This window comes from Thioclava sp. F36-7 (assembly GCF_002020075.1).
In the GTDB taxonomy this organism is placed as follows: domain Bacteria; phylum Pseudomonadota; class Alphaproteobacteria; order Rhodobacterales; family Rhodobacteraceae; genus Thioclava; species Thioclava sediminum.
The window spans coordinates 1-57,671 of sequence record NZ_MPZR01000013.1 but is presented as its reverse complement, the minus strand read 5'-3'; the positions used below and the strand labels follow the sequence as shown (position 1 = coordinate 57,671).

The window sequence follows — 57,671 nt, the reverse complement described above, 5'->3', positions numbered from 1 at the left end:
TGTCTGAAGCCGCCTTGAAGGCTTTCAGCGAATGGTTTCTGAAAGTGACGCTTGACCAAATCACGTTTTCCGCAAAGCTGTTCGACCTTGGCGGGCTAGAAAAGCGCTACCGCCGCCTTGTCGGAGACACCATTGACGACAAGCGTGCCCCAGATCTGATCTCGGCCGTTCTCCGCTATGGCAAGCTTGAGCGTGGTGAGGCACAGATCGTTCTCAAAACCTCTGAACGCACCGCGCGCAACACGCTCGGCAAACTGACCGCTGCCGGGTATCTGACGTCGTCTTCGCCGAAGACGCCAGTAAGACTGGCGTTCCCGATGGACTATCGAGAACGGCTTTTCCCGAACCTTTTCGCCGATGGCGGTTTGCCAGAGTAATGGTAATCGAAATGGACAATAGCGGGTCCTCGGACAGATTTACGTAAAAAACCTTATCGGCGAGCTCTTTGCACCTGCAGCACCGCGACACGAAGGGCGGATTCCGGACATTTGCCGCGAGCGCAAGCGTTTTGCTACCCTGCGACGGAAGCTGACATTCCATCACCAATGCAGGCAGGCAATTGACGAAGACGCCGGTCTTGGCAATCAGACCAGTGGAACCGCTTTCAAGACGATGTCATCCAGCCCGTCGCCGCCGCCGGCGGCATAGTCCCGCAACTGAGCACGCATGCGCGGCTCCCAGAAGTCGGTGATATGTGCGGCAACTTTGGCGGGTGCATCGTCACCCGGCTGGGTTTTGAAGAAGGTGGCGATCTGGTTCGCCATGCGGATCATTTTGTCAGGCGCCATTTGCGGCCTCTTTATTTATAGGACGGGAATAAAGATTACACTCAGGCCGCTGATGAACGCAGCAAGGGTGATCCCAGCCTGCTTGATGAGACCCACGGCTGCGCTGGTGGGGGCTGAGACAGTTCTGGGGACTGGAATGCCCGCGACGGCGCATTTCTGGTCCCTCTCGCTAGACAGCCGGGAGGTCATCCCGGCGCGCCACGGACCGACTGGATCAGCGCCGCTTTGCGCGGGCGCTCGGCCCGGTGCCCTAGTGTGCCTCTGCATATTCATTCCGCCGCGGGCAGAATCCGGCGCGAGCGTTCAGCCTGTGCCGCGTAATCCTCCTGCCAGTCGGTTGGCCCGTTCGAGGGCGAGACCTGCACCGCCGTGACCTTGTATTCCGGGCAGTTGGTGGCCCAGTCGGAATAGTCGGTGGTGATGACGTTGGCCTGCGTATCGGGGTGGTGGAAGGTGGTGTAGACCACGCCAGGGCTGACGCGATCTGTCACCTTTGCCTTCAACGTCGTCTCGCCCGACCGCGAGGCTAGCTTTACCCAGTCGCCATCGTTTAGGCCACGGTTCTCGGCGTCGTGTGGGTGGATCTCCAGCACGTCGCCGTCATGCCAAACCACGTTGTCAGTGCGCCGGGTCTGAGCCCCCACATTGTATTGCGACAGAATGCGCCCGGTGGTCAGCAACAGCGGGAAGCGCGGGCCGGTCTTCTCGTCTGTCGCGACGTATTCGGTGACGATGAAACGCCCCTTACCCCGCACGAAGCCGTCGACATGCATCAACGGCGTGCCTTCCGGGTGGTCTTCGTTGCAGGGCCATTGGATCGAGCCCTTTTCCTCTAGTAGGGCGTAGTTCACACCCGCGAAAGACGGCGTCGTCGCAGCGATTTCGTCCATTATCTGGCTCGGATGGGTATAAAACCATCCTGCCCCCATGGCATTTGCCAAGAGTTGCGTCACTTCCCAGTCGGCATAGCCATTCTTTGGCGCCATGACCCGACGCACGCGATTGATGCGGCGTTCGGCGTTGGTGAAGGTTCCGTCCTTTTCGAGGAAGGTCGATCCCGGCAGGAACACATGCGCGTAATTCGCCGTCTCGTTCAGGAAGAGGTCATGCACGATAACGCAGTCCATAGCTGCCAACCCGGCCGCCACATGTTTAGTGTCGGGGTCGGATTGCAGGATGTCCTCGCCCTGACAATAGAGCCCCTTGAAGCTGCCCTCGACTGCCGCATCTAGCATGTTGGGGATGCGTAGCCCAGGCTCCGGGTCGATCTGAACGCCCCAAGTGGTTTCGAAAATCTCGCGCACCTCGGGCAGTTTCACATGGCGATAGCCCGGCAGTTCGTGCGGGAAGGACCCCATGTCGCACGAGCCCTGCACGTTATTCTGCCCGCGCAGCGGATTCACGCCCACGCCGGGACGGCCGATATTGCCGGTCAGCATTGCGAGGTTGGCAATCCCCATAACGGTGGTCGAGCCCTGCGAATGCTCAGTCACGCCAAGCCCGTAATAGATCGCGCCGTTGCCGCCACGGGCAAAGGTGCGGGCCGCAGCACGCAGTTCCTCAGCGGGAACGCCGGTCAGGAGCTGGGTCGCCTCGGGGCTGTGTCGGGCCTCTGAGACGAACTCGGCATAGACTTGGAATTCGTCCCAGTCACAACGTTCGCGGATGAACGCCTCGTCCATCAGGCCTTCGGTGACGATCACATGTGCCAGGGCGGTGACGACGGCAACGTTGGTGCCCGGCGTCAGGGCCAGATGATGCGAAGCCTCGATATGCGCCGATTTCACAAGGTCGATGCGGCGTGGGTCGATCACGATCAGCTTGGCCCCGGCGCGCAGGCGCTTTTTCAGGCGGCTGGCAAAGACCGGGTGACCGTCGGTCGGGTTCGCGCCGATGACAATGACCACATCGGTCTGTTCGACGCTGTCGAAATCCTGTGTGCCAGCGCTGGTGCCAAAGGTCTGGCCCAGTCCGTAGCCGGTCGGCGAATGGCAGACGCGGGCGCAGGTGTCGGTGTTGTTGTTGCCAAAGACCGCGCGGGTCAATTTCTGCACGAGGAAGGTTTCCTCGTTTGTGCAGCGGCTGGAGGTGATAACTCCGATGGACTTCTTGCCATAGGTGTCCTGCAACCCGCGCAGGCGGTTTGCTGCAAAGGTCAGCGCCTCGTCCCAGCTGACTTCGCGCCACGGCTCGTCGATGGTGTCGCGGATCATCGGGTTGAGGATGCGGTCGCGGTGGTTGGCATAGCCATAGGCAAAGCGGCCCTTGACGCAGCTGTGCCCGCGATTGGCCTTGCCGTGCTTGTAGGGGACCATCCGGACCAGATCGTCGCCCTGCATTTCCGCCTTGAACGAGCAGCCCACGCCGCAATAGGCGCAGGTGGTCACGACGGACCGATCCGGCGTGCCCATCTCGATGATGGATTTTTCCTGCAAGGTCGCGGTCGGGCAGGCCTGCACACAGGCTCCGCAGGACACGCAATCCGACGACAGGAAGTCATCGCCGGCGCCACCCGCCGACACGCGGCTGTCAAACCCGCGCCCCGCGATGGTCAGTGCAAAGGTGCCCTGCACCTCTTCGCAGGCGCGGACGCAGCGGTTGCATACGATGCACTTGGACGGATCGTAGCTGAAATAGGGGTTCGAGTCGTCCTTGGGCAGCCATTCGGGATTGGCCTCGCCGCTGGTGTTGCGGGCGGAGAAGTGATTGGCCAAGCCGCCGTTTTCCGGCGCCTTGTAGCGCACGTCGCGCAGGCCGACAGCGCCCGCCATGTCCTGCAACTCGCAGTCGCCATTGGCCGAGCAGGTCAGGCAGTCCAGCGGATGGTCGGAGATATAAAGCTCCATCACGCCCTTGCGGATCTTGCGCACCTTGGTCGAGTTGGTGTCCACCACCATGCCCGGCGCGACCGGCGTCGTGCAGGAGGCCGGGGTGCCCCGGCGGCCTTCGATTTCGACAGCGCAAAGGCGGCAGGACCCGAACGCCTCAAGATTGTCCGAAGCGCAAAGTTTGGGAATTTGGATGCCGATTTCGGCAGCGGCGCGCAGCACCGACGTGCCCTCGGGCACCGTTACCTCGAACCCGTCGATGGTCAGGGTGACCGGCTTACCCTTCCTGGCGGGCGTGCCCATGTCGCGGTCGACTGGAATGATGAAGTCCTTCATTCGGCGGCCTCCTTCAGGCGAGCGAAATCGTCGGGGAATTGGGTGACGGCAGACATGACCGGAAACGGCGTAAAGCCCCCCAACGCGCAGAGCGAGCCGTCCTTCATCGTCTCGCACAGGTCGGCCAGCAGCGGTAGCGCGTCGGCGTCGCCCTGTGCGATGCGGTCGATGGTTTCGACACCGCGCACCGCGCCGATCCGGCAGGGGGTGCATTTGCCACAGCTTTCGACGGCGCAGAATTCCATCGCAAAGCGCGCCATGTCCAGCATGTCGGTGGTGTCGTCAAAGACGGTCAGGCCCGCATGGCCAATCAACCCGCCCGCCGCGTCGAACTCCTCGTAGCCCAGCAGTGTGTTGAACTTGCTGAGCGGCATGTAGGCCCCCAGCGGCCCGCCAACCTGCACCGCCTTGACCGGACGGCCCGACAGAGTGCCGCCCCCGAGATCGTTGACCACCTCTCCGAGGCTGATGCCAAAGGCGGTTTCGAACAGCCCGCCGCGCGCCACGTTGCCTGCGATCTGCAGCGTCACGGTCCCACGCGACCGACCAAGGCCGAAATCGGCGTAGGCCTGCCCGCCCTTTTCGAAGATTACCGGCACCGTAGCGAGGCTGATGACGTTGTTAACCACGGTCGGGCGTCCAAGGAACCCCTCGAGCGCGGGCAGCGGCGGCTTGGCACGGACTACGCCGCGCTTACCTTCGAGCGAGTTGAGCAATGACGTTTCCTCGCCGCAGACATAGGCGCCCGCGCCTTTGCGGATTTCCATCTCGAAGGCGCGGCCAGAGCCCAGGACGTCAGGGCCTAGCAGCCCCTCGGCACGGGCGACCTCCACCGCACGGGTCATCACGGCAATCGCGTCGGGATATTCCGAGCGCAGGTAGACGTAGCCCTTGGTGGCACCGACGCCGATCCCGGCAATGGTCATACCCTCGATCAGAGTAAAGGGGTCGCCCTCCATCAGCATGCGGTCGGCAAAGGTCGCACTGTCGCCTTCGTCGGCGTTGCAGACGATGTATTTCTGCGGCGCGTCAGCATCGTGCACGGTCTGCCACTTGATGCCGGTCGGGAAGCCAGCGCCACCCCTTCCGCGCAGGCCGGACGTCTTGACTTCGTCAACGATCTCCTGCCCGGTCATGGCCAGCGCGCGGCGCAGCCCGGCAAGGCCACCATGCGCCCGATAATCGGCCAGCGACAGCGGATCGATCACCCCGACACGAGCAAAGGTGAGGCGGCTCTGGCGCTTCATCCAGTCAAGGTTTTCGACCGGGCCAAGCGCCTTGGCGCTGCTACCATCCAGAATACCCACCACATCAGACGGCTCAGCAGGACCAAAACCGTGGCGCACGCCATCCACTTCGACCTCGACCAGCGGTTCCAGCCAGATCATCCCGCGTGAGCCGGTCCGCACGATCTGTGCCTCGGGGGCCGCAGCGCGCAGGGCGGAAACCACTTCCTCGGCCCCCAGTGCTTTGGCCGCGCTATCCATCGGAACGTAAATCTTCATGCGGCCATCTCCGCCAGCAGCTTGTCCAGTTTCGCGGCATCGACGCGCCCCACCACCCGGTCATCCACCATCGCGGCGGGCGCACACGCACACATCCCAAGGCAATAAACCGGCTCGATCGTCACCGCGCCATTGGCCGTGGTGTCGTGCCATTCGAGCCCCAGCTTGGCCAGCAGCGCGTCGGCCACCGCCGCGCCGCCAACCGACTGGCAGGCCTCGGCGCGACAGATTTTCAGAACATGACGCCCGGCGGGCTTTTCGCGGAAGTCATGGTAAAAAGTGATCACGCCGTGCAATTCGGCGCGGGTGATGTTCAGGGCATCGCAGATCGGTCCATGGGCCTGCGTGGGGATATATCCGAACGCTTCCTGCAAAGCATGCAGCATCGGCAGAAGCGGCCCTTCGAGGGCGCGGTGGGCGTCGACGATCCGAGCGATCTCGTCGTCGTCGATAACGGTGGCAGGCTGGGCCATGGCTGTCGTCCTCCAATTTGGCATACGTTGGCACACGGTAGGGAGCGCTGATCAATAACGGCGTTCCGTGGGGCGATAGGAGTTTTGGATCAAGTGGCAGGCAGGCGCCTGGCTTCGGCTAGAAGCGCCGACAGAATGGGGGTTCGCGGGTCGCGCTGCGGCAGGATCAGGGCGACCTTCTGTGGCCGCGACGCACCTTCGAGCGGCACCAGCGCGACGTCTTTGCCGCCTGCGACGAACTCGGCCACGTCCTGGGGCAGCACGGTCATGCAATGGCCCGACGCCACGCTCGCGACCAGCGCGATGATGGAATTCGCCTCGATACAGGTCGCCGGGGTCACGCCGCTTTCGGCAAAGAGCCGATTGATGATCCGCCGGTTCTGCATGTCAGGGGTGAGCAGTGCCAGCGTCTGCCCTTCAAGATCGGACCACGACATCTTGGGCTTATCCGCAAATGGAGAATTGCGGGCACAGACGAGGATATAGCTTTCGTCATAGAGTTCTGCGGCATCAACTCGGCCGAGAGGCTCGTTTTCCAAGTAGGAAATCCCGGCATCGGCCTCGAAATCGTCGAGCATTTGCAGGATCTCGCGAGAGTTGCGCGACAGGATGGTGAAGCGCACGCCCGGATGACGCTTGGCGAAAGTGGTGCAAAGCCGCCCGGCCCAGGTCTGCGCGGTGGGGATCACCGCAAGCCGCACCTCGCCGGTCAAGCCGTGCCGACTGTTCCGCATCTCGTCTTGCAATTGCCGCGCATCCTCGACGATGCGCTTGGACCAGGATAAGGCGGTCTGGCCTTCAGGTGTCAGCCCGCCAAACCGCGAGCCACGATGCACCAGCTGCACGCCCAGCTGCGCTTCCAGCTGCTTGATCCCGGCGGACAGCGTCGGCTGCGCGATATTCATCCGCTCGGCAGCACGCCCGAAATGCCCCTCTTTGGCCAGCGCGATGAACATTTCCAGCTTGTCCAGCATCGGCGGTCTTTCCTGCGGCGCTCTCATCGAAGGCCGGGGCGCGCAACGCACGCCCCGGCCCGATTTCATCATTCACCCGGAACGGCTTGCAGTTCCGGTTCGTCGTGGTGGTGGTGTTCCTTAACGGGCTTCATCATCAGGTTGGCAAAGAACGCCACGACCAACAGCGCCGCCATGCAATACATGGTGGTGTTGTAGAGCGACGGGGTCGGGTCAATCGTGCCGGCGGGCGCAATTTCCATCAGCTTGGCGATAGTCACGGTCTTGGCCGCGGCCAGTTGATCCAATTGCGTCAACGGGGCACCGAATTTCTCGGCAAAGGCCGCCGGATCGACCTTGGCGGCCAGATCCTGGATCGCGTTCGTCACCGACATCTGCCGCAGCGAGGTGATGGCCAGTGGCCCAAGCACGCCTGCGGTAGACCAAGCCGTCAGCAACCGCCCGTGGATGCCGCCCACATGCATGGTTCCGAACATGTCGGCGAGGTAGGCCGGGATAGTCGCGAACCCGCCTCCATACATCGAGAAGATGATCATCGTCGCGGCGTAGAAGCCGATCAGGTAGACGATCGACGGGTTGGTGGCCACTGCTGTGGCGAAATAGGGGATCGACAGATACAGGATCGTGCCCAAGACGAAGAAGCACATGTATGTCGCCTTGCGGCCGATGTAGTCCGAGGTCGACGCCCAGAAGAAGCGCCCCACCATGTTGAAGACCGAGATCATCAGCACGTAGGTCGAGGCGAACGCCGCCGTGACCACCAGCGGCATCACCGTGCCGAAGATTTCCGACATCATCGTTTTGGCCACACCGATCACGCCAATACCGGCGGTCACGTTGAAGCACAGCATTAGCCACATCTGCCAGAACTGCGGCGTTTTCAGCGACTGATCGATATGGACGTTGTTTTGCGACACCATGCCCGAGGCGACGGGCTTGGGCTGCCATCCTGCGGGCTTCCAGTCTTCGGCAGGCACGCGATACTGGAACGAGGCCAGGATCATGACGATGAAATAGACGATGCCCAGCGTCATGAAGGTCTGTGCTGCACCCGTATTGCCGGTGCCCACGACATAGACGCCCGCCTGGCCGCCGAAATCCGCTGCCTGCGCGGCACTGGCCACGACGACCTCGACCTTGCCTGCGGCGGTTTCGGCAAAGACACGACCGTTTTCGACCACGGTCGCGACAGCGTCTCGCGCGCCGAGGAAGTCGGGGGCTTTCTGGAACACGCCCAGCAGCCAGCCTTGCACCGGAGCCGCGATCATCGCGCCGCCGCCGAAGCCCATGATCGCCATGCCCGTCGCCATGCCCCGCCGGTCGGGGAACCAGCGGATCAGCGTCGACACCGGCGAGACATAGCCCAGCCCCAGCCCGCAGCCGCCCAGCACGCCGTAACCAAGATAGATCAGCCAAAGCTGGTGCGCGGCGATGCCGAACGAGCCGATGATGAAACCGCCGCCCCAAAGGAACGCGGCCACCACGCCGACCATGCGCGGCCCAACGTCTTCCAGCCACTTTCCCGCGAAGGCCGCGGCGAGGCCCAGAAACACGATCGCGACCGAGAAGATCCAGACGACCGAGCTCAGCGACCAATCTTCGGCGGCGGGCGCGACCACGCCCAACGCGCGGGTCAGCGCCGGGTTGAACACCGACCAGGCGTAGACGGAGCCGATGCACAGATGAATGGCGATGGATGCCGGCGGAACCCGCCAGCGGTTGAAACCGGGTTCGGCGACGATGTGGCTTTTGTGCAGAAAGCCCAGCGCCCCGCCAGAAGCGTTGCTCATGTAGTTTCCTCCCATGTTCTTGACGGAACGCCCCGGTCTCCTCCCCGGGCCGCTCCGGCGGCATGCAACGGCATGCGCGGACATAAGCAGGCGATTCAGCCCTTGCGTTGTCAAGAAAATTATTATTTTTTATCAGTTACTTAATGGGACACATTGTCCTGCCCCGCTCTCTCGCTTTCGAATAAGTTGGACATTTTGTCCCGGCACATGCGACGCCGGTCGGCGAAGTCTGGTCATTGTGTCCGGATCAGTCGGCAACAGCGGCGGGCAGGATGATTTCAAACCGGCTGCCACCTCCGGGCATCGAGCGCGCGGAAATCCGCCCGCCGGCGCGACTCACGAGTTGCTGGCTGATCGACAGGCCCAGTCCCGTGCCCTGCGCCTGCTTGGTGGTGAAGAACGGGTCGAAGATGCGCGGTAGCACCGACGGGTCGATACCGGTGCCGGTATCCTCTACGCTCAGGATGACCTCGCCGGCCTCCTCGGCCGTAGCCACGCGAAGTGTCCCGCCGCCGGGCATGGCTTGGACTGCGTTCAGAATCAGATTGACGATGACCTGCTGCAATTCCGTCCGCGACATATGCACTTGCGACCTGCTCTCGGTCTCAACCACACTCGTGATGCCCGCCGCCTGAATCTGGTGCCGAGTCAAGACGAGGCAATCACGAGCTACCTGCGAGAGGTCCACCAACCTATCGGCGCCGGAATATTCCTCGGGGCGCGCGAAATGCAACAGCTTCGAGACAATGACACCGATGCGATAGACTTGGTCGTCGATGAGGCGGAACTCTTCTTCAGCTCGGCGGCCGTCCTCTCCAAGGTTGCTGCGCGCGAGGTCCAAATTGCCTTGGATCACCGCGACCGGGTTGTTGATTTCATGCGCGACAGAAGCGGTGATCTCGCCCACAGCGGCCAGTTTCTCGGATATGATCAGACGTTCGGTAGTTTGCTCCAGTCGCTGGTTGGCGTCATGCAAATCGCGGGTTCGCTCCTCCACGCGGTGCTCCAGCGTCTGACCCCATTGGCGCAGCTCGCGGTCGCGTTGTTGGAGCCGGTCTAGCAGGCTGTCGAAATGTCGCGCGACCTGTGCGATCTCGCCATCCGTTTCGACCGGAGCGTTGCGTGCCCCCAGATCGCCGCTTTCCACCCGGTCGATGGTGCGGGTCATTCCTTCGAGCGGGCGAAAAATACGCCGAGCCCATCGCAGGAAAACAGGAACCGACGCCAGTGTGATGAACAGGAACGCAAGGCTCAGCGTAATGACCGAATTGCGCTTGGCCGCGCTGAACGGCGCTTCTAGAAAGCCGACATAAAGCATCCCGACCGGTGTGCCGAAACTGTCGAGAATGGGTTCATAGGCCGAGATATACCAGTCATTGACGACAAAGGCGCGATCCAGCCAGATGTATCCTTCGCCCAGAACCCGTGCGCGAACCTCGGCAGAGACACGAGTTCCCAGCGCCCGCACATTCTCAAAGAGGCGAACATTGGTGGAAATGCGCACGTCATCCAGAAACAGCGTCGCCGTGCCCTGGCTGCCCTCGGGCAGGCTTTCGGCGCGGTAGACGAGCGCGTTGATCGTGTCGATGAAACCCAAGTTTCGGTTCAGCAGGACGCCCCCCGCCAACGCCGCCCGCGTCCCGTCTGGAAGCGTCAGCGGGGCGGCTGAATGAATGACCATTCCGCGCATCTCGACGGTGCGCTCCGTGGGCACCGCGCCGCGGGTGGGAACCAAGGGAATTTCCGCTTGCGCAGCTAGGTCGGGGGATATCGCTGCCAACGTATCTGCATCGAACACGTCGATCTTGCTTTGCCACTTCCCGTCGAGCGCATCTTTGATGACGGGCCAGGTCGTATCCCGCGTGATATGTAGGAAATCGAGCCCGAGCCGCCCACGCTCCTGCTCCAGAAAGGCGTCGATCGTGCCATTGTCGAGCGCGGTTTGCAGCGCCACAGACCCCGCGACGGCATCGATATGCTCACCAGAGGTCTCGACCAGCCGCCCGAGATATTGATCCGCGATGGTCAGGTCACCGGTGACCTTGTTGAGCAGGATCGCGTCGACCTTGCCCGACCAGCGCCAGATGGTGCCGCCCAGCAAGACCGGCAAGAGCACGAGCATCGGCAGCAGCGCGATTACCAGCAGGCGCACGCGGACGGACCGCAAGGCTTTGGGCGCGCGCAGCATTACCTACAGGCCCCAGGCCGCGCATTTTCGGTCAATCGTCTTGCGCGAGACGCCCAAGCGTCGCGCGGCCTCGGCTCGGTTGCCGCCAAGCGCCTCGAGAGCGCGAAGAATTTCGCGCTTTTCCATGTCCTCCAGCGGCGCAATTTCGCCCGGCGCAACGGCGTCCCCGAGCGTTTCCATCGGGAACCGCCCAAAGATCAGTGCGCGCTCGACGAAGTTATGCAGCTCACGGATATTTCCGGGCCAGTCATGGCGCAGCATGGCCGACCTGACTGCGGAGATCATCTCGACCATCGGCAGATTGAGTGCTGCCGCGATTTCGGTCTGGAACAGCTCGGCGAGGTCCAGAACATCGGTGCCGCGATCCTTCAGAGGGGGCATGGCCACTTCGATAACGTTGATGCGAAACAGCAGGTCCTCGCGGAAATGACCCTTATGCACGGCCGTTTGCAGCGACTTGCTCGACGCGATGACAAAGCGCAGGTCCAGTTGCACGTCGCGTCCGGTGCCGATGGGTCGGATCACGCCGTCTTCGAGCACGCGCAGAAGCGCCGTCTGCGCGTTTGCGCTCAACTCGCTGACATCGTCAAGAAAAACGGTCCCTCCTGAGGCCTGTTCGAGCAATCCCTCATGCCCGGCCTGTGCGCCGTTAAAGGCTCCGGCACCGTGACCGAACAATTCGTATTCGATCATGTCCGCCGGGATGGCGCCGCACTGGATCGTGACGAATGGGGACGCGCCGCGCCCGGACCGGCCATGCAGATGGCGCGCGGCGACTTCTTTGCCTGACCCGGAGGGGCCGGTGATGAGCACCGGCGTCGACAAGGGTGCCACGCGTTCCAGCAGCGCTCGGACCTCAGCAATTGCAGGCGAGGCCCCGATCAGTTCCTTGCGGCGATTGCCGCTGGCGGCCGTCTCCAGTTCCCGCCGCAAAAGTGCATTTTCGCGTTTCAACTTTGCCAGTTCGAGACACTTGCGCAGCGCGTTCAGGATCTGGTTCGAGCGGAAAGGTTTGATCAGGAAGTCCGAGGCACCCGCACGCATGGCCTCGATGGCCGTCTGCAAATCGGCATAGGCCGTTATCAGGATCGTATCAGTAAAGCCACCCTTGGAGCGCTGCTCCTGAAGCCAGTCGAGACCTTTCTGCCCCGGCATGATATTGTCGAGCACCATTATGTCGTATTGGCGCGCTGCGAGCATCGCTTCGGCGGCGCAAGTATCTTCTGCGCTGTCCACATGGCGTGCGAGGGGATGCAGCGTATTGACGAGGAAATGCCGCATCCCCGGCTCGTCATCGACGATTAGGATACGCGCCGCACTGAGCGGATCGGTCCCGTCTCCGGGCGCTTGCAGCATGAACACCTCCCAGTTGCTGCTGTCAGAAGACCATGCCAAGTCCTACAAACTCTCCCGCACAGAGTATCCCTTGCGCCAAGCGCTCAGAATTTCAAGGCCGGCATTACTTTTATCAAGGGCACTTTTATTAGAAAGCGTCACCTTCCGAGGCGAAAGTCGGCTTCGACACGCAATGCTTCAGCAATCCGAGGCAACGAGAACGACCGCCTTGGGACGTCCATGAAGGGCGCCCCGGTAGACCAGATTTCCACGGTTTTAGAGATCGCCAGCGCATCCTCCAGTTCGACCCCCAGATATCGGACCGTGCTGTCCATCTTGGTATGGCCGAGGAGGAGGATTAACGGCGCGAAGGTTGCCCGTCTTCCGATAGAACTGCGCGACCATGGTGCGGCGCATCGAGTGCTTGCCATAGGAGCTGGGTTCGAGGCCGATGGAGGTCACCCAGTCACGAACCGCCCTTCACGGTTGAGCCGACAGCGGTCGCGACGGCAGTCTACCTTGGACTGGCCGTGACGGCAGCGGGACTGTTCCTGTGGCTCTGGCTGCTGCGCACCATTCCGGCCCGTGTTGCGGCGAGTGTCCAGTTCCTTTAGCCAGTCTTCGGGATCGGGGCGTCGGCGGCGCTCTTTGGCGACCGTATGGGGGGCTTTTCCTGATCGGAGTTGCGTTTGTTCTTGCCAGGGTCGCGCTCACCGTCATCACGCAACGAAAGTGAAGGCAAGACAACGGCAGCTTGGTTCGCACTGCTTACCTTGGTCGGGAAGATGATGCTGCACATTGCTGCGAAGGGCCGGTTCGGGGAAGCTGCGGCGCAGCGATCGCCAGCCTCGTGAATGTCCGGAGAGGGCCGATTGCTCCAAGTTCGCACAAACTCGAATCTCCCACCAACACCCGAACCATGCTATAAGCAACGGATGAAGAGCTTTCACGACGAGATGCTTGAGGCGCGCCCGGAGATCGCGGAGCGCGAGGCTGAGTTTTCGGCTAAGATCGCTCTTGCGATGGAACTCCGCGCTCTGCGCGACGCAGCCAACCTAAGCCAGAAACAGATCGTAACTCTTTCGGAGTTGTCGCTCGAAGACGTTCAGACCTGCGAATCGCTCGCCGGAGGGATGCCGGCGCCTGACCTTGTCGCAGCGTATCGCTCTGCGGTTCACAAGCACACATCTTTGCAAGCTTAGCCCAGGGGCAAGAATTCACCGCCGACCCAACGAGCGATCAAGGGTGCGTTCATCCTGGTAACAGATACAGGCCCGAAGATTTCGCCGACGCATCCGCTGGCACCACTCCCACTTCGACCAGTGCGCCGCAGCTGGTCGAAGTCCTGTTGCTCGGCGTATCTCTGCGCAACTCATATGAATATCGGTTCAGCGCCGGGCAATCCCTGAAACTCGCCTCTCGCTGCTGTGAACCCCATGCTGAGCAGTGATCCACCACTCTATATGCATTCCGAAACTCAGCTTTCACAATCGCCGCTTGCGTCAGCGTGTAAATTCTCTGCCCCTGAGTCCGAGGCGACGTGAGAACGGTGCCACCAAATGTCCATTAGATCTGTCACGATATGACTGTTAGAAGTCGAACCAAACGACCATCACACGCATCTCGCTACGCGGGCCCCAGCCCGGCATCGTCGAGGTGTTCCCGCTCCGGCAAATCTAAAAGTGTCTCCAGATCGAAGGTCGCGAGGAACTGATGGGTGGTCACGAAGGTAAACGGCGCGCCGCGTTGCGGGGCGCGGGGGCCGGTGGCGATCAAGCCGTGCGCATGCAGACGGCCCGTGAGGTCGCGGCTGATTTCCTTGCCGAAAATATCCTTGAGCCCGTCGCGAGTGATCGGCTGGTGGTAGGCGATGGCCGCGAGCACGGCGATGTCGAATTCGCTCAGCTCGAAAACCTGGTCCCCGACATCCGCCGCCGCCCGGATCGCGGGCGCATAGACGGGCCGGGTGCGCAGCATCCAACCATCGGCAACGCGCGCGACTTCGAAAGCGCGCCCCTCCAGATCGGCTGAGAGGTCGGCGATCAGCAGGTCGACCAAGGCCCCCTGCCCCACCACCCGCGCCAGATCGTCGCGCGGCACCGGCGTTGCGGAGGCAAAGAGCACCGCCTCGATCCGCCGCATCCATTCGCGCCAGCGCAGCTCGGGCGGCAGGTCGGTAAGCTCGCGGTCCAGCGCAGTCCGATCCCTCGCCATGCTCACACCCCATACAGGCGGAAGGTATCGCGCCCGGTCAGCTCGCGGATCGCCCCCAGCTGGACGAGCCTGTCGCAAAGCCTGCGCGCGGCGCGATCGGGCAGCGGCAGGGCGGCCGGAGCGATTGCGTCCCGGGCAAGGAACAGGGCCACCGCCTCCGCCGCCCCTTTCGCCCGCAGCTTCGGCGCTACGGCACGCAGCCGGGCGGTCCGACGGGTAAGGTCTATTAACAGCCGGGTCGTCTCGATCCCCGCGGCGTGCAGCGCGCGATGGCAGGCGAAGTGCAGCTCCGCCCCGGTCAGGCGCAGGTCGGCGCGTTTCAGTCCCGTCGCGAGCAATGGCACAAGATGGCTCCAACCAAGAGTCTGCGCCAAGGCGGCATCGGCGAGGATCAGCGCCGCGAGCTGCGCGCGCGGGGCGTCAGCGCGCACCACCTCCAGAACGCCCGCCGCCCGCGGGACCGGAGCCCCCTGCCCTGCCACCAACCAACGGTCGAGCGCCTCCGGAGCGTGATCGGGCAGAGCGCGTTGCAGCGCCGCGACCGAGAGCGGCCGCTCTACCGCGCGCCGCCATGCCAGATAGACTTCGCCCGCCGGTCCCGGCAGATCGCCGTCGCGCAAAAGGTTTACGGCGTCGCGCAGATCCGCCGCCCGCTCCGGGCGGCCCGAATGAGTCACGCGGACCTCCGCCGCACGTAACGCGAGGCGTTCGCGCAACAAAGCATGGGGGGCGTCGTCGCGCGTGAACACCAGATGCAGATGGCTCAACGCGGCACCCGACAAAAACGCCACATCTTCAGGGGTTTCGCCATGCCCCTGCGTGACCCAGGCCGGCGGCTGCGGTAAGGTTTCGCGAGCGTCTGAGATGGCGGGCTTCTGCGACGTCATGATTCAGACTACCTCTCTGCGGCGCTTTTAGCCAGCATATTACGGCGAAACCGCCCCGCTTTGCCGGTCACTGTTATGTCCAATAATCTTGCATTATCGGACTAAAGCCAACTAAACTCGAACCTGCGGGCATTTGCTAGGAAAACCGACGCCGAATGGCTCACCCAAAAACTACCCGGCTGTCAGTTACCGGCCAGCTGGCAGCTTCAAAACCGTTACTTCAGGAGCCGATCCGATGAGCGACGACCCCGATAACGACGCGAGGGACACAGCCCCTGCCCTTCCGGGAAATATCGCAGGCTCCGGCGCGCTCGACCGCCTTGTGGAGACCGCGCGCGGCTATGCGCAGCAGTCGGCGGCGGACAACACGCTCGCGGCTTATGCCGCGGATTGGGCGCAGTTCGCGCGTTGGTGCCGGACGAAGGGCGCAGAGCCCCTGCCCCCGTCGCCCGAGATGATCGGCCTATACCTTGCGGATATCGCCGCGCCGGCTGACAACTCTCCGGGCCTGTCGGTGTCGACAATCGAGCGGCGGCTCTCGGGCCTGACATGGAACGCGGCGCAGCGCGGTTTCACTATCGACCGGCGTAACCGCCATATCGCGACAGTGCTCGCCGGAATCCGCCGCCGTCACGCGCGCCCGCCGAAGCAGAAGGAAGCGATCTCACCCGAGGAGATCCTCGCCATGGCGGCCACCCTGCCCCACGATCTGCGCGGATTGCGGGACCGCGCGATCCTGCTGCTCGGCTATGCCGGAGGATTACGACGATCGGAAATCACGGGGCTCGATCTCGCGCGCGACGACACGATCGATGGCCGTGGCTGGGTCGAGATCTTGGAAGACGGCGCTGTGATGACACTCAACGCGAAGACCGGTTGGCGCGAGATCGAGATCGGCCGCGGCACCTCGGAGCGTAGTTGCCCGGTCCACGCGCTCGAGCAATGGCTGCGCTTCGCCAAGATCGATTTTGGGCCCCTCTTCGTGCGCGTGTCCCGCGACGGGCGTCGGGCCCTCGAGGCCCGGCTCAACGATCGCCATGTCGCGCGGCTGATCAAGCAAACCGTCCTTACAGCAGGCATCCGCAGCGACCTGCCCGAGGCCGAGCGGCTCGCGCTATTCTCCGGCCACAGCCTGCGCGCGGGCCTCGCGAGCTGGGCCGAGGTGGACGAGCGTCACGTGCAAAAACATCTTGGCCACGCCTCGGCGGAAATGACCCGCCGCTACCAACGCCGCCGCGATCGGTTCCGGGTGAACCTGACGAAGGCCGCGGGGCTCTGAACGCGGCGCTCTGACAAAGTTGACAGCCGTCAACAGTGTGAGCCTGATGCTCGTCGCTGTGGTTATTCGCGCTTCACATAGCTTTTGATCTTTGGGATACGGCGCGGCTTTGGGCGTCGCTTCTGGCAGGCCCCACGGCTCGCGTCATTCACTGGGCGCTGCTGAAATCGGTGGTTACGCACGAAAGTGCCGATGGCTTCTCGCGGACGCGTGGGTGTGGGGCGCCGATGAGGGTCGCAAGATCGGCTCCCGGGATTTGAGCTCGCGGCGCGCCGATCGAATAGTGAGCGACGATCGACCCGCCATCGGCCGTCCGCCAAAGCTACGATGGTCAGACGTGAAACACAGACCACCACACCACATCGGGCGGAGAAAGGGACGCCACATGTGGTTATTGCAAGCTGTAGTGAGACACCGCGAGATAAGCTCACCGACGAGGCATGGTCCGATAACGTGGACACTTCGCTTCTCATACTGGCGGTAAGCTGCGCCGGTACAGCACGGGCAGCCCGCGCCTTTGCAGCGAACAACCAAGCGCTGCCGCAATCTCGCTTCGAAGAACCCGTGCGCGGATTGCGGGTTCTCATTTTGCGACCGGCCACCAAGAGCCGATGACTTGGTAGCTCGCCGCCAAAAGTTGACAGCCGTCAACTTAGAGTCGGGCGCATCCCAGGCGTCCTGGCACGTCGAAGTGTCGCGCAGAGCGGAGAGCGGGCACGATTTCCATTGCAGTCAATGATGAAGCGCGTGGCCCCAAGGGGGCACTTTGCCACCAGCGGTGGCAACACAGGCCCCACTTAATACCTCTTACCAAAGCGCAACCTGCGAAGCTGTCAGCTCGGTGGATGAGTTTAGGGACACACTACGGAATTCTCGCGATGCATTTCCAAAAGCGGGCAGGAGAGCAATTTACGTCACTGCAAACCCTCCGAAAAGCTCGGCCCGGTGGCATTCGCGCGCCACTCGTGGATAAAACCCAGGCTTTATTGAGCTTGGCGAGTCTCGCGAAGCCGCGCAGCTATGTTGACAGCAGTCAACTTCATCTTCGGGGGACGAAATCGCCGTCGCGCCCCAAAACTGTTCCAGCGGAGCGAAACGTGGCTATGGCGAAGGGCAGGGTGCTTCGATTTTCCCTTCGATAAACGCTGCGGGCCTGATCACGCAAAGCCCGCGACGCACCGAAGCGCGTGGAACTCGGCAGCATGACTTGAGATCTATTCGGGCCTCGGAAATCGTCCTTGTCCGCACACCATACCGCTCGATGCTACCTTTCGCGGGATCCGAACCGAGGCCGCCTCGGGATGACCACTGAAAAGCCCGGCATCGACGTTCGACGCCAAATCGTGAACGGAAAGGCCGAACTTGTCAGCGGAACGGGTAGAGCAGGGCAAACCTGAAATCCCTTTGGCCTGCACCTTCACTCCCGGCCGTCTTCCGCCGCAGAAACATCGACAGTTGAAGCACGGGCAGATGCGACTGCGAAGGGCGTGCTGTTAAAAGGCGATCGATTATCCGCACACCACAGCACGCCACTTGGCTGTCTCGTACTCTCTACCCGAGCGAGACAGCGGGGGAGCGGCATCCCACTCGACCACAGGCATGACGCGCCGCCGTCTTTTGTGCGGGGAAGGGTAGGGGGCTCGCCAACGCAGCGACCTCCCCGTGCCCGATCCAGCCTATCGCCCCAGCACGCCGACATCACACCGCCCGCGCGTTTCGCGTTTGCATCAGGGCCATGACCATCGGGCCGGGGCTGAAGCCACCGTCTGCAGCTTTGCTCGAGAGCGCGCGCAGGTAGCCGCCGGGGTTTCGGATTTCCTCGGAGCGCTGGAGCATTGCGAGAACGGTTATCGCCGCGTTGGTCGCGCCCATATGGCGCGCAGCTTCGGCCCAAGCAGAGGGCGAAATGCCCATCATCGGGTGAATGAATTCGGCCCGCGCGATCAGATCATCCCAGGATCGGATCGGTTCGTGCGAATAGTCTCGGGCATCCGGACAGGCCTGCAACACGAGCCACAGCGGCAATTTCGGCGCTTCCGCTTCCTTTTCTGGTTCGCACGGGTCCAAACCCTCGGACGGAGAGGGTAGGGGCGACCCCGTTGCTGCTTCTTCCATTTCTTTGGAAGATTCAGATTCGTATAGACTTATGTTTGAATCTTGTATGTGCCGCTCATTATAGACGTCTTTGCCGCTTATATTTTCTGATTTTTCTTTCGGAATGAAGGCCTTAGCTTTCTCCCGCAAATCGTTCGCGCGAAGATGCATGTCGGTCATCTCCTCAAGGCCCAGCTTCCGCCGCATCTCGCGGTTCATCAGCGCCAGCATATCGGAGAGCGCGTCCCAGTTCGCAGAGACCGTCTCGCGGCCATAGTCGATGAGCTGGGCGACATCGCGCAGGATCAGCACCACAGCCTCGCGCAGCGCCTTGTAGCGGGCCTGTGCCTCCCGGGTCGCCTGTGCGGCCTGTGCGATCTCTGCCTCGCGCAGCAGCAGCGGGCGTAGATCGAAGCCGAACGCCACCTGGAGCTGTTCACCGGCGCGGCGGGCGTAGCGCTTGCCGTTGGGGCTGTCGTGGCGGATCACGAGGCCGGACTTCACCAGCGCCGCGAGATGCCGCCGCAGCGTGCTCTCAGGCATCCCATGAGCGCGCTCGGAGAGCGAGGCGTTGGACGGGAAGACGATCGTGCCGTCGCCCTCGGCGAGCGTGGGGTGCGGGTGAAAGGACAGCAGCGCGTTCAGCACTGCCAGATCGCGGTCACTGACGCCGAAAGCGGCCCGTGCGACGGTCAGATCGCGCATCACGGCCCATTTGTCGCGCGCAAGCTCGGGTAGCGGCGCGTCGAGCATCTCGGCGGCCTGCAAATCCCCTTTGTTCAGGCTGCGCCCGAACGGGGTTTGTGAGATATGTTGCATCCTGTCTGTCACGAAGACATGAAAGATCGCTCCGCAGACATGGCGGTTGTTGACAGGAGTCAACTGGTCAGGATACGTTCAAAGTGCGAGAAAGAACGGCCCTTCGGGATGTCATGTCCTGGGGGGTCTTTTTTTGTCCTGACGTGCCTCCTTTTTATCGTTGCGGTCTTCTGCTCATTCCCCGTCTTTGCGGGAGAATTCCTCGTGCAGCCGCGCCATATTCTCGCGCAGCCAATCGGCGAAACTGTCATCGTGCAGCGTCATCACGGGCTTGCCGCCGCGCCGCTGCGCCTCTGCTAGAAGCGCGCCGTTTTTCGTCGTGATCTTCTCGGGGGCAGGCTTGCTCGGGGCATGCGCATCAAACACCGCCTCAAAGCGCTTATTGCTGCTGTTCCCGGACGCGAGCTTCACGACTTGGTCAATGGGGAGCTTGCCGAACCTACGCGCCAAGGTTACCCAACGATCGCGACCGATAGAGGGTGCCGTTCCGATCGCCTGGATAACTGCTTCCGGGATCGCATCCGTAACCTTTTTCATCCGGCTTACTACAGTTTTATCCGTGTGCAGTGCTTCGCAGATCACTTTGTTTTCGAAGCCGCTTTCGGCCATCTGCCGCGCAAAATTCGCTTTCTCAATAAAACTTAGGTCTTTGCGAGCGGCGTTCTCTTGTCCTTGCGCCACGACAAGATCGCGATCGTCAAGCTCGCGCACCATCGCTCGCACCGGCATTCCGAGCTGTTGCAACGCTCGAACGCGACGCCGACCATAGACGATTTCGAAGCGGCCCTCGTGATTAGGCGAGTGGCGAAGCATCACAGGCACCTGCTGACCGTACTCGCGCAAGCTCTCCATTAGTTTCGCAAGGCTTTCGGGATCGGAATCGAAGCGATCCTTCAGCCCCGCATCGTCGATCATGTCGGCGGGCACCTCGACCAACGCACGGGTCCGTAGCTCGGCCAGCGACTGGCTGACCGCGCCGATAGCACCGGTCTGGCGCCGCGGCGGCGGCGAGGCGGGTTTGTCGGCCGGGGCAGGGGCGCCAGCCGCTTTGCGTGCGCTCGCCTCCGCCTCGTTTCTTGCGTTCATGAGCCCGTCGAGAAGGTTCTTGCGTGCCATAATATCAGCGCCCCCACGCTTTCTGGATAAGGTCCTCGATCTCGCTATTCACGGCATTGAGGCTCTCAAGGGCGCGTTCATACGTCGAACGGGTGAATTGCGATTTCTCCACCTCGTAGAGCGTCTGCTTGGTGATTCCCGCATCCGAGATCGCGGTGGACTTTAGGGCAGGGTGGTTCAGCACATGCTCCCCAAACATCGAGCGCATGAAGCTAACCATCTGATTTTGTGGTCCGTCACCAGGCTCGTAGCGGGTCACGAGGTAGCGTAGCCAGTCATAGGACATGTCGCCGCCGGCCTCGGCCACGACGCCCAGAAGGTTCGAGGTCATCAGCAGGAACTGGCACATCGACATCACGTCGAGCATCTGCGGATGCACCGTCACCAACACTGCGGTCGCCGCGGAAAGCGCGGACATCGTCAGGAAGCCCAGCTGCGGCGGACAGTCGAGAACGACCACGTCGTAATCGGCCTCCACCGTGCCGAGCGCATCGCCCACTCGGGTGAAGAACAGCTCACGCGAGCCCTGCGCCAGCACCCGCGGCGTGTCATGCTCGAACTCCATCAGGTCGAGATTGCCGGGGATGATGTCGAGATTGGTGAAATAGGTCTTCTGGATCACGTCCGCCAGCGGCACCGGATCGTCATAGCGGATCGCGTCATACAGCGTGCCACCGTCGAGCAGGTCGAACTCGGGCTGGAACCCGTGCAGCGCGGAGAACGAGGCCTGCGGGTCCAGATCGATCGCCAGAACACGGTAGCCGTCGAGCGCAAGTTTTTGCGCCAGATGCGCCGAGGTCGTGGTCTTGCCGGAGCCACCCTTGAAGTTGATGACAGAGATCACCTGCAGATGATCGCCCTCGCGCCGCCCCGGAAGGTAGGTGCCGGGCGTCTTCGCGCCTTTCTCCAGCATCTCGCGCAGCGCCTGGATGTCGTGAGGGCTGTAATACCGCCGTCCGCCCGCGCGGATCTCGGGTTCCGGACCGCGCCCGTCGAGATGCAGCTTGCGCAGATAGGCATCCTTCACGCCCAGAAGCTGTGCCACCTCGCCGGAAGTGAACTTGCGCAATTCCCGCTTGGTATCCGGCGGGAAAAGGGCACGACGGTGCTCTTGCAGCTGCTCGGACAAACGCTCAGCATGTTGTCCGACGATCTGATCGATCCGCATATGTTCCGTCATCTCTGCCCTCTCGCCTCTGCGCTTGTTACGCTTTTAGGCGTCTCATTCGTTCTTTTCCGTATAATTCACTAGAACGAACCGAGTCTGGCAAGAGTTTTTTTGGCGGGCGCGACCAGAATCCCACAATTTCGAGAGCAATATCTAGCGAAACCTGCGCGCGAAGACACTAACCAAGGGTCTGAGCGGCGTAGACTGCCCCGAATCCCGTCGTACCGCGTCACCCGATTCTCTGTCGCGCCGCCTCACAGGCGGCTCTGGGTCTCCGCGAAACAATCTTGCGCGCCTTCTGCGGCGGGCCGCAGCCAAGCTCAGGGCGTTTTACTATCGGGGCAGGGCGCGAGCCACATCCGACGTGGCGCTCAGCAAGCTCTGGCCGAGGTGAAAGAAGAAACCGAAACGCTGCCAGCGTGACAGCCATGAGATTGACGGGCGCGATGCCAACAATGAGGGAAACACATTCTTTCACCAGCCAGCGGGGGATGCGTTTTTTCGAGTGGATTCAAAATACGTAATTTCGCATCAAACCAAGACACGTATTTTTACATTCGGGCGCAACGTGTTTTGCACATGCTCGTTCGAAACAGGCCGAATCTTGCTTTCCGTGAGTAAGGCGAGTGACTTCAACAAGATCAACTATGGGTTGATCTTCGGTTTTTTGGGCGCCCGCGGAAAAGTTTTGTTGACAGATTGATATATGATTTACTAAGCGTAAACCGTCTGAAGACGCACGGTGCCGGTCATCACCGTGGATATGCCGTAAATCCGGTCCAGGCGATTTGGCCCTTTTGTTCAGACAGGCGCTGATTTTCATTCAGGCCAACGCTGATTTCAAACGGGTGTCGCGTGGGTATTTTATTTCGATCAAGACGATCTATTTCGATTGTGCGAAGTCGTATCACCGCGCCTTCTGCATTTCGTGGAAATCGTCCTTTCATTTTAAGATTTACGCTGTTTCTCCTCCTCTCTCTCAGTGCAAGCGGCGCGCCGGCAGAGGCGGCACCGCAAAGCTGGACCTTTCGCGACTGGAAAGTGAGCTGTCCGCAGGCGACCGAGCCCTGCATCGCCGCAACGACGACGCTGGCGGCGGACCGGACCTGGCTCGCGACCCTTCGAATGCAACCCGAACATGATGGCGGTGCGCGGCTGCAGGTGCTCTTGCCGCAGCAGATCCATCTCGGATCGGGCGCGTTCGCGAAGCTTTCGGGCCGTTCCGAACAGCGACTGCGACTGATCCGCTGCGTTCCCGGCGCATGCGAGGCGCGCATCGATCTTCCGCGCACCGAGCTTGCCGCATGGAAAGCCGCCCGCGCCGCCCAGCTAACCTATCGACCTGCCCCCAATGCCCCGCCGATCCATTTCGACGTGTCGTTGATGGGGCTGACCAATGCCCTGGCGCAAGCCCGGGACGAGGAGGCGCAAAAGTGAAGTCCCTGCTGCTGACGATACTCCTGGCTGGCGCGACATTCGCGGCTCCCCTGACGACCGCGCATGCCGAGGCGCAGGCGAAGCAGACGGCGGGTGCAGGCGCCGTCTCGGTCCAGACCTTCACGCTGTCGAAGATCGTCTTCGACCCGTCGAGCTATCTCAAACCCGAGCAACTGCAAAAGGTGGCCGATCAATATACTGGCCGCCCGATCAGCTTCGACGACCTGACGACGATGATCAAAGAGATCAAGCGGCTCTACATCGTCGAAGGTGTACCGACGGCGGAGCCCGTTCTGCCGCCGCAGGAGATCCGCAACGGCGTTCTGCATGTCGCGCTGGTCGAGGCCAAGGTCGAATCGGTGCAGATCGAGGGCTTCCCGCGGACAAACCCGAGCTTCCTGCGCGACCGGCTCACGCTGCCGGTCAATGAGAAACCGGATTTCGACGAGATTTCCCGCGAGTTGCGCGTCTTTGATCTCTCCTACGACATCCGCCCGTCGCTGAAATTCTCGCCGGGTACTGCGCCGGGCACGACGGTGGCGACGATCTACGGCGAGTCTCCGAAACGCTTTGCCATGACGCTGTCGGCGGATAATTACGGACGCCCCGAGACGGGCCGGGCCCGGGCCTCGCTTTTCGTGCGCTGGTCGAGCGTGACGGGCGTGCGCGATGCGCTCTCCTTCCAGGCGCAGAAGTCGGACGGGGCGTCGGCTTATTCCCTGGGCTATTCGCGTCCGATTGGACCCAATGGCGGGGTCGCGACGGCAGCGATCAGCCGCTCCAACAGTTCGATCATCGGGGGCGAGTTCACCCCCGTTCAGATCACGTCGGATTCCACCGATTTCACCGTCAACTACCGCCGCCCGTTCAAGATCGGGCCGGATCGCTATTTCACCTTCGAGGGCGGTTTCGACACCGGGCGCGACAAGTCCAAGGCGGGGCCGCTCGCATTTTCGGACATTACCCTGCGCGAAGTCTATGCGATCGGGCGCTTCTACCGGCAATGGCCGAAGGCGCGGGCGAGCATCGGCTTCGGGGTGCGGCTCGGTCGGGCGGATGCCAAGGGCACGTCCGAGACCGAGGGTTCCTATCAGCTGCTCTACGGCGATGCGAGCTTCAGTACGCCGCTGGGCAAGGCGCTCCAATTCGACGCGACCGCGAACTTCCAGATCGCGCCGGGGCAGAACCTGCCCGTGTCGCGCCTGATCACCGCAGGCGGCGTGGGCAGCGTGCGCGGCTATCCCAGCGAGGTGCGCGGTGGCGATTCCGGCGTGGTGCTGAACCTGCAGATATCCAAGCGCGAGCCTTTCTCGTGGATGAAAGGACGCCTGAACGTGCGGCCCTTCGCCTTCGTGGATGCGGCGGTCGTCGTGCCCTATCGCGCGTCCGGCGGCTTCGATTCGAGTCAGGACGTGCTGGCCTCTTTCGGGGTCGGCGCGGCGACAGAGCTGAACCGGAAAGTCGCGCTGCTGACGAGCGTGGGCGTGCCGCTGAAAAAGACACTGGGCTTTACCGATGTGGGCAATCCGACGGTCTATGTCGGGCTGGATTACAAATTCTGAGGAGACATGAGCGAATGACCAAGATGAACGAGATGGCAGGGCTGGGAGCACGGATCACGAAGGGGGCGGCAGTGGCCGCTTTCACACTGGGATGCCTCACGCCCGCGGCCTTTGCCCAGACCTCCGCGCAGGACGGCAAAACCAAACCGGCGGAGAAGCCCGCCGCAGTCGCGCAGAACGCGACCCCGGCCCAGACCGGTGCGCAAGAGGATATCGCCAATAACACCGCCTTTGGCGACTGGGTCGTGTCCTGTCAGGCGGCGACGGTGAAGAAGACGGTATGTCGCCTCGTTCAGGAACAGCGGGTCAAGAATTCGAACCAGCTTCTCGCACGGTTCATCGCGATGCCGGCGAAGGAAGGCGCGGTGCTGATCGCGCAGGTACCGATGGGCGTCTACCTGCCCGGCGGCGCGGTTTACCGCTTCGAGGGCAAGGACGACCTCAAGCAGCGCGACATGGTCTGGCAGACCTGCCTGAACAACGTCTGCGAAGCCGCCGCGCCGCTCTCGTCGGACGAGCTGAAGCTCTTCGGTGAGAACAAGGCCATCCTCTTCGGCTACAAGCCGACCGCAGAGGGCAAGCCGATGGTTCTGCGGGTGAACGTCGAACAGTTCAACAAGGCGCTAGACGTGCTGAAAAAAGCGGAAGGCTGAGACGCAGCCTGACGACACGGTGGCCGCAGGGGGCCGCCGAAAGCGGCGTGGGGCCGCTTCGAAGATGGGGACATAGCGATGACGTATCGCCGGAATGACAAAATGAACGCTACCTTTCGCCGCGTGATCCGCAGGTTCGGGTGGTTGAGCAGCGTCTCTTCGGCGGCGATCTTCGCCGTGCTCCCCGCCTTCGCCGATGTCGTTGCGGATGGTACGACCAACACCAACGTCACCACGAGCGGCACGACCACGAACGTGACCGCCGGGACGATTCAAAATGGCACCGCGTTCAACACGTTCAGCCATTTCAATGTGAACGCGGGGACCACGGTCAACGTCTATCAGCCGGTCAATACCGGCGCGCTGGTCAATATTGTGAACGGCGGACAGAGCACGATCGCAGGCACCCTGAATGCAGGCCTCGGGGCGCCCGGCGCTGCTCCGGTCGCGACGGGCAGCAACGTGTTCTTCGTGAACTCGGACGGGTTCGTGGTCAGTTCCACCGGCACGATCAATGCCGGGCAGCTGACGATGAGCGCCCCGACGCCGGGCTTCGTCAACGATCTGACAAGCGAGGCGCAAGGCAATTTCACCGCGTCCGTCGACACGCCCACCGCGCAGCTTTTCGCAGGCTCGGAGCCTCTGAGCGACGGTGGTCAGATCACCGTGGACGGCCAGATCAACGCAACCCGGCTCGCGCTGCGGTCGGGCGGTCTCGGCATGATGCTCAACGGGCGGATCACGGTGGAAGATCCGACCTCCGTCGATCCGGTCTCGGTCGGGGTGAATACCGACGGGACTCCGCAGGCGGCGGGGCTGGTCTCGCAGGGCGGGGTGATCCGGCTCGTGTCCAAAGGTGGGATCGCGACGACCGCGAGCAGTGACATTACAGCCAAGCGCGGCACCAATCTCGTGGGGTCTCAAGGCGGCGGCGTCGTGCTGGGCCAGGCCAAGGGCGACGTGACTGTGGACGGCAAGATCGACGTCTCGGCCAACGGCACGACGATGGGTGCGGGCGGCACCGTGTTCCTGTTCACCGAAGGCTCCGCGGTGATGGGGAGCAGCCTTGACGTGAAAGCGACCTCCGTGGCGGGCGACGGCGGCGCCTTCGTGCTGCGCGCGGGTGGCGTGACCAGCCCGCTGCAGGCGGCGCAGGGCGATCTGAGTGCGCAGGGCAGCTTCGACATGTCCACGTCGAGTGCTACGGGCAAGGCGGGCTCCGTCTTCCTGCGCGGGCAGAATGTCTCGACCACCGGGCAGATCACGACCAAGGGCGGCGATCTGGTCTTTGCTGCCGACAAGAACGTTACGTTGAGCCACGATATCTCGACGCGGGCGGGCGATGCGGCCGATCCCGTCACCGGCGATCCCGGAGCGGGCACGGCGGGCTCGATCCTCGTGGCCGCGCAGGACATCAATGTCGAATCCGGCACCAGCCTGCGCGCCGACAGCACGGCCGCGGATGGCGGCGGGCTGATCCTGCTTTCGGCACGCTCGTTCAATACGGGTATTGCCTGGGCGATCAACCCCGATAGCGAGACCGCCTCGATCACCATCGACAATGCCGATATGAAATCGGGCTCGATCGTGGTGAATTCGGTCGCGACCGTCTCGAACACGCTGGGCAGTACCGATCAGAGCGTCGAAGAGCAGCAGGTCGACGATCTCGAAGGCGGCACCACCGAACAGCAGATGACCGATCAGATCAACAACGGTCTGACGGTGATGAGCAACCTGATCCAGCAGGGTGCCACGACGATCAACAGCATGATTCCGTTGCAGGTGCAGCTTCTCGATGCGCAATCGCATGTGAAGATCACCAACAGCACGCTGACCGCGGATGGCAACTGGAAGAACAAGGCGATCACGCCGACGGCGCTCTCGAGCGGCACGCCTTCGAACAATGGTCAGCTTGGCGCGACAGGGCTTCTGGAGGATACCTACAGCTTCCTGTCGACGCCGCAGTTGAATTTCAACAGCAGCGCGCAGGACGTGGTCGACAACATCACCGGCAGCCTGATCGGCGGCGGCGCACCCTATAGCCTGACGTTGAAGCTGCCCTCCGCCTGGGACCCGTCCAGCGATGCGCTGGTCGTGCAATCACACGCTCAGACCACCTATTCGATCTCGCCCAAGGCCTACGCGCTTGGGGTCGTGATGGCCAACAGCAATGTCGAAAGCCAGGTGCTGCTCGATGGTAGCTCTCTGACGACCAAGGCGGGCGACATGCGCCTCGCCAGCACGGCATCCGAAGATCACACGGTCTCGATTGCGGCGAGTAAGGTGAAGGATTACGCGGGCGCGCTCGTGGTCACCACCCGCGAGCTGAAGAACCAGCTTCTGGTCAAGGGCGGTTCGCTGACTTCGGCCGGCGCGCTCAATGCGGGCGCGTTCACTGGCAAATCGCATTCGATCACTACCGGCGCCAATGCCGGGACCGAGGGGATCGGAGCCGTGGCGATTAGCGTCGACGTCTCGCAATCGACGACCGAGGCCGCGCTTGGCGGCACGATCAAGACCGGCGGTGCGCTCAACCTCAATGCCGAGACGCTGTTCTTCAACAAGGTCCATGCCACCACCGCGACGATGGGTGTGGCCAATCCGAGCAAGTTGATCGGCAAGAAACGCGCGGCGAACAACCCGATGGTGCAAGCGATCCCGGGTGCACAGAGCCAGCTTCAGGGTAAACCGGTCGATCCGAACCGTCCCGCCCATATCGGTTTCGGCGTCGCGATCGACGTGCAGGTGGACAATGACAACACTTTTGCGACGCTGGGCAGCGATTACCACGACTTCAGCAACGCCGATGCGCTGACGGCGCTGGGGACGACCCTCGTCACGGCGACCGGGCAACCCGTCTCGGTCAACTCGGCCTATCGCTTTGCAGGTCCGACCGAGGGTGGCAGTTCGCTGTCGCGTTCGGTCTCGGCGGCGTTCGGGAAGCTGAACTTTGCGGCGCAGCGCGCGCTCGACAAGTACAATGCCAAGTATCCCAACAGCCAGATCACTCAGGACGAGCTGATGGGGAAATATTCCCAGGCGCTGATGCTGACCGGGTCCGTCTCGACGATGAGCGGCAAAACGCAAGCCGAGATCGGCAAGGACGCCACGGTGAACGCAGCAGCCGCGACCGTGCAATCGGTGACGCGTTTCCCGCATGCCGATCCGCTGGGTGATATCCGTGACAAGTGGACCCAGTTCGTCGGCCAGATCACCGACTATACCGAACTGCCCAGCGACCCGAGCGATCCTACCCAGCTGACCCCGCCCGACGCGCCCGGACTGATCGACACGATCAACCCGCTGAACTTCATCACCACGGACGTGAAATCCAAAGCGACGGCGCCGGTGCCGAAAGACGGCTCGCGCCCGGTCGTGCCCGAGGATCAGCAGAAGCTCGCGATCGGGATCACCGCCAATGTCTTCAACACCGACAACACAACCGATGCGGTGGTCCGCAACGGCGCGGTGCTGAACCTTTCGGGCGATCTCAATGTGCTGTCGCGCCAGGAAGGCCTGTTCCTCCATCTCGCGAACCTGCCCAAGTCGAATCCGCTCAAAGGTGATGCGGAAGGGGCGATCGGGGTCGGGATCAATATCGACAGGATCGGCAGCGAAGTTTCCTCTGTCATCGAGGCCGGCGCGACGGTGAATGCCGGAACGAACGGGGTCAATGTCGACGCCTATACCCGCAACATCGCGGGCATCCTGAGTTTCTCGGGCGGGCAGGGCACGAAGACAGCGGTCAACGCCACCGTGGCCACGAATATCGCGCATGCGGAAACCGTGGCCCGGATCGGAGACGATGCGTCCATCACGGGCGGCGCGGTCACGATCTCGGCGAAGGACGAATCCGTCGAATGGGCAGCCGCGGGCGCAATTTCGGCGTCGGAGAACGTGGGCGTCGGGGCCTCCGCGGGGCTGAATATCTCGGGCCGCAAGGTCTGGGCCGGGATCGGTCCGGCCGATGAAACCTCCGCTCTGAGCGGTGCGGGGAATACGGTCATCGATGCGGAGAGCCTGACGATCACTGCCGAAAACGCCACGACCGATGTCGTGGTCGGAGTCGCGGGCTCCAAGGTGCAGGGCAAACCGGCCCAGCAGGACGATCCGCAATCGACGGGCGGCACGACGAACCAGGACGGCTCGAACGAGGATGACATGATCATCCCGTCCTGGCTTTTCGCCGATGACGAGGACCAGGCGGTCAACGATCAGCAGAACGTGCAGACCCCAGCGGACAGCGAGGGCAACCAGCAGAAAACCGGCTGGGCAGTCACCGGGGTGGCTTCTCTCAACCTCTCGCTCGGCAACGAGACGGTCGCTGCGCTCAACACCGCAGGCAAGATCGAGCTGAACGCGGAGCTGACTCAGACCGCGAAGAACACGGCGCTTCAGATCGCGGGCGGCGGGGCCGTCTCCGCGGGCCTCGGCAAAGCGCAGGATACCAATGCGCTTGCGGGCGCTTTCTCGGTGATGGTCGACACGCGCGAGCTGCGTTCGGAAGTGACCGGCGCCACTATCAACGCGGGTAGCACGGTCACCATCGGCGCCGAAGATCACGCGACGGTCGTCAACGTGGCCGTGGGCGGCGCGGGGACATCGCGCGGCGATATCGCTCTGGCCGGGTCCGTTGCGGTCGCGGTGCTCGACGGGGGCACCACGGCGACGGTGAAGGATGCGTCGATCACCTCGGAGTCGCTGAGCGTGAACGCGACCGACGGCTCGACCACCGTGTCCGTCGGCGGCGCGGTCGGCATCAATATGGACAAAACCAAGGGGTCGGGCGTGGGGATCGGCATCGCCGTGAACACCGTGACTCGCAGCGCGGGTGCCTCGATCACCGGTGCGAGCACCATCGACACCGGCGCCTTCGGCATCACCGCCGACAGCACGCAGTCGATCTATGGCTTCGGCGTCTCGGCCGGGAAGGGCAAGACCGGCATCGCGGGCTCGATCTCGGTCAACAACATCACCGGCGGCGCGCGCGCGGACGTGACCGGGAATGGCGCCGGATCTGACCGGATGGGCATCTCCGCCAGTTCGATCAATATCGGCGTGACCGAAGCCAACACGATCTTCTCTCTCGGCGGGGCACTGGCCAATGGCGACAATGCCGTGGGCGGTGCCGCGACCGTGAATGTCATCACCTCGACCTCCGGCGCGACGATGACCGATGCGAAGGTGAACGGGCAGGGCGGCACGGGCGGCACCGGCGCGATCACGATGAGCGCTGACGGCTCGAGCACGATTTCCTCGATCGCCGTGGCCGGGGCCGTGGCCGAGAAGCAGACCGCAGCGGGTGTGGGCCTGTCGGCCAACAATATCTCGGCGACGCTGGAGGTGTCGGCTGCCGGAACCGAGGCGCTTGATGCTGAGAGCATCGCGCTGACCGCGACGAACACGCGCGAAATCAACAGCTTGGGCGGTGGCGCTGCAGCGTCGAACGGTAGTGCAGGCGGCTTTGCGGGTACTCTGAACCTGCTGACCGCGAACACCACGAGCATCGATCTCGCCAATGCGAACCTGAGCACGACGGGCACCGGAGGGATCTCGGCTACGGCGACGGCGAAGGGCACAATCCGGTCCGCGGCGGTGGCGTTGAGTGCCTCGCGCGATACCTCGCTGGGGGGCGCGGTGACCGTGAACGTCTCGACCGCGACGACGCAGGTCTCGGCACAGAAGGCGACGCTCGAGGCGGGCGGTGCGCTGAAACTGAACGCCGACGATACCGGCACCATCGAGAGCCTTGCGGGCGGTGCGGCATTGAGCGCGGACGGAAACGGAGTCGGCGGCGCGGTTTCGGCCAATTTCATTGCCCATGACACTGGCGTTCTGACCCAAGGCGCGGACGTGACCGGCGAAGGCGTGACGCTCGACGCCAAGAACGGTTCGACCATCACAAGCGGTGCGGTCGGCCTTGCCGGGGGCGGCACGAACGCGGTGGCGGGCTCAATCGCGATCGGCGATATCGGCAACACCACGGCGGTCGAGGCGACGAACGCCAAGATCAACGGCGGCAGCGGGGCGGTTGCACTGTCGGCCACGCGCACCGGGCAGATCTCTATTCTTTCGGGCGCTGCGGCAGCGGGCGGCACCAATGCAGTCGGCATCGCGCTGACCGTGGCCACGATTCATGGCGGCACCACTGCGGACCTGGTCACCGGCGACGCGGTGAGCGGGGATTCCCTCAGCGTCACGGCAGATGATACCGCCGGGATCGACGCCATCGCGGTTTCGGGCACGGCCTCGGGCGAGGTGAGCGTCGCAGGCTCGGTGGTCTATGCGCAGATCGGCCAGCCGGGCGCGAATGGGCCGAGTGTCGAACCGCTGCCGGGTCCGAGCAGTGAAGACCCGGTGGGGGGTGCGCAGACCGATGTCTCGAACCGGCGCGATGCAGCGGTGGCTGGGCTGGTCTCGAGCATGAGCACTACGCCGCAAGCCGCCGATTTCGACGCGAGTCAACTGGCACTGACGCTAAATGCGGATGCGGTGACCCGTGCGCGGGTCGAGTTGTCGGGCACGTCGCATGCGCTCCCCGCCACCACGATCACCTCCAGCACGACGGGCACAATCCGCTCGCTCGCCGGAGCGGTCGCGATTGGCGGTTCGGGCGCAGGTGTGGGCGCCGGGATCGGCATCAACCTGCTCTTTGCGAAGACCGAGGCCGAGCTTGTCTTGCCCACGGGCGCGGAAACCCAGGCCTCGAGCGTTTCGCTCGGCGCGACCGAGACCGGGACTATCGAGACGGCGGCCGTCTCCGGCGGCTTCTCGGGTGGCGTCGGCGGCGCGGGCTCGATCCTGGTGAATGTGATGAACCGGCAGGCCGATGCGCATATCCGCGGCAATGGCGGCTCTGGCACGCGCGCGGCCCTGCGCACCGATCGCGGCGATGTCTCCGTGACCACGACGCAGACCGGCACGATCAAGGCACTGGCGGGTTCGGCCGGGATCGGCGGGCAGGCGGGCGCGGGCGGCGCGATCGTCGTCAACGTGATGTCGGACGATACGGAAGCCGCGGTCGAAGACGCCGCCATCCTCGCCCGCAAACTCGATGAAAGCGCAACGACGAACGCGCCGCTCTCGCTGGCGGGCACCCTGACGATCGATGCCGATCAGCAGATGACGCTCGAGGCGCTTTCTGCCGCGGTCGGTGGTGGTGGCTCGGGCGCCTTCGCGGGCAGCTTCGCGGTCAATGTCGCCAACGGCGAGGTCTATGCGGGATTGCGCCGCTCGGAGGCGCAGGTGGGGACGATGGCGCTGGCGGCCCATTCGACCCCCTCGCTGACCGCTAATGCAGGGTCCATAAGCGCGTCCGGCGGGGCCTCGGTCGGGCTTGGCATCGCGATCAACAATTCCGCGCAGACGGTGCGCGCCGATATCACCTCCAGCAAGCTGCGCGCGGGACATAGCGCCTCGCTCGGCGCCTATCAGAAGACCACTTTCCACGGCAACGCGATCTCGGGCGCAGGCGGCACCGTCGGCGTGACCGGCTCTGGCGTGAACAACACGGCCGCGAATACCGTCGAGGCGGTGGTGCAGGGCGGGCCGATTTCGCTCGTCGATGCGACGAGCGGTCTGTCCGAGCCGACGCGCTACGGCTCCGACATTGCGACGCGCGGCTCGCTGTTGATCGACGCACAGTCGACGACTTCGATCACGTTGCTGGGCGGCTCGGATGAGAAAAAGCCCGCCGATTCCACCGATGCGCGCAACGAGGCCCCCGATGTGAACCTGTCGATCTCGGGCGGGGCGACGGCGGGCGTCGGCGTCTCGGCCTCGGTCAACACGATCAAGAACCGGGTGAAGGCGCGGATCGTCGACGATGCGCGTGTGGTCGCGTTGGGGCAGGAGGCGATCGACTGGACCGATGTCGCCAGCGCCGCGCAGTCGAGTACGGGTCTTGCAATGAATGCACAGGCCCGCAGCGGCATCGCGATGCTGACCGCGAACGGATCCGTGGGCGGCGTGGCCGGTGTCAGCGCCCTCTTCGGGATGAACCTGATCGACGATGCGGCGCTGGTGCAGCTGGGCTCCGAACAGGGCAGCGATCTGGTGCGCCTCAATCCGCGTTACGACACCGATTTCGAGAGTGACCTCGGCAGCAAGACGGCGTCGACGGCGCAGGATGTGACCCTCAATGCCGATACGACGAACGACTCCGCACTCTACACCGTGAATGTCGCGATCGGCGGAACGGCGGGTGTTGGCGCGAGCGCGGGCACGACCGTCGTCACCTCCTCGGCAGAGGTCGAGACCTATGACGCGCAACTCGCAGCGGCCCGTGACATCGCGGCGAGCGCGACCAGCAAATCCACTCTCACGAGCTTTGTCGCGGGGATCGGTGGCGGCTTCGTCGGCGTCTCCGGCAATGCCAATGTGAATGTCCTCAACTCGACCGCCGAGATCGGCATCAACGGCGGCTCCTTCGATGCGGGCCGCGACCTGAGCCTGAACACGCTGATCGATAATGATCTCTATTCGATGACGGGCGGCGGCTCGGGCGGCGCGGTGGCTGTCGGCGGCGCGATTCAGGTGACCGTGGCAGACGGCACGTCGAAAGTCTCGGTCGGCTCGGGCCGTGCGGGCAGTATCGCGCGGCTGGATGCGGGTAATGACCTGACCGCCAAGGCGGATACGCAGCTTCTGCAAAAGGGCTATGCCGGGGCCGGCGCTGCCGGCGGTGCGGGTGTCGCGCTCTCGGCCAATCTCGTGGTGGATCGCGCGACGACGGAAGTTGCCGTCGGCGACAATCAGGAACTGACTGCGGGCGGCAAGCTGAGCCTAACCGCGAATGAGACCGCCGATCTGACCGGTGTCGCGGGCTCGATCGGCGGCGGGGCTCTCGGCGTGGGGGCGAGCCTCGATTTCGCGAGCCTTCAGGGGACAACAAAAATCACCGTCGGCGATGGCGCGGTGCTGAAGGCCAATGACGCCTCTAACGGCGCGCGCGGTGTCGGGCGCGATGGGATCACCCTTTCGGCGACCTCCGAGCGGACGCTGGATTCGACGGTGGTCTCGATCGGCGCAGGCGCGATTGCAGTCGGGGCTGCGATCTCGGTGACCGATCTGGGCGGAGCCGCCGATGACGAGAGCGGCAATCTCTCGAAGGCGATGGCGTCGATCAACGATGAGCTGACAAGCGATCAGAGCGGCAGCGGCGGGCTGGATTCGAATGCGACCGAACAGGATCGTCAGAATACCGGAGGCTCGATCATCGGGTTCGCCGGCGCCAGCGATACGCAAAGCCAGATCGTCAACGCGCGTCAGCACCTGAACCCGGACGCGACGGGCAGCGATCAGGTCGGTGTCGAGATCGGCTCCGCGACCTTGCTGACCAATGGCGACCTGTCGATGACGAGCCATGCAAAGACCGATCTGTCGCAAGTGGCGGGCGCGGGGGCTGGTTCGATCTTCGGTGGCGCCTCCAGCGGGATCGTGGTGTCCAATGTCTCTACCGGCGCGGCGGTGACGCTGCGGGATGGCGCAACGTTGAGCGCGGGCGGTGCGGTGACGCTGGGGGCCAAGACCTATGGCGGCGACGATGGCAACGTGATCGATGCCTCGGCGTCTACCGTGGCCGCCTCGGGCGGCTATACCGGTGGCGCGGGCGTCACCGTGGCGACGCTCAACGCGGGCGCCTCGGTGCAGATGGGCGCGGGTGTCTCGGTCTCGGGTTACAGCATCGGGATCAATGCCGATCGTGCGGGCGAGGTGAAGACCGTCACGACGAATATTACCGGCGGTCTTGTCGGCGCCGTGGGCGTCGCGGTCTCGAGCGCGAAGAGCGAAGGGACGAGCGCGATCACCATCGGCCGGTCGGGCGCGAGCCTGAACAACCTGAAAAGCAGCGCGGGCAAGATCTCGCTCGAGACCTCCGACGGCACCTCGGCCCATGCCGAGGGTTCGGGCAGCTCGGGCGGGCTTGCTGGCTCGGGCAACTCCGTCGTCGTGAGCGGCACCAATCGGGGCAATAGCGCCGTCAGCGTCCTGCGTACGACGGTCAATGCGGGCGGAGCTTTTGATCTGCAGAACACCAATGGCGGCGCTGCGTTCGCAGAGGCGCATGGCATCTCGGTCGCGGCAGGCGTCTCGATCGGGGCCGGGGTCGCGACCTCGCGCACCGATATGAACGTGACCACCCTGTTCGGCGCCAATGTCTCTGCAAGCGACATCACGATCAACAGTGAGATCAAGCGCACCGATGGCCGGATGACGAGCCAGGCGAAGGCGCAATCGACCTCGGGCGGCTTGCTGAGCGGCAACGGCGCGGCGGCACATGCCTATTCGAGCTACGGCATCACCTCGACGCTGAGCGGCAACCTCACCGCCACGAACGCGATCTCGCTCAGTGCGGATGCGAGCGCCGTGAAGGTGGACGCCTTCGCGACCGGGCGCAGCGGCGGCGCGGTGGCCGTCGGCGTGACGCTCGCCTATGCCGGGCAGGATACGGCAAATGGCGACAGCGGCGATGTGGCCTTCTCGATCAACAACTCGGTTCTCAAGGGTAAGGTGGTCACGCTCGGAGCGGGCAATGCCCCCGACATCAGCGCGGGCGCGGATTCCGGCTCGGGCGGTCTCGTTTCCGGCTCTGGCGCGGAGACTCGTGTCACGACCGATACGAAATCAACCTTCGATATCGGCACGACCGGCACGACGGTGATCACTGCGACCGACCGGCTCCAGATCACCTCGGCGCAGAACGGCACCTTAGCCAGCACTGTGAATACGGTAAGTGCAGCGGCGGTGGGCTATTCCGGGGCGCTGAGCCGCAACACGATCGGCGCGGCGACCGCGCTGACGCTGGGCGGGAACACGACGATCGCCGCGCGCAATATCGAAATCGGCGCGGATACCACCTTCAAGCGCCCCGATAACGGCTACAATCTCGTGTCGGGCTCGGGCGGCGCGATCGACGTCGCTGCGATGCGCAGCTTCGTCACCGTGAATGCGTCCACCGATCTGAACATCAGTGACGGCGCGATGCTGCTGCAGAGCGGCGTCGCCGATGGCGGGCAGACCTTCGATCTGGGCGCCTCGACGAACATGGTCTTCTTCGACCGGCTCAAGCTCGATTCCGGTGGCGCCATCGCCAGCCCGAACGGCAACAGCACGGTCGATATTCAGACCAATACCGCCCATGTCACCATCGGCAGCGCGAAGTTGCTCGCGATGGACGATCTCGACGTCTATGCCGGGGGCGACGCGAACATCAAATCCGAGGTCGATACCACCTCTTACGGCCTGTCAGGCGCGGCTTCGGGCAACACCGTGGCAACCTATAATGCCGACAACAAGATAAGCCTGACCTCGGGTGCCGATCTGCAATCCTTCACCGATATCGGGCTGCGCGCCGGCTATACCTCGAAAGGGGCGCAGAAGGTCGATGTGAACGCCGAAACGCGGGTCTTCAACAAGACCGCTTTCCCGATCAATGGCACGCCGGGCGCGGATGCGACCGCCAACATGAACCAGCGCGTCAGCGTCGGCACCGGCGCCAGCGTCGCCGCCGTGCATGACGTCTATGTCTTCGCCGAGCGCGGGGGCGGAGATGTGCTGGGCTATGGCCGCGGCAAGGATCTCTATCGCGAAGTCGCCGCGGCGATCGGCTCGGCGCTGAGCGAGGCCTTCGGCGGCGACCCGGTCAGCCTCGATATCGAGAGCGGCACCTCGACCGACAAGGGTGCGAACATGATCGAGGTGAACGGCTACGTCCGCGCGGGGTCGCGCAACAAGCAGATCCTGATCCTCGATGAGAACAACCATCTCGACAACGGCTCGGAGAGCTACGTCAACTCGCAGGGCCAGACCGTCAATTATACGAACGAGAATGCAGACGGCATCCTGAACGACCCGAGCAATCCTGATCCCGAGATTCAGGCGATGATCACCCAGGGCACCGTGCAGAACGAGCTCGCCTCGCGGATCGCGGAGCTTCAGGCGAAGATCGCCGATCCGATCCTGGGCAAGGACACGCAGGCGGTCACCGCGTGGAAAGCGGAAATCGAAGCGCTGGCGAGCCGTCTCGACTCGACCAACACCGGAACGGTCGATTTCATCAACCTGCCCGATATCCGCGCCTCCGGTGGCAGTATCTACATGCGCGCCGATACGGTTCAGGGCAGCTCTACGGGCACGCTCGACGCGCCGGGCAACGCGCAGATCGTCGTCCATGTCTATTCCGACGCCTTCGTGAATGCCGGTAGCATGGAGATTCCCTCGTCGGATGGGGGGCGGATCTATTTCAACGATGTCTCGGTGACCACGCCCGACGATGTGCAGAGGCTCGCAAATCCCAAGGGTACTCCGATCGACTACAAGATGATCTCGGGCAATGACGCCGGGGAATCCAAGATCGAGCTCGTCACCTACGGCAACGGCTCGATCACGCTGAACGGTGCGATCACCAACCTCGACGGCAGCGTTCTGGTCAACTCGAACTTCGGGGACCTCGACGTGCGCGCCGATATTTCGGCTAAGACGATCAATCTGAGTGCCGGGGGCAACTTCACCCAGGGCTACACGCCCGGACTGCGCAACGAGGGCGGCGAGCCGCGCTCGATCTATGCCGGTTACTTCAATAAGGTCGACAATGTCGTGCGGGACTATCTGGCAGGCGGCTTCGACGTCAGCGGCTACGACGGCGGTTCGATGACGGCCAGCTATGGCAGTTCGATCAGCCTTCCGACACCTTCGGTTCCCGACTTCACGATCGAGCCGCGTCAAAGCTCGATCAAGGCGGGCGCGAATGTCTACATCACCGCCGATCAGCTTAACATCAACGGTCTCATCCAGGCGGGTGTGGGCAGCTACGACGTCACCATCGACGACGGCCTCCTGTCCGATCTGTCGAGCTTCTCGACGACCCAGCCGACGGTGCTGTTCAATCCCTCCGAGCCGGTGAACAACAACATCGTGCGCAAGCCCTATGTGAGCGCCAATGATGTCTGGGTGAAATATGACCCCACCGCGACGAATGCCGAGGGCGTGCAGACCGGCGCAATCACGATTTCTCCGATGATCGTCAAGGGGGGCACGGTGGAGATCACCGGGCAGATCCTCTCGACCGGCGCAGGCAGGATCGAGTCGCTTGACGGATTCGGCAATATCAACGTGACCAACAAGACGTCGCTCCCGGTGGTGTTCGACCGGGTCGATACCGGCGAGGCGGGCGCGAACGGGCAGGGGCTCGAAGGACTCGTGCGGATCACTGATACCGACCCGCTCAAGAAGACGGCGGCGGGCAACAATCTCATCACCGAATATCGCCGCATCGGTCAGACGCTGAAGGTCTACGACAACTCCTCGACCTACAACTCCGTCACGAAAACCTATGGCGACGGACCGGACGCCGTTTCGGTGACGCGCATCGTGCCGACGACGCTGGTGAACTCCAGCACGGTCGATAGCGGGCGCAGCGCGAGCTATCAGCCGGTTCTGAACCGCGACATGGTGCTGCTGCAATCCGAGATCATAACGCAGGTCACGAACTACACCCAGAAGACCTTCTACTTCTGGGCGCCGTTCTCGAAGGACATCAAGAGCAAGTCCGATCCTGCGAAGGTTACCAAGCTCGACCCGGACGTCGTGTTCGGCGCGAGCGGGGCCTACGTGACCTCCGAAAACACCTCGATCAACGGCGGCGATTACAGCTACGGCTTCACCGGTGAGCGCACGAGCTACAGCAACGTGAAAGGCACCGTGACGACCGACGACAAGCGGATTTTGGGGATCGGGGACGTCTACAAGACCTGGTCCGAGACCTCCACGGCGAACGTGCTCTACAAGCATCGCTTGCGCGCCGATTACCCGATCGACATCGTCTTCAGCGGGTCTGATTCCGGCGCGCTGAACATCACCTCGGGCGGTGATGTGATCTTCAAGAAGACGGTCTCGAACCTCGTCGGTGATACCAATATCACCTCCAATTATGGTTCCGTCGTGACCGCCAGTCCCCAAATCACCGCGACACTCGGTGATCTCGATATCAGCGCCGAGAATGGCCGGATCGGAGGCGTTTCGGGCGCGTTCCGTGTCGATCAGTCCGAAGGGTCGAGGCTGACCGCGGTGGGCGGCAGCGCCGTGAATATCCGCGAGATGTCGGGTTCGATGACGATCGGCAATGTCGAGGCGAAGGATCGCCCGGCCAATACCGATGCGGCGATCACCGGCACCGTGAAGCTGTTTGCCGATGGCGATATCAAAATGGCGGAGCAGAGCGCGGGCGCGGTCACCGCGACCTCGGTGGACCTGACCTCGCTTAACGGGAATATCGGCAGCTTGGATGGCGCTTTCGCCCCGGTCTGGGTGTCGCTGAATGGTGGCGTGCTCGACGCGACGGCGAACAAGGACGTCGTGATCGGTGCTCGCAGCGGCGATCTGCCGGTCCATAGCGTGACCGCGCAGACCGGATCGGCGACGCTGGCCGCGTTCAACGGTTCGATCCTCGACCGCAACAATGTCGAAGTCCGCGATATCCGCTCCGAAAGCGAGCTTGCGAAGCTCTGGACCCAGGACATGGGCCTCGACGACACGGTCGCGCAGGATGCCCGCGCCCAGCAGCAGCTCGACGCGCTGGCCGCGAGCCGCGAGCATGACTACAGGGCCTATTGGAAGGCGCGTACCGACGCGGGTGGCGGTCCGATCAGCTACACGATGGACGCCTCCGATCAGACGGCGCTCCTGAACAGCGGTTGGACGCAGGCGCAGCTCGACGATTACATCTCGCAGCAGCAAGGTCTCTACGCCGAGTGGAACAACGAGACCGCCGAGCAGACCAGCTTCACCTACACGCCGACGGCGGATGATCGGGCCGCAATGCTGCAGGGGATCGGCTGGACCACGGATGAACTCAAGCACTGGATCCGCGCCGGGCTGATCAAGGGGACTGGGGATACCAATACTCGGATCGAAGACCCGAACATCAATGCCTACAAGGACATCAACCTGCTGGCCTCGGATACGATCGGCGAGATGCTCGACCCCTATACCGTCGGCGCAGGCAACGATCTGACGCAGGACCTGCTGGTTCTGTCGCAGGCTGAACCCTCCGATCTGACCTTCACCTCGGATGGCAAGGTCGTGGTGCGCCGGGCCGAAGATCTGAACTTCGCCTTCACCGGGCTGGATAGCAACGGCGCGCCGGTCGGCACGCTGAACGCCTACGCGCTCGGGACGGACGTATTCCTCGGCGCGGAGACTGCGGCGGCGATCAAGGAAGTCAACGCTGCACGCGATGTCACGATCAAACTCGATGGGACGATGTCGGATGCCCATTCGGGCAATCCGGCGGTGACCGGGCGGATCATCGTGCTCGAGAGTGGCAACAACGCCCCGATCGCGACCGAAACCAACCCGCTCACCGTGCAAGTGCGCACCGGCGGCATGCTGACCGCACGCTCCGGCGTCGAGGTGAATATCGCGGCGACGGGCGACCTGCCACTGGCGGAGGCCTATGCGCCCGGCCCGGTGCGGATCAGCGCGACCGGTGCGATCACCGATGCACTGGCCACCGGCGCCGTGCGGATCAGCGCGGGCAGCCTGAAGCTGACCGGCAGCTCGATCGGCACCAGCGCGGTCGCGTTGCCCTTCGCCCTGACCAATACGGCGAATGGCGGCGCGCTCGACGTGACCACCACGGCAGGCGACGCGTGGTTGAGTGCGACCGGCGATCTGCCGATTGCCTCGGCCCGGATCGCGGGCGGCGGCAAGATCACGACCGACGGGCTGATGTCCTTCACCGGTACCGATACGCTTGGCTTCGGCACGGGGTCGACGCTGCAACTCAAGACCGCGCTTGGCCTCGACACCTCCGCATCGAGCGGCACGGATGCGACGGGCGGCACGCTCTCGATCGTTACCGGCGGCCCGGTCGGCAGCGCAACTAAACGCTTCGAGACTGCGCTCGGCACGTTCAACTACACCGCGACTGGGGCCGATCCGACGTCGCTGTGGATGCACGAGGCGGATGATCTGACCATCGCGTCGCTGACACAGCTGGCCGCAGGCTCGCCCACCGACATCACCGTGGGCGGGGCGCTCACCATCGGCACGATCACCTCACCCGACGAGGTGCGCCTCGACGCGGCCTCCTTCACCGAGGGCCGCATCGTGGCGAAGCGCACAAAGCTCACGGCGAGCGGCACGATCGGGAGCGTTACGCCGCTGAGCCTGACCACGGGTAGCCTCTACGCCTCGACCGTCGATGGAGATATCCGTCTCGCACTGAGCGACCGAGCGACCGATCTCGAACAGGTCACCGCGGGCGCCACGGGGGCGATCGCGCTGACCTCGGTCAATGCGCCGCTCACGCTGCTGAGCGGTCCGGGGATCACCACGCAGGGCCGGGCGATTAGTCTCGACGTGACGAGCCTCGTCGCGAATGCCGATATTCTCAGCCATGACGGGGCGATCTCGATCAAAGCCGCAGGGCTACTGCAACAGGCGGCGGGAACTTCGATCGACGCCGGCACCGGCACGATCGGCCTCGACGTCGCGGGCGACATGGTCGCCGCGCATGTGGTGACGCAAAGCACCGCAGACCCGGCGCTGACCGTCGGAGTCAATGGCGCGCTCTCGATGGCCTCGGGCCAGAGCGGCACCGTGTTCGAAGCGAACGCGGCGGGAGCCGGGACGGTCCTGACCCTCGGGTCGATGACGCCAATCGGCCCGAACGGGTTGCCGGTGGCCTTCGATCATGTCACCGCGACGGTCGCCGCTGGCGCGATGCATCTCAACGAGCGCGACGCGATCCGGTTGGATCGGCTGCAGACGAATGACGGCTTGATCGACCTCTATGCAGGCGGCCCGATCACGGTGCGCGAAATCATGGCCGGTGGGGCCTCGCCGATCGTTATCTCGGCCGGGCAGGGCGATATCCGTTCGGACGGCGCGCAGCTTGCGGGGGGCGATTTGCGGCTCTTCGCCTTCAATGGCGCGATCACCGGCGAGACTGGGACGGCGTTCATGGGCGACATGTCCGACGGGGCAACCGGTCATTTCTATGCCGATGGCGACGTGACCTACACCGAGACTGCGGGCGATCTGCGCGCAGGCTTCGCGCTGTCGCAAAACGGCGCACTGAAACTGGACTCGGCCAGCGGTCAGATGGCCCTCGGAGTGCTCGGCGCCCGCACCGATCTGACGCTGGCCGCAGACGATGCGCTGCGCGTGACCATCCTCGGCGGTGCGACGGTCGATCTGGCAGACGAGCAGACGCTGCAGCTGATCCATCCCGAACTCTACGGTCAGCGCGAGGCGCAAGAGCCGAACAACTCCGATCTGCGGGCGCGCAATGCGGGTTCCACCCTCTATGCGGGGCTGCTGAACGTGCGTGACACGCTCGGGCTGCATGCCGACAATATCGACGCCTATCTCTACGACGTCACCCCGGCGGACGCGCTTGCGCTGACCCTCGACGGGAATGATGACGGCATGGCGGCTCAGGTCGATGTGAGCTCGATCGGCGACGGCCCAGTGCTGTTCATCCCGGAAGCGCAGTATTTCGATGACGTGCGCGGACGTTTGGGCGGCCGCGACCGGGCGCGCGGCACGCTCAACCTCGTGCGAGGGCGGATCACGACAGGCTCCGTGAGCCATGCCGGACCGGTGCTCAATGGCTATGACGTGGTGATCGGCGGCGATGTCTGGTTCTACCAGCAAGGCTTCTCGGTGCTGGCGCAGGCGGTCTATGACAAGCTCTCGACCGTGGCGGATGCGCAGACGCTGGCGATCAATGCGGGCAAATACAGCTTCAGCCAGTCCAACCGGATTGACCTGAACGTGACTGAGGGACTGGTGCTGAACCGTCGCCTCGCAGGCACCGGGATCAATGGTGGGCAGGGCTTCGGCTTCAATGTCGGCGTCGAGACCGATCTGCTGGGCTTCCCCTTCACCACGTCGGGCGCAGGTGCGGGCGTCACGACTCCGGGGCAGATCATGCGCCTGCCGAGCACGCAGCCCGAGAAGGAAGAGCCGCGCGTGACCTGGGTGGTCTCCTCCGCAGAGTGAGGCTTGGCTACTAGGCAAAAGCGAGATGGGCGGCAGTTGCCGCCCATCTCGTTCTTCTGTCTTGTTTATCGACCGCGCCGTGTTGCGCATGACCTTGAGCGTCGCGCCTATTTGCATTTGTTCGAGCGCATCTGACGGCTCTTACCCGCGCAGCTCCATGCGAGGCTGTTCTTCATCAGCGGCCAGACCGATCCCACATATTTCGACGCAGTGCAGCAGCCACCCACTGCGCCACTCATGCGCACCACCCGATCAACTTACCCCGTCAAACGCGGCCGCGCCTTGATGAAATCCACGAAGGCGCGGAGCGAGGGCGGCATATGTCGACGGCTTGAATAGTAAAGAAACGGCCCCTCGAAGTCAGGCCACCAGTCTTCCAGCACCGGCGCGAGATGTCCCGCCTCCATCGCGGGACGCACCCAGTCTTCGAATGTCGTAACCACGCCCAGCCCGTCGATTGCCGTCTTGATGGCGAATTCGGCGGCCTGCGTGCTGATTGTCAGGGGACCGCTGGGGTCGATGGTGAGGCTTTCCGTCTCGGTCTCGAAGGTCCACTCCGTCAGCGCACCGCCCGGAAACCGGGTGCGGATGCAGGCGTGTTCGAGCAGGTCGCGCGGATGAGACGGGCGTCCCCGCCGCGCCAGATATTCGGGCGAGGCGGCGGTGGCGATGCGCTGGCGGCGCGGCCCGATCGGCACAGCGATCGCATCCTGCGCCAGCGTCTCGCCATAGCGGATCCCCGCATCCGCGCCCTGCGACAGAATATCGACGAGCCCGTCATCAACCGTGATGTCGACACTGACTGTGGGATGCGCGGCAAGAAACTCCGAGATGATCGGCGGCAGGATCGTCCGGGTGACTGCACCCGGGACATTCAGTCGCAATATGCCGCTCGGGCCGCGACCGTAGCCCGCGACGGAGTCGAGCGCGGTCTCGAGCTCGTCGAGCACGGGGACGACCCGGTTCATCAGTTCAGTCCCCGCCACTGTAAGCGCAACGCTGCGGGTCGTCCGATTGAGCAATCGCGTTCCAAGCTTGTCTTCCAGTCGGCGGACCGCCTCGCTCACGGTGGACGCCGGAACCGAAGTCGCCCGCGCCGCGCCCCGAAATCCGCCATGCCGCGCGGCGGCGATGAAAAGCCGGAGATCCCGCATCTCGTCCATTGTTCGCCTTTCCCGCGCAAGCCGTGCAGATATCACTGCCTTATCGAACAATACACGGAAGTCTACCTTCGCCTTAGGAAAAAGGAGACAGCGCATGACAGCCCAACCCCATCTTGGCGGCACATTTACCTTTCCCGGCACGGACATCTCCGTGAACCGAATGGGATACGGTGCGATGCAGCTCGCCGGTCCGCATGTTTTCGGCCCGCCGAAAGACCACGAGGCCGCGCTCGCAGTGCTGCGCAAGGCCATCGAGAGCGGCGTCGACCATATCGACACCAGCGACTTCTACGGCCCCCATGTAACCAACCGGATCATCCGCGAGGCCCTCGCGCCTTACCCCGACGATTTGACGATCGTGACCAAGATCGGCGCGCGGCGCGGCGCGGATGCCTCGTGGAACCCGGCGATGTCCGCCGACGATCTCGAGAGGGCGATCCACGACAATCTTCGCAACCTCGGCCGCGAGAAGATCGACGTGGTCAACCTGCGGGCCATGTTCGGGGAGGGACCGACCGAAGGCTCGATCGCGGAGCCTCTGACAGCGCTCACGCGGCTGCAGCAGCAGGGGCTGGTCGGGCATATCGGCCTGAGCAACGTCACTGCGAAGCAGGTGGAAGAAGGTCGCAGCCTCGCCGAAATCGTCTGTGTGCAGAACCTCTACAACCTCGCGCATCGCGACGACGACGCGTTGATCGATGCGCTCGCGGCGGACGGGATCGCCTATGTCCCGTTTTTCCCGCTTGGCGGGTTCTCTCCGTTGCAATCGCAGGCACTGTCCGATGTGGCGCGCGACCTTGGCGCGACGCCGATGCAGGTGGCGCTGGCGTGGCTTCTGCAGCGGTCGCCCAACATCCTGTTGATCCCAGGCACCTCCTCGGTCGCCCATCTGGAGGAAAACCTCGCCGCCGCGAGTTTGGATTTGCCCGATGAGGCCTGCGCGGTATTGGACACGATCGGGACCGCGGATCACTGACGCGCCGCTCCTGCGAGAAACGTGTGCGACAAATTATAACTTGTCGCACACGTCCCAATGTGCGACAAACTTAAACTTGTCGCACATGAGGCCGCAATGGACATCATCTCGCATAGCCAGACCGCGCAGACGGCTTATCAGGACCTGCTGCGCCTGCATCTCGACGAGCGCGCTGCCGAAGTGACCGGCGCGATCGAGGAGCGGCGGCGCGGCGACCGGACCTATCTTTACGAGCGGCTGCGGATCGGAACCGAGACGCGCAGCCGTTATCTTGGCGAGGACAGTCCGGAGCTGCGTGATCGGTTGGCGCGGACGACGGCGCTGAAAGCCGATGCGCAGGCGCGCCGACAGCGCATGACGCGGCTGACCCGGATCCTGCGCGCCGAGGGCTATATCGCCACCGACCGCGAAACAGGCTCGCTGTTTCTCGCCTTCGCGCGGGCAGGGATGTTCCGGCTTGGCGGCACGCTGATCGGCACCGCGGCTTTCGCGCTCTATCAGGGCGAGCTGGGGGTGCGGATGGATACCGAGACGCTGGCCCAGACCGGCGATATCGACCTCGCGAGCTTCCAACGCCTTTCGGTCGCGCTGCAGGACAAGGTCGAAGAAGACCCGGGCGAGATACTATCAGCGCTAAAATTCGACCCTGTTCCGGGGCTTCAGGACCGGCAGGTCTGGAAATGGCGGCAAAGCCGGTCGGAGGTGATGGTGGAGTTTCTGACGCCCGCCTTCGGCGACGAGACGGTGAAGCCGCTTCCCGCGCTCGGCGTCTCCGCGCAGGCGCTGAACTATCTAAACTACCTGATCGCGGAGCCGATCCCGGCGGTGGCGCTCTACCGCTCGGGCGTCTTGGTGCAGATCCCGCGCCCCGAGCGCTTCGCGATCCACAAACTCATCGTGGCCGACCGCCGCCGCGAGGGACCCGATCGAGGCAAATCCGCGAAGGACCGCGCACAGGCCGCCTTCCTGATCGAGGTGCTGGCGCAAGACCGCCCCGACGAGCTGGCAGATGCCTGGGATGAGGCCCAGTCCCGCGGCCCACGCTGGCGCACCCGGCTGGAGGCGACGCTTGCCCGGATGCCGGACACGGCCAAGCGGCTGGCGGATCTCGGGTAGGGCAGGGGGCCGCCAGCCGCACAAGAATCAACGCATGTGAATGACGGTTCCCAAACGCTCGCGGGCTAGGGAAGGTCGACCGCACACTCAGCGCTGCGCGTCGTTCATCTCGTCGAGCAGGGGCTCTGGAGCACTTCGTCCGACATGATCTGCCACTGAACTTTCATCCAGCCGCGACCGGAGCCCGGTTGGTGTTTACGCCGATCGGCGCAGGTTGAGCAATCGCCCGACGCGCGGAGCTATCATCTCGCGCAGCGGGGCGGGCGATTGCGGTGGTCAGGGCCCGCGCGTAGTCAGCCGGTGTCTGGTAGTCCAAGGCCGAGTGCGGGCGTTCGGTATTGTAGTCGGCAGCCCAGGCGGCGATCACGATCCGCGCGTGGGCCAGGTTTCGGAACATGGTCTCGTTGAGCAGCTCGTCCCGCATCCGCCCGTTGAAGCTCTCCACGAAGCCGTTCTGCATCGGCTTGCCCGGGGCGATGTAGTGCCACTCGATCCGGTGCGCGGTAGCGAAGGTTAAGATTGCGTTACTGGTCAGTTCGGTGCCGTTGTCAGAGACGATCATCCCCGGCTTTCCGCGGCGCTCGATCAGGGCAGTCAGTTCACGAGCCACACGGCGCCCCGAGATCGAGGTGTCCGGGATCGCCGCGAGGCACTCCCGGGTGACATCGTCGACCACGTTGAGCACCCGGAAACGCTGACCGTTGGCGAACTGGTCGTGAACGAAATCCAACGACCATCGCGCATTGGGCCGCGCCTCGACCAGGATCGGGGCTCGCGTCCCGACAGCCTTGCGCCGTGCCTTTCGTTTGCGCACCGTCAGGCCTTCTTCGCGGTAGAGCCGGTAGATCCGGTTGATCCCCGAGGCTTCTCCCTCGCGCCGCAGCAGCACGAAGAGCCGCCGATAGCCGAACCGCCGACGCTCGTTGGCCAGCTCCCGCAACCGCCCGCGCAGCACCGTGTCCGGCGCACGCTGCGTCTGGTAGCGGACCATCTTGCGATCCGCCCCGGCAATCCGGCACGCCCGCCGTTCCGAGAGCCCGAACTGGGCCTTCAGATGCGCGACCGCCTCGCGCTTCAAGGCAGGCGTTACCACTTTTTTGAAACCAGTTCCTTCATCGCCGCCAGGTCCAGCATCTGCTCGGCCAGCAGCTTCTTCAGCTTGGCGTTCTCGTCTTCGAGCGTCTTCAGCCGCTTTGCCTCCGGCACCGTCATGCCGCCGAACTTCGCCTTCCAGTTATAGAAGGTCCCTTCCGACATGCCGTGCTTGCGGCACAAGTCCGCGCACTTCGCGCCTGCCTCGTGTTCGGCCAGGATGCCGATGATCTGCTCGTCCGTGAATCTCGTTCGCTTCATTGTCCGTCCTCAAGTTGGGTCGGACTCTAATCGATGGTGGAGGAAAAATCCCGTGGTAGGTCAGTCAGGTGTGCCATGGGTGTAAAGCTGCGCACCTCAAAAATCGATGGGTCACGAAGTGAGCGTTCTACAATACCCATCTAAAAGCGCCAACGCTTTCGAGACCTTCGCGGCACTGGCAGCATAAGTGTGCTCGCCGGTCAGCCTGACTCTGCTAAATGCAAGTTTGCGACACAACTCAGCGTCCCATAGAGATCGAACTCGCTTGCTTACGAGTGGCATTTGCGGTCTCCCAAGGCGAAATTAGATCGGCAACGTGCTTCAGCAATCGCATCCATAATTTACATAATATATATTACCGGCGTTTTTGCTGTACTCAGGGCACATTCCGCCCTCGAGCAGTTGGTCCTCGGCGTCATTGCTCATCGCCCGGCGCGGCGCGCTTGATCAAATCACTACAGGCGGTCGGAGGATCTCCCGCCGCAAGGCGCTTCTGGAAGCCCCTGTAGGCGTCGGTCTTGCTGCCGTAGGCTCTCTTGGTGTTTTCGTCGTTCACCCAGCCATAGATGATGATCTTGGACTTCGTGTCATAGCGGAAGAAGAGGCGGAACTGCTGCAGGAACTTCGCTCGCTTCCAGGCGCGGTGTTCCGACCCGATGGTGTTCCCCAAGTCAAAGGCAGAAGAGGTAGGGTCCGCGGGAATGACCTCCTTGGTCAGCTTCTCGATGGCCGCCAGGATCTTTGTCGGGGCCTTTTTCTGGTAGGTCTCAGGATGTTTCTCCCGGAGTCCCTCGACCGTCGCGACGAGATTCTCGTACCCCTCTGCGAAGGCTGGATCCTGCAGAAGGGTCCAGCCGTTGACGACCAGCGCACCGGGAATCTGGCCTTCGGTCATTCGTCGTCGAGCGGCGCGTCTAGGTCGACGTCCATGCCTTCGACCAGTTCGGCGGCGCGGCGGCTGGTTGCACCGCCGAAAGGCTTCAGGCGCTGTGGGTTGTTGACCATCTCGCGCTCGAGGAAGCCAAGGAAGGCCTGAACTGCCGGATCGACCTGGTCGTCCTGAGGCTCGGCCTTTTCCAGTGTAACCCGGCCACCCCGAATGACATAGGCAATCTTGTCGCGTTTGCTGAGATGCAGCGCCTTTCGCACCGCGGCCGGGACGGTGTTCTGATACTTGTCTGTCAGGGTCGCTTCGAAGCGGGGGGCTTGCACGTCGCTCATGTCAGTGCTCCTAAAGAAGGGTTACACGGAAAGGTAATGCCAATCCATTACCTTTTCAAGGCTCGCTAAGAAAACGCAGCCGTTGGAAACTGCGCGATCGGCTTGGATGCATGAGTTTCTCGGCGTCGGCACCCAGGCACTGGCTGCGCACACCGACGCATCCAGTCGCGGCCTTCCGACACCATCCGCTGTTCGGGATATCCGGTCACCGCGAGACGTCGCCATCGAGCGTCATTTTTGAAGCCTCTGTTTGATGCGGGCAAGCTTTTTTGAGGCTCGCGAAAGGGGAGTCGCGCGCGGCGCCATCCGCGTCTTCCCGAGGTTTCAAACCGATCGCTTCCGCGCCGCATCGACCGATCCATGTCCCGTCGATGCAAAGTCTCGACACACGCCCCGCCCCGTCCTCGATCGAAAATCTCTCTGCAGAAGCATATGTTGATCTCCTCCACCCGCGTCACTGCCACGGCCGACCTTCGATCCTCTGGTTCGAAGGCGAAGAATCGCAGTCCCTATGCCTCACTGCCAGCGACTTAAAGCTCGGCGTGTCCGGCTTACTCGACGATCGGGCATATCTCTCGATGAACCGATTCTGGAAACGGGGGAACACCGAACAGCTCAAGTCTCTGAACGCGCTCTACGTAGATCTAGACTGGCACAAGACGGATGAATGGCGCGGGCAGAGCCCGGACGGGGTCGAAGCAGCAATCCTGCGTCACGTCTGCGCCTCCAACCTTCCCGCGCCCTCCGTGGTGCTGCGGAGCGGACGCGGCTCTGCCCTGATCTGGCTCATCGATGAAATGCCGCCCCAAGCTTTGCCTCGCTGGCAATCGACGACGCGCGCACTCGGGGACATGTTCGCAAGGTTTGGAGTTGATCGCGCAAGCCAGGAAGCAGCGCGCGTGTTTCGGCTTCCTGGCAGTATCAACGAAAAGTCCGGGCGGCGGGTGCGCGTCTCCGGCGGAAGCGCCGCACGGCATGACTTCGATGCGCTCTCCGACGAGATCTTCCAAGCTGCGGGCCTGCCCACCCGCACTGAATTTCAATTGCTTCGCGCAGAAAAACGCGCGAAGCGACGCCCGAACATAAATCCACGCGAGATGCCTTTCGGCCTCCCCCCGGCGGCACGTTTTCGTCAGATCCGCGATGACCTCGAAGCTATCCGCGTTGCGCACGGCGGGCAGCTTCCGGAGGGCATGCGGAACGCCTGGGTGCATCTCTACGCGACTTCGCTGACGCATGATCCCCGAGAGACTGAACTCGCGCAGAAAATCGAAGCGATGGCTCAGCTCGCGACACCTGATCTGCCAGCGCAAGAAGTCGCGGCGATAATTCGCAGCGCGGAAAAGCAGGCCGCACGAGAGCGTGGAGCGACCCCACTCAAAGATGGCCGCTATCACTATTCTGGAGGGACAATCGCAGAACGTCTCGGAATTTCAGGAGAGGACGCACGCGCCCTCGGCCTGCGCCAGATCATAACTGCGCAAGAGCGTCGACGCCGGAAGGCTGCGGCTGAACGGACACGGCGGGCGCAGAATGGGGCACAAACGCGAGCGGAATATCTCGCACAGAACAGCGCCTCACGCCGCGAGATCTGGAAAGAATACGGCCTAAGTCGAACCACTTACTACAAGCGCAAGAAGGACGGGACGCTTCCACCTCTTCTCGATTCACAAGGTCCGGACAGGTCCGTGCCCGCGACAGGGGGAACCATAGGGCAGGGCCGCGACTGGAATTCCGCAGCAGCCCGAAAAGTCCCGAGCACCGCACCCGCACCCCCTACCCGGCCACTCCACGAAAATTCTGAACGCGAAAATTTGGATTTGAACGGCGATTTCCCTCTCTCCCTTCCAACGAAAGGAAATGCCGATGCCGAAACGCTCCAAAACCTCTGACGTCGATCACGCCTCAACCCTCCTGAGTGCCGCCGACCTGCTTCGCCGCTGGCAGGCAGGGAGCGATGCGACGCTCTGGCGCGCCGAAAAAGACGGGCTCCTGATCCCGGTCCGCGAGGGCCGGCGCAGGGGCTATTCGTGGGAGACGATCTGGGCGTTCGAGGGCGGGCAGCCGCCAGCGGGACTGGAAGCCGCCTATCGAAAGCGATTGCTGACCCCCGAGCAGGCGGCGATGCGCGGGCCCTACCGACCATCGACGCTCATCGCCAAGGCGCGGGAAGGCACCCTGCCCTGCCGCAGGATTGGCACACGCATCCGTTTCGTCGCCGCTGAGATCGATCGCTGGCTGTGCTCATGGCTGTGATCGCCGCCACCGCTCCTGAACGGGAAAACCGCCATTTGAACGGGTTTTCGACCCCTTTGAACCAAACACCCCGTGAACTTCATGGGCCAAATCTGCGTGAGGGTCTCATTCATCTTGGTCCGAATGAACGCGCCACTCAGCAGATGAAATCTTACCAGCACGGATGAAATAATGACTCTCAATGATATCTACCTCGCCCTACCCAATCTCTACTCCGCGTCCTCGGCACAGGCTTACGGCGCAGCGTTTCGCCGCGTCGAAAAGCTGACCGGCCGGACCCTCAAACAGATCCCCGCGGATGACGTCGCCTGGACCGAGATCGCCCGACATATCGTCTGGGCCGGGGAGGTTCGGGCCGGGACGCCGGAGGCGGCAGAGCGCGCTTTCCATACATGGGTGGGAAAAATCAGCGCCGCGATCCGGAAAGCGCAGGAGGCGACCGCTGAGGCGCCTGTCGCTCCCGATGCGCGCCTCGCATGGGACCAGTTAATCAATTACGCGAAGCGCGTGCAGAACCGTCCGGGGCCCGATGGGAAAAAACTGCTGCCCGGAATGGCAGATGTATCGCTCGCAAATCTGCGGGCGCGCGTCGGGCATGTTTTTCCCGCAGAACTCGATACCGGTGCGGCCACCGAAGCACTCTCGTGCATTCCTTCTGACAAAACTGCGTCCTTCCGACGTTCGATCAAGCTCCTCGACAAGATGATCACCCAAAAGGACCGGCATGAAGAGATCGCCGCCCTGCTCCCGGCATCGCCCGTGGGGCCCCTTCCGGGACTGCGGGACGCACCGTTCGACTGGACGGCGCTCCCCGCATCCCTGGTCGCATCCTGCGACGCGGCGATCGACCGGGCTGTGAATGGAGAGCGGCCGCAGCGCGATCGTTTCGGGGGCAAACTCGGCGCAGACCCGCTGCCGCGGCGGAGCAAAAACAAGCGTAAGATCCGCAACCCTGAAAACCGCCGCAAGAACCATCGTCAGGCTCTGTCCTGGCTGATCCGGCACACATGGGAGGACCGCACACTGCCCCCTGACGTCACTCGGCTCGAAGACCTTCTGACCTCCAAGAATGTCAAAATGGCGACCGCAAAATACGCGGAGAGAACGAAACAAAGCAAAACTCTCAAGGGCGCCAACGAAACCTCATCGACGCATTCATGGCTTGCAACCCTCGATACGCTCTCGAAGCGCAATGGCCTCGGTGACGGCGTGCTCGATGCGATCGCGGATTTGCGGTTCTCCGACACCGTCCACAGTGATTATGCGAACGAGATGGCGGCAGAACGCGCGGCGTTCCTAAAGATCCTGGATCACAACCCCGCAGTGGTTCAAACCATCCTAACAGGTCCGCGCGTTCTGGCACGCGAAGCGCGACGCGGACTTGATGGGTGGGACAAATTGGGGGCGCACGCCCAGACCGAGGCGCTGCATTTGGCGATGGCCTCGGCAGCGATGGCGCTCCAGCTTTCGCGACCTCTGCGGACGCGCAATATCCACGAGCTGACAATAAGCGGGCAAGGCGCCGAGCTCTGTCTCCCGCGTCGCAAGGGATCTTTGGCGATGATCGACATTGCCCGGACGCGTGTGAAAAACAATCGCGACATTTTCCACGAGGTGCCGGCAGTTCAGTGGAAGACGCTCGCGCTCTGGATCGAGGAAGGGCGCGACAAGTGGTGTGCGAGCCATGACATCGATCCCGATCTCAATCCTTACCTCTTCCCGGGTATCAATAGCGACGCGCCGATCTCGCGAGGCACATTCAACAAGTTTTGGAATCGGGGGATGTCGCGCATTGGCGTGATCGGCCTCAATCCGCACCTGATGCGGCATGTCGGCGCGACGCTCTATATTGCGCAGAACCCCGGCGCCTACGGCGTCGTTGCAGACCTGCTGGGCGACAAAAACGACACGGTGCAGGCATTTTACGCGCGTGGAGCCGGACGCGAAGCGTCGCGTCTCTTTGCCGAAGTGATCCAGCGCCTCGACCCGACACTCCAACTTTCCTGAGGAGGCCTCATGGCTCATCAACCTTTCTCGCGCGCCGAGCGCGTCGCACGATTGCTTGCGCGAATGAAGACCGTGCCCCGCCCTGTCGCCCACGCGGTTGCGGAGGCAGTCGTTGAGGGCACGCTCAAGGGGCGCGGCGCACCCGCCGCACTCGAGCGCTTCTACGGCGCCCTCGCCGCGGGGGGCCGAACGCCCGAAACTGCAAACCGCGAAGACTTCGAGGCGGCAGCGAGCAGCCGGACGAGCTACCGGACCTTGATGTCGGCCCTTGCGCGGTTTGATCCCACCGTGCCGCTTGCCCCGGCCCGAGACGTGACGAAAAGCTGGGATCGCTGGTTGAACTCGACCTACGGCAGCAAACCGAAGAAACCTCGGCGATCCACCCGGATCGCCGCATTGCCCGAGCAATGGCCAGCGCCTTGGCGCGAGGCCCTCCCTCTTCTCGACCGGGTCGTTCGCCGCGGTGAGACGGTCTACAAGCCGCTTCGGGAAAAGTCGCGCGCGTCCGTCGTCGTCGCCATCGGAACCTGCGAAACCGCCCGGGCCTGGGCTGCCGCGCACGGCATCGCGCTCGGTGACGCCTTCTGCCCCGATCTCGCCGAAGTATTCCTGCGCTATCTGCTCGTCGAAAGAGGTATCAGCCCTCGTTCGGCCACGGATTATTTTGAGCGCGTGGAAGGCTTCGCCTATCGCGGCCGGCTCTTCGACCGGGCCGCCGCAGAAGCGTTCGCGGATATCCGCGGGCAGTTGCGAGCTGAAACGGAAGATCAGCCGGAAGGCAAACGCGCGAAGGTTCAGGGCTTTCTGAAGGCGTTCGACCTCGCTGACATTCTGCATGCCGCCGCGCGACTTTCCGAGGCCGCGACGTCTTGTCGAGGAGACAGTGCCCAAGCCGAACGGCTCAGGCGCAAGTCCGTCATCTTCGCGCTTCTCGTGAACGGATCCGATCGGCAGGGAGACTTGTCGCGGTTTCGGATTGGCCGCGAAATCTCGCGATTGCCTGACGGCACTTGGGAAGTGGATTTCCGGCAGGCGAAGACACGACGCAAAAAGGAATTGGGTGCACTCTGGCCCTTCACGGCCCGCCTTCTCGACGCCCATGTTCTGGCTGATCGTCCTTCGTGGCAGATCCAGGCCCGCATGGCCGAATTGGATGGCATGAACCTGCTCAGTCTGGCGGAGGACGGTTTTAACACGTATCACCCGAGCGCCCTTCTGCAGGAGGAGTTCGGGATTTCCGGGCACTTGATCCGAACGCTGGTCACAAACCTGATCCGCACGGAAGAGCCCGACGCGGCTTGGGCTGCCCAGGCGCTCCTCGGTCACTCGAACCGCTACTCGCAAAGCGCGTACCTGACCGATTTCCGCGTCACGGCGTCCGTGCGCGAATGGCAGTCCACGATGGCGGACCTTGAGAAGAAAGTCGCGCGAGCAACGGTATACGACGAAGCGTCATAAGACGCGCTTCGTCCGGAATTTCGGAAAAGTGAGCCGCCCCTCTCTGCAATTCGACAGCTGCGTGAAGGAAGCGTCTTGGCGCGTGACAGCGCGAAACGTCGGGCCGAAGCCCCTCCAACTTTTTAAGAAAATTCGGTTTTGGAATTTCCAGACCGAAACGATGTCCCTGTCAGGTCGGGCAATGAGGCCCGCCGCACGCAGCTATTCGTTGAATGCCATTCATCAAATCAATCAACGAATGATTACATAAAGACCGAGGTTCACATGACTGATAAAAGCACCGCAGGCCGCAAGCCCAACTACACCGATGACGACATCGCCGATGCGATCGCTGATCTGCGTTTCAATGGTCAGGACTTGAACGGGAAAAACGTTTCTGACTGGCTCAAGGCGGCGGGCATCGCCAAAGCCCCGAGCGCGGAAGCCGTCAAAAAGGTTCTTCAGCGGCTGCTTGAGCGGGAAAAGAAAGAAGAGAAAAGGCGGCTGCTCGCCATGTTGCCTACTGGGATGATCAAGGAACTTCAGCCCTGTTTGGAGGAGTTGACTTCACAGGTTCATCTGCTGCTCGCCCGGGCACATCGGGACATGCAAAAGACCACCGAAAGCTCACTCAATGCCGCGAACGCCTCTATGGAATATCGCGACAAGCGCATCGCCTCATTGGAGGATGACCTCGAGGGATCGATCGAGCAGGCGGAGCAGCTGACCGAGCAGCTCGCGAAAGCGCAGAAACGCATCGATAGCCTGCTCACGGAGCGCCAGAAGCTCCAACACAAGGTTACGAAGCTCGCAACCGCGAAGGCAACTCTCGAAGGGGTCGTGAAGACGTTCAAAGACCCCTAAAGTAGGCAAGGGGTGTCTGCTGTCCGGCGGTCCGGCGGTCTCCCATGCGCAAGTGAATAGCCCCGCGTTTCTTAGACGCCTTCGTGTCTCAGTTTCTGCTGTTGCTCGAAGTCGACGGGCGACAGCATTCCGTTCCGGGCGTGCTTGCGCTTTGGATTGTAGAACATCTCGATGTAGTCGAACATGTCAATCGGCACGCAATCTTGACCCCCAATCGGCGCCCAAAATTGACCCCCTTTGGCACGACGAGAGCTGGCCCGATGCGGTGTAGCTATCACACCGCGCAGCCGTATCGGGCCAGCGGGTCTTCGGTCATTCGCGGGTCTTGTAGCGCCAGCTCTCATTGCCGTGACCTAATGGGATGAACTGCCTTCCCACCAAACGTTGCTACCATGGCGGGCATAGGTGGAGAGAGGAGCATCTGATGGACATCAAGGTTCTGGGCATTGATCTGGGCAAGACCGTTTGCAGTCTTGCCGGGCTGGATGAAGCGGGAGCGGTTGTGTTTCGCAAACGGCTCCAGCGGCATCGGCTGTTGGACTTTCTTACTACGCTCCCGCCTTGCGTGGTTGCGATGGAAGCCTGCGGCGGGGCGCATCACATCGGGCGCTTTTGTCTTGAGAAGGGACATGAGCCTCGGTTGATGTCGCCGCTCTATGTCCGGCCCTATGTGAAGGTTCACAAGAATGACGACCGTGATGCGGAGGCGATTGCCGAAGCCGCGACGCGCCCCACGATGTCATTCGTTGCGATCAAATCGGAAGAACAGCTCGACCTTCAGGCTTTGCACCGTGCGCGGGAGCGCCTCGTGTCGGACAGGACGCGCTTGATCAACCAGGGTCGAGGATTCTTGATGGAACGCGGCATTCGGGTTGGCACTGGGCGCCACGTTTTCCAAAAGGAACTTGCCAGATTGGCTGCAGAGGGCGCTTCCGATCTTTCCCCGCGAATGCGCCTGCTGGTGACTGACATGGCGTCAGAACTGGGCGTGATCAATGAGCGGGTCGCGGCGATCGATACCGAAATCAAGGCGCTGGCCAGGACAGATGCCGATATGCAGCGCTTGATGGAGATCCCCGGCATCGGTCCGACGATTGCGACAGCGCTCGTAGCAGCTGTCGGCACCGGCAGCTCTTTTGGCAAAGGTCGTGATCTTGCCGCATGGCTTGGTCTGGTGCCGCGGCAGGTCACGACAGGTGGCAAGGCCAAGCTGATCGGCATCTCGAAACACGGTAACCGATATTTGCGTAAGCTCTTCATCCACGGAGCTCGAACGGTGCTGCATCTCGTGCGTGACAGGACGTCGCCAATAACGGCTTGGGCAGACGCTTTGAAGGGGCGAGCGCATGTGAACGTCGCGGCGGTCGCCATGGCCAACAAGATGGCACGTATTGCCTGGGCCGTTCTGACGAAGGGTGAGAGATATCGGCCGAATGCCATGAGCGGCCTGTAGTCGGGCAAACGCGCAACCGGACAAAGGAATCTGCGAGCGAGGAGGAGATGGACCAACGACCGATCGGCGTCCTGCAAGTCTGACGGGGGGCATGGCCCTTGAGTGCCGATGAGCTAACGAGACACAGGACGCGCGACTTCCCATCTTGGTCAGGGGCAACTCGAACGGCCCCTAAGAAAGACCGAATACATAGAAGCAGGGTCAGCGGCGCATCGACAAATCACTTGCAGGGGAAGGCAGTTCATACATGCCCCCCTTGGATCCCTCGTTCATAACGAGAGTCTGCAGGTTTGTGAGCTACTCCCCGACTCTTGGACAGGATCTGGCGTAAATTAAGCTACTCGTTGCACCTGCTGACCGGATTGGTTGA

The 57,671-nt window shown here is 63.1% G+C and carries 33 protein-coding genes and 2 pseudogenes (1 of these 35 running past the window's edge); 15 read left to right on the top strand and 20 right to left on the bottom strand.

Annotated elements, in window-relative coordinates; translation table 11 throughout:
* On the top strand, window positions 1-377 hold part of the coding region annotated (locus BMI89_RS19025) for a Fic family protein (protein ID WP_246832074.1) (this coding region is incomplete at its 5' end). Its footprint begins 570 nt before the window's first position; 377 of 947 annotated nt are visible.
* Window positions 378-584: 207 nt separating this feature from the next.
* Here the strand turns inward: BMI89_RS19025 and BMI89_RS19020 are convergent.
* From BMI89_RS19020 to BMI89_RS21145, 10 genes and pseudogenes are all read right to left on the bottom strand, one after another.
* Window positions 585-788: a formate dehydrogenase subunit delta gene (locus BMI89_RS19020; RefSeq protein ID WP_078572393.1), complete on the bottom strand. Its 204-nt coding sequence runs from the start codon at window positions 786-788 to the stop codon at window positions 585-587.
* A gap of 15 nt (window positions 789-803) precedes the next feature.
* Entirely contained in the window at window positions 804-977 is a 174-nt protein-coding gene (locus tag BMI89_RS19015; protein ID WP_246832073.1) for a formate dehydrogenase accessory sulfurtransferase FdhD, read from the bottom strand.
* A gap of 80 nt (window positions 978-1,057) precedes the next feature.
* Window positions 1,058-3,952 (bottom strand): formate dehydrogenase subunit alpha, encoded by a 2,895-nt coding sequence (gene fdhF / locus BMI89_RS19010; protein WP_078572391.1) that lies wholly within the window; start codon window positions 3,950-3,952, stop codon window positions 1,058-1,060.
* Window positions 3,949-5,457: a formate dehydrogenase beta subunit gene (locus tag BMI89_RS19005; RefSeq protein ID WP_078572390.1), complete on the bottom strand. Its 1,509-nt coding sequence runs from the start codon at window positions 5,455-5,457 to the stop codon at window positions 3,949-3,951. Before BMI89_RS19005 ends, fdhF begins: the two co-directional genes overlap by 4 nt.
* Window positions 5,454-5,930: a formate dehydrogenase subunit gamma gene (locus tag BMI89_RS19000; protein WP_078572389.1), complete on the bottom strand. Its 477-nt coding sequence runs from the start codon at window positions 5,928-5,930 to the stop codon at window positions 5,454-5,456. Before BMI89_RS19000 ends, BMI89_RS19005 begins: the two co-directional genes overlap by 4 nt.
* Window positions 5,931-6,019: 89 nt before the next feature.
* Window positions 6,020-6,904, bottom strand: coding sequence for a LysR family transcriptional regulator (locus tag BMI89_RS18995; protein WP_078572388.1), 885 nt, complete (start codon window positions 6,902-6,904; stop codon window positions 6,020-6,022).
* A gap of 68 nt (window positions 6,905-6,972) precedes the next feature.
* Window positions 6,973-8,694 (bottom strand): OFA family MFS transporter, encoded by a 1,722-nt coding sequence (locus tag BMI89_RS18990; protein WP_075777247.1) that lies wholly within the window; start codon window positions 8,692-8,694, stop codon window positions 6,973-6,975.
* Between the two features lie 247 nt (window positions 8,695-8,941).
* The gene (locus tag BMI89_RS18985; RefSeq protein ID WP_078572387.1) at window positions 8,942-10,882 is read right to left on the bottom strand and encodes a cache domain-containing protein; all 1,941 of its coding nucleotides are present in this window, start codon (window positions 10,880-10,882) and stop codon (window positions 8,942-8,944) included.
* Window positions 10,883-10,885: 3 nt separating this feature from the next.
* Entirely contained in the window at window positions 10,886-12,238 is a 1,353-nt protein-coding gene (locus BMI89_RS18980; RefSeq protein WP_078572386.1) for a sigma-54 dependent transcriptional regulator, read from the bottom strand.
* A 242-nt stretch (window positions 12,239-12,480) separates the two neighbouring features.
* Window positions 12,481-12,697, bottom strand: a pseudogene (locus BMI89_RS21145) (integrase); the annotation flags it as partial.
* 455 nt (window positions 12,698-13,152) lie between these two features.
* Between BMI89_RS21145 and BMI89_RS18970 the strand changes: the two are divergent.
* Window positions 13,153-13,419 carry a hypothetical protein gene (locus BMI89_RS18970; protein ID WP_078572385.1) on the top strand — a complete coding sequence of 89 codons (267 nt, stop codon included), beginning with the start codon at window positions 13,153-13,155 and terminating at the stop codon, window positions 13,417-13,419.
* Between the two features lie 424 nt (window positions 13,420-13,843).
* On the opposite strand, the gene BMI89_RS18965 is transcribed toward BMI89_RS18970, so the two are convergent.
* Both BMI89_RS18965 and BMI89_RS18960 read right to left on the bottom strand, forming a co-directional pair.
* Window positions 13,844-14,431 (bottom strand): SMC-Scp complex subunit ScpB, encoded by a 588-nt coding sequence (locus tag BMI89_RS18965; RefSeq protein WP_078572384.1) that lies wholly within the window; start codon window positions 14,429-14,431, stop codon window positions 13,844-13,846.
* Window positions 14,432-14,433: 2 nt separating this feature from the next.
* Entirely contained in the window at window positions 14,434-15,318 is an 885-nt protein-coding gene (locus BMI89_RS18960; RefSeq protein WP_078572383.1) for a DUF1403 family protein, read from the bottom strand.
* Window positions 15,319-15,553: 235 nt separating this feature from the next.
* Between BMI89_RS18960 and BMI89_RS18955 the strand changes: the two genes are divergently transcribed.
* Window positions 15,554-16,597, top strand: a complete 1,044-nt coding sequence (locus tag BMI89_RS18955; protein ID WP_078572382.1) for a tyrosine-type recombinase/integrase — start codon at window positions 15,554-15,556, stop codon at window positions 16,595-16,597.
* Between the two features lie 1,698 nt (window positions 16,598-18,295).
* Here BMI89_RS18955 and repC read toward each other — a convergent pair.
* The 3 genes from repC to repA form a co-directional block, all read right to left on the bottom strand.
* Window positions 18,296-19,510 (bottom strand): plasmid replication protein RepC, encoded by a 1,215-nt coding sequence (gene repC / locus BMI89_RS18950; RefSeq protein WP_078572381.1) that lies wholly within the window; start codon window positions 19,508-19,510, stop codon window positions 18,296-18,298.
* 174 nt (window positions 19,511-19,684) lie between these two features.
* Window positions 19,685-20,626, bottom strand: a complete 942-nt coding sequence (gene repB / locus BMI89_RS18945) for a plasmid partitioning protein RepB (protein WP_078572380.1) — start codon at window positions 20,624-20,626, stop codon at window positions 19,685-19,687.
* A gap of 4 nt (window positions 20,627-20,630) precedes the next feature.
* Window positions 20,631-21,806, bottom strand: a complete 1,176-nt coding sequence (repA, locus tag BMI89_RS18940) for a plasmid partitioning protein RepA (RefSeq protein WP_078572379.1) — start codon at window positions 21,804-21,806, stop codon at window positions 20,631-20,633.
* A gap of 843 nt (window positions 21,807-22,649) precedes the next feature.
* Here repA and BMI89_RS18935 point away from each other — a divergent pair.
* The 4 genes from BMI89_RS18935 to BMI89_RS18920 all read left to right on the top strand — a co-directional run bounded on the left by BMI89_RS18935 (window position 22,650) and on the right by BMI89_RS18920 (window position 43,455).
* Window positions 22,650-23,231, top strand: coding sequence for an invasion associated locus B family protein (locus tag BMI89_RS18935; RefSeq protein WP_168176845.1), 582 nt, complete (start codon window positions 22,650-22,652; stop codon window positions 23,229-23,231).
* Window positions 23,228-24,793, top strand: a complete 1,566-nt coding sequence (locus tag BMI89_RS18930; RefSeq protein WP_168176844.1) for a ShlB/FhaC/HecB family hemolysin secretion/activation protein — start codon at window positions 23,228-23,230, stop codon at window positions 24,791-24,793. The genes BMI89_RS18935 and BMI89_RS18930 overlap by 4 nt, the downstream gene beginning before the upstream one ends.
* A 14-nt stretch (window positions 24,794-24,807) precedes the next feature.
* Window positions 24,808-25,446, top strand: coding sequence for an invasion associated locus B family protein (locus BMI89_RS20960; RefSeq protein ID WP_168176843.1), 639 nt, complete (start codon window positions 24,808-24,810; stop codon window positions 25,444-25,446).
* Between the two features lie 102 nt (window positions 25,447-25,548).
* Window positions 25,549-43,455, top strand: a complete 17,907-nt coding sequence (locus tag BMI89_RS18920; RefSeq protein ID WP_168176842.1) for a leukotoxin LktA family filamentous adhesin — start codon at window positions 25,549-25,551, stop codon at window positions 43,453-43,455.
* A 257-nt stretch (window positions 43,456-43,712) separates the two neighbouring features.
* On the opposite strand, the gene BMI89_RS18915 is transcribed toward BMI89_RS18920, so the two are convergent.
* Complete coding sequence (locus BMI89_RS18915) at window positions 43,713-44,618, bottom strand: LysR family transcriptional regulator (protein ID WP_078572375.1); 906 nt, start codon at window positions 44,616-44,618, stop codon at window positions 43,713-43,715.
* Window positions 44,619-44,712: 94 nt separating this feature from the next.
* Between BMI89_RS18915 and BMI89_RS18910 the strand changes: the two genes are divergently transcribed.
* On the top strand, window positions 44,713-45,594 hold the full coding sequence (locus BMI89_RS18910) for an aldo/keto reductase family oxidoreductase (RefSeq protein ID WP_078572374.1): 882 nt from the start codon (window positions 44,713-44,715) through the stop codon (window positions 45,592-45,594).
* A gap of 96 nt (window positions 45,595-45,690) precedes the next feature.
* The gene (locus tag BMI89_RS18905; protein WP_078572373.1) at window positions 45,691-46,710 is read left to right on the top strand and encodes a GSU2403 family nucleotidyltransferase fold protein; all 1,020 of its coding nucleotides are present in this window, start codon (window positions 45,691-45,693) and stop codon (window positions 46,708-46,710) included.
* Window positions 46,711-46,873: 163 nt separating this feature from the next.
* On the opposite strand, the gene BMI89_RS18900 is transcribed toward BMI89_RS18905, so the two are convergent.
* From BMI89_RS18900 to BMI89_RS18890, 3 genes are all read right to left on the bottom strand, one after another.
* Window positions 46,874-48,063 (bottom strand): IS3 family transposase gene (locus BMI89_RS18900; protein WP_143593954.1). Its coding sequence is split into 2 segments (ribosomal slippage): window positions 46,874-47,811 and window positions 47,811-48,063, totalling 1,191 coding nucleotides; the frame shifts between segments, so codons are not numbered across the junction.
* Window positions 48,064-48,478: 415 nt separating this feature from the next.
* Entirely contained in the window at window positions 48,479-48,958 is a 480-nt protein-coding gene (locus BMI89_RS18895; protein ID WP_078572372.1) for a type II toxin-antitoxin system YhaV family toxin, read from the bottom strand.
* Complete coding sequence (locus tag BMI89_RS18890; protein WP_078572371.1) at window positions 48,955-49,284, bottom strand: type II toxin-antitoxin system PrlF family antitoxin; 330 nt, start codon at window positions 49,282-49,284, stop codon at window positions 48,955-48,957. Before BMI89_RS18890 ends, BMI89_RS18895 begins: the two co-directional genes overlap by 4 nt.
* A gap of 371 nt (window positions 49,285-49,655) precedes the next feature.
* On the opposite strand from BMI89_RS18890, the gene BMI89_RS20685 reads away from it, so the two are divergent.
* From BMI89_RS20685 to BMI89_RS18865, 5 genes are all read left to right on the top strand, one after another.
* Window positions 49,656-51,176, top strand: coding sequence for a hypothetical protein (locus BMI89_RS20685; RefSeq protein WP_143593953.1), 1,521 nt, complete (start codon window positions 49,656-49,658; stop codon window positions 51,174-51,176).
* Window positions 51,151-51,540, top strand: coding sequence for a helix-turn-helix domain-containing protein (locus BMI89_RS18880; RefSeq protein ID WP_078572369.1), 390 nt, complete (start codon window positions 51,151-51,153; stop codon window positions 51,538-51,540). Before BMI89_RS20685 ends, BMI89_RS18880 begins: the two co-directional genes overlap by 26 nt.
* A gap of 171 nt (window positions 51,541-51,711) precedes the next feature.
* Window positions 51,712-53,547 carry a site-specific integrase gene (locus tag BMI89_RS18875; protein ID WP_078572368.1) on the top strand — a complete coding sequence of 612 codons (1,836 nt, stop codon included), beginning with the start codon at window positions 51,712-51,714 and terminating at the stop codon, window positions 53,545-53,547.
* Between the two features lie 9 nt (window positions 53,548-53,556).
* Complete coding sequence (locus BMI89_RS18870) at window positions 53,557-55,005, top strand: hypothetical protein (protein WP_078572367.1); 1,449 nt, start codon at window positions 53,557-53,559, stop codon at window positions 55,003-55,005.
* A gap of 264 nt (window positions 55,006-55,269) precedes the next feature.
* Complete coding sequence (locus tag BMI89_RS18865) at window positions 55,270-55,848, top strand: hypothetical protein (RefSeq protein ID WP_078572366.1); 579 nt, start codon at window positions 55,270-55,272, stop codon at window positions 55,846-55,848.
* Between the two features lie 71 nt (window positions 55,849-55,919).
* Here the strand turns inward: BMI89_RS18865 and BMI89_RS20680 are convergent.
* Window positions 55,920-56,036: pseudogene (locus BMI89_RS20680) on the bottom strand (IS3 family transposase); the annotation flags it as partial.
* A gap of 236 nt (window positions 56,037-56,272) precedes the next feature.
* Between BMI89_RS20680 and BMI89_RS18860 the strand changes: the two are divergent.
* Window positions 56,273-57,301, top strand: a complete 1,029-nt coding sequence (locus BMI89_RS18860; protein WP_078572365.1) for an IS110 family transposase — start codon at window positions 56,273-56,275, stop codon at window positions 57,299-57,301.
* Window positions 57,302-57,671: the final 370 nt, after the last annotated feature.

Coding starts and splice junctions, on each gene's coding strand:
- BMI89_RS18915 (WP_078572375.1), bottom strand. CDS start 44,618: ATGGACGAGATGCGGGATCTCCGGCTTTTCATCGCCGCCGCGCGGCAT.
- repB (WP_078572380.1), bottom strand. CDS start 20,626: ATGGCACGCAAGAACCTTCTCGACGGGCTCATGAACGCAAGAAACGAG.
- BMI89_RS18970 (WP_078572385.1), top strand. CDS start 13,153: ATGAAGAGCTTTCACGACGAGATGCTTGAGGCGCGCCCGGAGATCGCG.
- BMI89_RS19020 (WP_078572393.1), bottom strand. CDS start 788: ATGGCGCCTGACAAAATGATCCGCATGGCGAACCAGATCGCCACCTTC.
- BMI89_RS18895 (WP_078572372.1), bottom strand. CDS start 48,958: ATGACCGAAGGCCAGATTCCCGGTGCGCTGGTCGTCAACGGCTGGACC.
- repC (WP_078572381.1), bottom strand. CDS start 19,510: ATGCAACATATCTCACAAACCCCGTTCGGGCGCAGCCTGAACAAAGGG.
- BMI89_RS18865 (WP_078572366.1), top strand. CDS start 55,270: ATGACTGATAAAAGCACCGCAGGCCGCAAGCCCAACTACACCGATGAC.
- fdhF (WP_078572391.1), bottom strand. CDS start 3,952: ATGAAGGACTTCATCATTCCAGTCGACCGCGACATGGGCACGCCCGCC.
- BMI89_RS19000 (WP_078572389.1), bottom strand. CDS start 5,930: ATGGCCCAGCCTGCCACCGTTATCGACGACGACGAGATCGCTCGGATC.
- BMI89_RS18955 (WP_078572382.1), top strand. CDS start 15,554: ATGAGCGACGACCCCGATAACGACGCGAGGGACACAGCCCCTGCCCTT.
- BMI89_RS18905 (WP_078572373.1), top strand. CDS start 45,691: ATGGACATCATCTCGCATAGCCAGACCGCGCAGACGGCTTATCAGGAC.
- repA (WP_078572379.1), bottom strand. CDS start 21,806: ATGACGGAACATATGCGGATCGATCAGATCGTCGGACAACATGCTGAG.
- BMI89_RS18980 (WP_078572386.1), bottom strand. CDS start 12,238: ATGCTGCAAGCGCCCGGAGACGGGACCGATCCGCTCAGTGCGGCGCGT.
- BMI89_RS18910 (WP_078572374.1), top strand. CDS start 44,713: ATGACAGCCCAACCCCATCTTGGCGGCACATTTACCTTTCCCGGCACG.
- BMI89_RS18875 (WP_078572368.1), top strand. CDS start 51,712: ATGACTCTCAATGATATCTACCTCGCCCTACCCAATCTCTACTCCGCG.
- BMI89_RS18965 (WP_078572384.1), bottom strand. CDS start 14,431: ATGGCGAGGGATCGGACTGCGCTGGACCGCGAGCTTACCGACCTGCCG.
- BMI89_RS18960 (WP_078572383.1), bottom strand. CDS start 15,318: ATGACGTCGCAGAAGCCCGCCATCTCAGACGCTCGCGAAACCTTACCG.
- BMI89_RS18920 (WP_168176842.1), top strand. CDS start 25,549: ATGAACGCTACCTTTCGCCGCGTGATCCGCAGGTTCGGGTGGTTGAGC.
- BMI89_RS18990 (WP_075777247.1), bottom strand. CDS start 8,694: ATGAGCAACGCTTCTGGCGGGGCGCTGGGCTTTCTGCACAAAAGCCAC.
- BMI89_RS18985 (WP_078572387.1), bottom strand. CDS start 10,882: ATGCTGCGCGCGCCCAAAGCCTTGCGGTCCGTCCGCGTGCGCCTGCTG.
- BMI89_RS18860 (WP_078572365.1), top strand. CDS start 56,273: ATGGACATCAAGGTTCTGGGCATTGATCTGGGCAAGACCGTTTGCAGT.
- BMI89_RS18995 (WP_078572388.1), bottom strand. CDS start 6,904: ATGCTGGACAAGCTGGAAATGTTCATCGCGCTGGCCAAAGAGGGGCAT.
- BMI89_RS19005 (WP_078572390.1), bottom strand. CDS start 5,457: ATGAAGATTTACGTTCCGATGGATAGCGCGGCCAAAGCACTGGGGGCC.
- BMI89_RS18870 (WP_078572367.1), top strand. CDS start 53,557: ATGGCTCATCAACCTTTCTCGCGCGCCGAGCGCGTCGCACGATTGCTT.
- BMI89_RS18890 (WP_078572371.1), bottom strand. CDS start 49,284: ATGAGCGACGTGCAAGCCCCCCGCTTCGAAGCGACCCTGACAGACAAG.
- BMI89_RS19015 (WP_246832073.1), bottom strand. CDS start 977: ATGACCTCCCGGCTGTCTAGCGAGAGGGACCAGAAATGCGCCGTCGCG.
- BMI89_RS20960 (WP_168176843.1), top strand. CDS start 24,808: ATGACCAAGATGAACGAGATGGCAGGGCTGGGAGCACGGATCACGAAG.
- BMI89_RS18880 (WP_078572369.1), top strand. CDS start 51,151: ATGCCGAAACGCTCCAAAACCTCTGACGTCGATCACGCCTCAACCCTC.
- BMI89_RS20685 (WP_143593953.1), top strand. CDS start 49,656: ATGCAAAGTCTCGACACACGCCCCGCCCCGTCCTCGATCGAAAATCTC.